Origin of the sequence: Actinocatenispora rupis (assembly GCF_016861975.1) — a bacterium.
In the GTDB taxonomy this organism is placed as follows: Bacteria; Actinomycetota; Actinomycetes; order Mycobacteriales; family Micromonosporaceae; genus Actinocatenispora; species Actinocatenispora rupis.
This window is the reverse complement of sequence record NZ_BOMB01000017.1, coordinates 56158-110996: the sequence shown is the minus strand read 5'-3', so window position 1 is coordinate 110996 and position 54839 is coordinate 56158. Positions and strand designations below refer to the sequence as shown.

Here is a 54839-nt window from a genome sequence, read left to right as displayed (position 1 = left end):
AACAGGTTCGTGCCGTACGGGTTGCCGCTGGAGATCACGACCGGCAGCGTGAACCCGCCCGCGTACCCGGCGGCGGAGAGCAGATGCCTGGCCTGCGCCGGATCGTAGTGGTAGACCGTCGAGTCGTTGTACCCGTCCTGCCCCGGCGCCGCCGGCTGCTCCGTCGCGATCCCGTACTGCCCGAACAGCGCCTTGGCGAGCTTCGCCCGGTCCACCGCGTAGTTGAGCGCCTGGCGTACCCGGACGTCGGCGAGCGGCCGGCTCAGCGTGCCGCCCCGGTCGTTGAGCTGGATGCCCATCACGATGCTCGGGCTCGCCGCGACCGTCAGGCTGGCCGACTTCGCCGCGTCGGCGATCGCGTAGCTGCCGTGCACCGCGTCGACCTGGCCGGTCTTCAACGCCGCCAGCGCGGTGTTCTCGTTCGGCAGGACCTTCACGACCACCTTCTCGTACTGCACCTGGCCGGGCTGCCAGTACTTGCCGTTCTTCACGTACGTGTAGTGGTCGCCGGTGGTCGTCTGCCCGCTGGACAGCACGTACTGACCGGCCCCGTACGTGTTCTTGGCGAGCTTGTCGGGCGTCGCGATGGCCTTGGGGCTGATCATGTTGCCCGCGAAGTACTGCTGGGAGAACAGCAACGGCAGCAGCGGGTGCGACTCCGACAGGTGCAGTTGCACCGTGTGGTCGTCGACCGCGCTGACCGTCGAGATCGTCGTCATGAACGGCGAGACCTGCGTCCCCGCCGACTTCGCGTACTCGATGTTGGCCTTGACCGCGGCGGCGTTCAACGGCGCGCCGTCGCTGAACACGACCCCCTTGCGCAGGGTCATCTCGAACGACCGGTTCGTCGAGTCGAGGTACTTCCACGACGTCGCCAGCCGCGGCTTCAGGCTGCCGTCACCGGCCAGGTAGATGAGCGGATCGTAGGCGGGCTCGAAGAACGTCTTCGACTCGCCACCGCCCTTGGTCGGGTCGATGCTCGTCGGTGCGGACGTCTCCCCGACGTCCAGTGCGCCGGACGGTGTACTCGAACTGCTGCCGCCGCCCCCGCCGCCGAAGTCGCAGCCGCCGACGGCCAGGCCACCGGCGGTCATCAGTACGCCGACGGTGAACGTGCGACGGGACAGTCCCGACGTACTGCGGGGTGCGGGCCCCTGGGCGCCATCATGATCGCTCATCGCTACCGATCCTTCGGTCAGATCCGCGCTGGGATCCTCCGCCTGCTGGAGGCGTTGTCGTTGCGAACCGAAAGTGGTCCTTCCATCCTCCCTGGCCGGCGTGGAGCGACGGTCCGAATCGGACGTGGCAGCCAAGTGGGGGGACGGGAGGCGCCGCCGGAAACGGGCGATCAGCTTCACGACCTCTGGGGTGGTGCGGACACGATCTGAAATCGTGTTCACCCGCGACTGTCCCACATGAACTCTGTGTACGCAACAGGTTTCCGGAGAGTGTCACCCGCGGTAGAGTCAAGTTCTTGAAATCGTGTGCAGACGGGGTGCGCCGTGCAGGTGACGATGAAGGACGTGGCCCGCGAGGCCGGGGTCTCCGCCTCGACGGTCAGCCGCGTCCTGACCGGCGCGACGCGGGTCGTCCCCGCCAAACGCGCCGCCGTCGAACGTGCCTGCAAGAAGCTCGGGTACCACCCGGACGGGCTCGCCGCCGCCCTCCGCAACCGATCCTCCCAGTCCGTCGGGATCCTCGTCCCGGACATCGAGAACCCGATCTTCCCCGCCGTCATCCGGGCCGCCGAGCACGAGCTGGCGCTGGCCGCCGTCGACGTGGTGCTGTGCGACGCCGACAACGACGTGGCGGTCGAGGCGCGGCGGCTCGACACGCTGCTCCGGCGCCGGGTCGACGGGCTGCTCGTCTGCCCCGTCCACCGCGAACACAGCGCGCCGGCGCTGCGGGCCGCCGCCCTGCGCGTCCCGACCGTCCAGCTCGACCGGTACGCGCTGACCGACGTCGACTTCGTCGGTACCGACCAGGATTCGGGGATGCGGCAGGTGGTCGAGCACCTCCGGGACCGCGGCGCCCGTACGGCGGTGTTCGTCGGCGGGTACCGCGGGATGTCGAGCCTGACCGAACGGGCCCAGGCGTTCGAACGGGCCTGCGCGGAGCACGGCATCGCCGCCCGCCCCACCGTGGACGTCCGGTTCCCGGACGCGGACAACGGCCGGCGGCACGCCCGGGACCTGCTCGCCCGGGGCGGCCTGCCCGACGCGATCGCCTGCGCCAGCGACGAACTGGCGTTCGGGCTGCTGGTGGAGCTGCGGGCGGCCGGGGTCCGGTGCCCGGAGGACGTGCTCGTCACCGGGCACGACGACATCCCGGCCGCCGGGTACATGGAGCTGACCTCCGTCAACCAGTCGCTGCCGGACAAGGGCCGGGAGGCCGCCCGGTTGCTGCGACACCAGAGCAGCTCACCCCGTCAGGTACGGCTGACGCCGACGCTGGTGGCTCGGACGAGCACGGCCCGCCCGAGCCCGGCGTACGCGGCGGCCGGTCCCGCGGCAGAAGGGAGCCACGGATGAGCGCCAGCAGCACCGCCCCGGCGGTGGTCCCCGACCGTTTCGCCGGACGGTACGTCCTGGTCACCGGCGCGGGCAGCGGGATCGGGGCCGCCACCGCCCGGCAGTTCGTCGCCGAGGGCGCGTACGTCACGGGCGTCGACGTCAACGCCGACGGCCTCCGTACCGTCGAAAGGAGCCTGGACGGCTCGGCCGGCCGGCTGACCACCGTGGTCGCCGACATCACCGCCGACGGCGCCGCCGACGAGCTGGTCGCGGCCGCCGCGGGCCCGGACGGCGCCCTCGACGTACTCGTCAACAACGCGGCGGTGTTCCTGCTCGCCGGCGTCGACGCGACCGACGAGCAGTGGCAGCGCACCCTGGACGTCAACCTGCTCGCCCCGGCCCGGCTGGTCGCCGCCGCCGTCAAGGCACTCGCGCGATCGACCTCCCCCGCCGTCGTCAACGTCGCCAGCATCTCGGGCCACATCTCGCAGGCCGGCCGCTGGACGTACAACGCGAGCAAGGGTGGGGTGCTGGAGCTGACCCGGTGCCAGGCGCTCGACCTGGCCCCGGACGGCATCCGCGTGAACAGCGTCAGCCCCGGGTACATCTGGACCGAGGTGCTGGACCGCGCGGCCGACGGCGACCGGGAGCGGTGGGAGCCGGTGTGGGGCGGCGCCTGCCCGCTCGACCGCTGCGGCGAGCCGGCCGAGGTGGCGAGCGTCATCGGCTTCCTCGCCTCGCCGGCCGCGTCGTACGTCACCGGCACGGACGTGCTCGTGGACGGCGGGCTGGTGTCGATGAGCCCGGACGGGCGCAGCAGCTACGGTTTCCGGTCATGACGCCGGGCGCCGTGGTGGACGCCCACATGCACCTGTGGGACCTGTCGCGGTTCCGGTACCCGTGGCTGGGTGACGACGGCAGCGCCGCGCTCCGGCACGACTACCTGGTGGCGGACTGGCGGCGCGACACCGACGGCGTGGACCTGGCCGGCGTCGTCCACGTCCAGGCCGAGCTCGACCACACCCTCGATCCGGTACTCGAAACGGCGTGGCTGGATTCGTTGGTACGCAACGGTTCTGGCGTCCCCACCGTCTGCGTCGGGTACGCCGACCTGCGCGCGCCGGACCTCGACGACGTGCTGGACCGGCACCAGGAGTACGGGATGTTCCGGGGGATCCGGCAGCAGGCCTGGTACGACCCGGGCTCGGTGCGCGCCGACGTGCCGCGGGACAACCTGCTGGACGACGACCGGTTCGGCGCCGGGCTGGACCGGCTGGCCGCCCGCGGACTCAGCTTCGACCTGCAGGTGTGGCCGCACCAGCTGGCGCAGGCGACCGCGGTGTGCCGGGCCCGCCCCGAGCTGACCGTCGTCCTCGAACACACTGGGCTGCCGCCCACCGACCCGGCGGATCGCGACGGGTGGCGCGCCGGGCTGCGCCGCTTCGCCCGCGAGGTACCGCGCTCGGTACTGAAGATCTCGGGGCTGCGGTTCGTCTCCCCGGACTGGGACCTGCGCGTACTGCGGCCGGTCGTGGACGACGCGGTCGCGGCGTTCGGACCCGACCGGTGCATGTTCGGCAGCAACTTCCCGGTCGACCGGCTCAGTACCGGATACCGGGCGCTGTGGCGCTCGTACGACGCGATGACGGGCGCCTACCGGCCGCACGAGCGCGACCAGCTGCTGCGCGGCACGGCCAGCCGTACCTACCGGATCGGCGACGCCACCGGCTGAAGGGAACCACCGATGAGTACGACGATCGTCCGCCTGGACACCCACGACCTGCGGTTCCCGACGTCACGGTGGCTCGACGGGTCCGACGCGATGAACCCCGACCCGGACTACTCGGCCGCGCACGTCGTCGTGCACACCGACGCCGACGACGGGTACGAGGGCCACGGGTACGTGTTCACGATCGGGCGCGGCAACGACGTGCAGACCGCGGCGATCGCGGCGCTGGCACCGCTGGTGGTGGGGCTGCCGCTGGCCGACACCCTGGCGGACATGGCCGCGCTCTCCCGGCGCCTCGTGCACGACTCGCAGTTCCGGTGGCTGGGGCCGGAGAAGGGCGTCATGCACATGGCGATCGGCGCGGTCGTCAACGCCCTGTGGGACCTGAAGGCCAAGCGCGCCGGGAAGCCGCTGTGGCGGCTGCTCGCGGAACTCACGCCGGAGCAGATCGTCGACCTGGTCGACTTCCGCTACCTCACCGACGTACTCGACCGGGACCAGGCGCTGGACATCCTGCGGGCCGCCGTACCGGGGCGCGCCGAGCGGACCGCGCGGCTGCTCGCCGACGGCTATCCCGCCTACACCACCAGCCCCGGCTGGCTCGGGTACGACGACGCGAAGCTCGCGCGCCTGTGCCGGGAGGCGATGGACAGCGGGTTCACGCACCTGAAGCTGAAGGTCGGCGCGGACCTGGCCGACGACGTACGCCGGCTCGGGCTGGCGCGCAGCACCTGCGGCCGCGACGTACGGATCGCCGTGGACGCCAACCAGCGCTGGGACACCGGTACCGCGATCCGGTGGATCCAGGCGCTGTCCGAGTTCGATCCGGCGTGGGTGGAGGAGCCCACCAGCCCGGACGACGTACTGGCGCACGCGGCCATCGCGCGGGCCGTCGCCCCGATCCGGATCGCCACCGGCGAACACCTCGCCAACCGCGTCGTGGCCAAGCAACTGCTCCAGGCGAAGGCCGTCGACATCCTGCAGATCGACGCGACCCGGGTCGCCGGCGTCAACGAGAACGTCGCCAACCTGCTGCTCGCCGCGCGCTTCGGAGTACCGGTGTGCCCGCACGGCGGCGGCGTCGGCCTCTGCGAACTGGTACAGCACCTGGCGATGTTCGACTACGTCGCGGTCAGCGGCAGCCTGGACGGGCGGGTGATCGAGCACGTCGAGCACCTGCACGAGCACTTCGTCGACCCGGTGGTGGTGCGCTCCGGCCGGTACCGGGCGCCGACCGCCCCCGGTTTCAGCTCCACCCTGCGTCCCGACTCCGTACGCGCGCACGCCTTCCCGTACGGGCCGGTGTGGGCGGCGGACCGCTGAGCGGTGCCCGCGCGGGCAGCGGCGTACGGCCGAGCAGGCACACCGCGACGAGCGCCACCACCGCGACCCCCGCCATCACCGCGAACACCGTCCCCGTCGCCGATCCGTACGCGCGCGGCGTCGCCGCGGCGGTGCGCGTCGCGTACACGGAGCCGAGGAGGGACAGGCCGGCGGCGCCGCCGAGCAGGTGGAAGAACGTGAGCGTGGCCGTACCGGCGCCGAGGTCGCGGCGGTCCAGCGAGTGCAGCGCGACGACGACGATGTTCTGGCTGCACGCGCCGGTACCGAGGCCGACCAGGACGGTGCCGGCGGCGACCAGCTGCAGCGGCGTCGACGCGCCGATCGTGCCGAGCAGGGCCAGACCGGCGACGAGCAGGCTCGCGCCGACGACCAGCGGCGGCCGGCACCGTCCGGTACGGCGCACGATCCGGCCGCACACCGCTGTCGCCACCACGACCGCCAGCACCATCGGTACGGTGAGCAGCCCGGAGCCGGCGGGACCGTACCCGCGGGCGGTCTGGAGGTAGCGGGCGAGGAACACCGGCGCGGCGATCATCGGTACGCCGACCGCGACCCAGGCCACGAGGGACAGCACCATCGTCGGCCGGCGTACGAGGCGGGGCGGGACGATCGGGTCCGCGCCGCGGCGTTCGACCCGGACGGCGGCGGCGACGAGCGCGGCGCTCACCGCGAGCAGCGCCAGACTCGGCCAGGACAGCCACCCGGACATCGGCCCGGCGACGCCGAACCAGAGCAGCAGCGCGGCAATGCCGCCCGGGATGAGCAGCGCGCCCCACCAGTCGACGGTACCGGTGCCGCGGGCGTGTCCCGGCTCGTGCAGGGTCCGCCGCACCAGCACGTACGCCAGCGCCGCGACCGGTACGCCCACCCAGAAGCACGCCCGCCACCCCACGTACGGCGTGCCGACGAGCAGGCCGCCGAGCGGTGGCGCGCCGATCGACGCGACACCACCGGCCGCGGTGAAGTACGCCATGTAGCGGCCCTGCTCGCGAGGGGCCACGAGCGCCGCGATCAGCGTCTGGGCCAGCGACACCAGGCCGCCCGCGCCGACGCCCTCCACCACCCGCAGCGCGATCAGGACGCCGGTGTCCGGGGCGAACCCGGCCAGCGCCGTACCGAGCCCCAGCAACGCGATCGCCGCCTGTACCAACGGTTTCCGCCGGGTACGGTCGGCGAGCTTGCCCCAGACCGGCCCGCTGGCGGTGGCGGCGAGCAGCGACGAGGTGACGATCCAGGTGTACCCGGCGGCGCTGCCGTGCAGGTCGCGGACGATCGCCGGCAGCGCGTTCGCGACGATGGTGCTCGACAGGCCCGCCACGAACACCGCCAGGATCAGCCCGGACAGTGCCGCGACGAGCCGCCGGTGGTTCACCCCGGCTGCCCCACCGACGTACCGGCGCGCAACGGTTCCCACCACTGCCGGTGCGTAGCGTACCAGTCGAGGGTGCGGACCAGGCCGTCCTCCATCCCGACCGTCGGCCGGTACCCGAGCCGGCGGATCTTCCCGGTGTCCAGCGCGTACCGGCGGTCGTGGGCCTTGCGGTCGGGCACGTACCGGACGCGGTCCCAGCCGGCGCCGGTCGCCATCAGCAGTCGTGCCAACAGATCCCGGTTGGTCAGCGCGGTGCCGCCGCCGATGTTGTAGATCTCGCCGGGGCGGCCGCGCTCGGCGACGAGCTGGATGCCGCGGCAGTGGTCGTCGACGTACAGCCACTCGCGGACGTGCCGGCCGTCGCCGTACAGCGGGACGGTGCCGCCGCCGAGCAGCGTGCAGACCGCCATCGGGACGAACTTCTCCGGGTGCTGGTACGGGCCGTAGTTGTTGGAACAGCGGGTGACCAGCACCGGCAGCCTGTGCGTGACGAAGTACGAGCGGGCGATCAGGTCGGCGGCCGCCTTCGACGCGGCGTACGGGGAGTTCGGTCCGAGCGGGTGCGTCTCGGGCCACGCGCCGTGCTCGACCGAGCCGTACACCTCGTCGGTGGACACGTGCACGAAGCGCCGCACCCCGGCCGCCAGCGCCGCGGCCAGCAGGCAGTGCGTGCCGACCACGTTGGTACGCACGAACTCCGCCGAGCCGGCGATCGATCTGTCCACATGGGACTCCGCGGCGAAGTGCACGACCGTGTCGGTGCCGGCCATGACCTCCTCGACCGCGCCGACGTCCGCGATGTCGCCGGCCACCACACGCAGCCGCGGATCGTCGGCCACCGGCGCCAGGTTCGCCCGGTTCCCCGCGTACGTGAAGCTGTCCAGTATCACCACCTCGTCCGGTACGGCGTCGGTGAGCCGCCCGGTGAGCAGGCTCCGTACGTAGGTCGAGCCGATGAACCCGGCGCCGCCGGTGACCAGGACCCTCATCGCACGACCTCCCGCAGGCCGGCCCGCTGCACCGCGCTCGCCACGTCCATCACGTACCGGCCGTACGCGGTGCGGCCCAGCTGCTCGCCCAGCCGGTAGCAGTCCGCGGCGCTGATGAACCCCATCCGCAGCGCGATCTCCTCCAGGCACGCGATCCGGATGCCCTGCCGTTCCTCCAACGTCCGCACGTACTCGCTCGCCGCCAGCAGCGACTCGTGCGTGCCCGCGTCCAGCCACGCGAACCCGCGCCCCAGGTTCACCACCCGCGCCTCCCCCAGCTCCAGGTACAACCGGTTCAGGTCGGTGATCTCCAGCTCGCCGCGCGCCGACGGGGTCAGCCGCAGCGCCATGTCCACCGCGCGCCCGTCGTACAGGTAGAGGCCGGTGACGGCGAGGTTCGAGGTCGGCTCCGCGGGCTTCTCCACCAGTCCGCGCAGCACGCCGTCGGCGTCCACCTCGGCGATGCCGTACCGCTGCGGGTCGGCGACCGGGTAGCCGAACAGGACGGCGCCGGTCAGTTCGGCGACGGCCCGGCGCAGCAGCCGGGACATGCCGGGGCCGTGGAAGATGTTGTCCCCCAACACGAGTGCCACCGGCTCGCCGTCGACGTGGTCGGCGCCGACGATCAGCGCGTCGGCGATGCCGCGCGGCGCGGACTGGATCGCGTAGCTCAGCCGCAGCCCCCACTGCCCGCCGTCGCCCAGCAGCCGCCGGAACCCGGTGATGTCCTCCAGCGTCGTGACGATCAGGATCTCCCGGATGCCGGCCAGCATGAGCACCGACAGCGGGTAGTAGATCATCGGCTTGTTGTAGACCGGAACGAGTTGCTTCGACATCGACAGGGTCACCGGGTGCAGCCGCGTCCCGGTGCCTCCCGCCAGTACGATTCCCTTCACCGTCACTCCGTTTCTCGTTGTCTGACCGCGACGCGGCTCAGCGCGCCGCGCACCGCGGTGCCCGCCGCCACCTTCTCCAGGACGTCCACCGCGGCCTCCGCACCGCGTTCGGCTCGGATGTCGGTACCGAGTTCCGTTGCCCGCGCGGCGTACCGCGGATCGCCCAGCACCTCGCGTACGGCGTGGACGAGGCCGTCCCCGGTGAGACGGCGGCGGGCCAACGGTTCCGGCGCGACCCCCAGCTCGTGCAGCCGCCGGGCGTTGAACCACTGGTCCGGAAACGACGGGCACACGACCTGCGGCCTGCCGGTCGCCATCGCGGTCGCGAGCGTGCCGAGCCCGCCATGGTGGACGACGGCCGACACCCGCGGGAACAGCCAGTCGAACGGCACGTCGTCGACGAGGATCGTGTCGGGGCCGAGGTCGTCGGGCCGCATCCCGGTCCAGCCACCCACCACGACCGCGCGCGCCCCGGCCTCGCGTACGGCGGCGCCGACGAGGTGGCCGAGCGCGCCCGGCTCCGCGGTCACCGAACTGGCGAAGCCGACGTACAGCGGCGGCGGGCCGGCGGAGAGGAAACGGGCGAGCGCGCGGTCCGGGCGCCAGCCGTCGGCGAGCGGCAGCGTCCAGAACCCGGTCGTGTGCACGTCGTCGGGATAGTGCATGCCGTCCGGCAACAACAGCCGGCTGAACGCGTTGAGCACGGTCGTCGGCGACCCGTCCACCTGCCGCAGCTTCCCGTACGGGCGGTGCCGCAGGCCGAGCTGCCGGCGCCGCCACCCGGCACTGCCACCCGCGTACGTCCACAGGATCGCCGGGCTGGCGACGTACGTGGCGCGGTTGCACACCCGCGGCACCCGGAACGGGAACGACGGGTCGGGGAACGTGCCGTTGGGCACCCAGTACGCCTGCGGGCACATCAGTACGCTGGGCGCGCCGAGGTAGTCCGCGAGGTGGTGGCCGGGCACGCTCGCGTGGTAGAGCACCACGTCCGGGATCTCGTTGCGGCGCCGCAGATCCGCGACCAGATCGGCCAGGTCGGCGCGGAACAGCGCGACCAGCCGCCGCGTCTTGCGCGCCGACTGCAGCAGCTGCGCCTTGCCCCGCACCCCGCGGAACTTCTGCTCCAGCCCGCGTACCACGGTGGTGTCGGTGGCGAGCACGTTCGGCCCGTCGTGGATGCGCACCAGCTCCGCGCAGTACGGCTCGGCGAGGCCGGCGGTGGCGGCCGGCGCGGCGAGTACGACATGGTGGCCGCGGGCGGCGGCGGCGCGCGCGGCGGCGGCGAACGGCTGCACGTCGCCGCGGCTGCCGTGGGTGATCATCAGGATCCTCATGCCGGCAGCCCATCCCGTCCGTACGACCTGTGGCGTTCCATGGGCCGACCGTGACACGGCGGGCAGCCGGCACACAGGGGGCGGTTTCAAGCGCGACACGCACCCCACCGGCGCTCACGGTTGAAAACGCCCCCGGGCGTACGGACCGGTCCCGGTGGTGCAATGGGCGCGCGACGCATCGGGGCCGGGCGCCGCCGGTCCGCGCCGCGGGAAGGGAGTCAGCCCGATGGCCGACCGTCCACGACCGTTCCGCTTCGGCGTCTACCTGACCGACGTGACCACGCGCGCCGAGTTCGTCGAACGCTGCCGCCGCGCCGAACGCTACGGCTACGACACCATCGGCGTCGCCGACCACCTCTCGATGTGGGGCCCGCTGCCGGCCGTCATGGCCGCGGCCGCCGCGACCGACCGGGTGCGGCTCACCACCGCGCTGCTCAACACCGGCTTCCACAACCCGACGCTGCTCGCGCGCGACGTGGCGACCGTCGACCGGCTCACCGACGGGCGGTTCGACCTCGGTCTCGGCACCGGCTACGAACGCCACGAGTTCGACACCGCCGGACTGCCCTGGCCCGGCGCCCGCGCCCGCGTCGACCACCTCGCCCGTACCGTGGCCCGGCTCCGCGAACTGTTCGCCGACGGGACGTACCAGCCGGCGCCGGTGCAGCGACCCGGGCCGCCGCTGTGGATCGGCGGGCGCGGCGACCGGGTGCTCGCGCTGGCCGCCGAGTACGCGGACATCGTGGGGTTCACCGGGTTCGCCGCGACACCGGACGGCCGCAAGGGCGACCTGTCCCCCGTCGACGGCATCGCCGAACGCATCGCGTACGTCCGCGGCCGGGCCGGCGACCGCTTCCCCGCACTGGAACTGAACGTCCTCGTGTGGCGCGTCGTCGTCACCACCGACCGGACCGCCGCCGCGGCACGGCTCGGCCCGGTACGCGGGCTCTCGCCGGACCAGCTGCTCGACGTGCCCACCGTACTGATCGGCAGCGTGCCGCAGATCGCCGCACAACTGCGGGAGTTCCGGGACCGGCTCGGGTTGAGCTACTTCACCGTCCGGGACTGCAATCTCGACGCGTTCGGCCCGGTGATCGCGCTCCTGCGCTGAGCGCCCGCGCGCGGCTCAGTGGACGCGGTGGCCGCCCCGGCCGGTCAGCGACAGTACGACCTGCATCCGGGTCGGGTCGAGGCCGGTGGTGGTGGTGAACCGCGTCAACGACTCCGTCACGTACGACTGGAGCCGGGTGACGTCGCACTCGTCGCTGAGTTCGAGGCGGGCGTGGATGCGCGGATCGGCGCGGTCCCCGCTGATGTCCACGCGCACCCGCCGTACCTTCGGGTGCCGGGCGAGGTCGCGCTCGATGCTGTGCACGACCGCCGCCGACCGTACGCGGGTGCGGCCGGGGTGCGTCTCCTCGTCGTCCGGGCCGCCGAACAGCAGGTCCGAGATCTGCTGCCCGGCGCGCGGCAGCAACTGCGCGCGGATCAGCAGGAACGCCAGTACGGCGAGGACCAGGCCGGCGGCGGCGACCACGAGCCAGGCGGCCGTACCCCAGTCGTGCCAACGGTTCCGTACGATGGGCGGCAGCAGGGTCGTCGCCGCGTCGACGCGCGGCACCCGGCCGAGACTGACGAGCGTGCCGGCGGCGCCGATCACCACCAGCAGTACGCCGAGGACGATGAACAGGCCGCGGTTGAACCCGTCCATCACGCCACCCGCTTCGGCCGGCGCAGCGCGACGCGGACCCGGACGGCGCCGGGCGCGGCGACCCGGTCGAGTACCGCGGCGACGGTGCGGTCCACGTCGGGGCGGGCGTCGTTCCGGCCCCGCGGCCGGACGACCAGGCGCCAGCGCTGGTCCCGGCCGCGCAGCCGGGTGTGCGTCTCGGACAGCCCGGGAACCCCGTCGCAGGCCGCCGACACCTGCCGTTCCACCGATCTGCGGAGTACCCACCAGGTGAGCGGGCGCGGGTCGTCGGCGCGCCGGATGCCCAGCCGGACCGGCGCCCACGGCCGGAGTTCCAGCAGCAGCACCAGAATCCCGAGGACGCCGATGCCGATCGACACCCCGAGTACGACCGACGAACTCAGCGGCGTCCGCGTCAACGGCCCGTACCAGCGGGCGAAGTCCACGGGCCACGGCCGGCGCCCGGCGGCGGCGAGTACGCCCTCGACGAGCGCGAGCAGACCACCCGCCAGCAGGACGAGACCGAGCAGCAGCGCGGCCAACCTGTTGACGACCCGCATCACCGCACCTCCCCGCCATCGGCACCACGGCGCAGGGCCGACTCGACCGCCTCGTCCACCACGTCCTCGACGACGACCTCCACCCGCCGCTCGTCGCCCGCATCCGCCAGTACGGTGGCGACGGCCGCGGCCACCCCGGTGACGACCGGTTCGAGCGGAAGCCGGTCGATCACGACGTGCACGGACACGGCCGACCCGCCGAGCGCCACGCCCACGATCGCGTCACCCGGCACCTGCGTGACCGCCGGCACGCCACCGCCCGGTACCAGCGCAGCGACCCCCTGCGCGGCGCCGGCGGCGGCCGCGACCGCGCGGGCCAGTACGCCTCGGTCCAGGACCGTCACCCCCTCCGCGGCCACCGGCGGCGTGCTGCCGACGCATCCCGGAGCTGCCCGCCGCTACTGGACCCGCGACTCCTTGGACTCGGACTCCTCGCCCTCGACGTAGATGTCGTCGACGCTGATGTTGACCTCCACCACGTGCAGCCCGGTCATGCCCTCGACCCGCTGGATCACGTTGGCGCGCACGGCATCCGACACCTCGACGATGCTCTGCCCGTACCAGGTGACGACGTCCAGGTCGACCGCGGCCTCCCGCTCGCCGACCTCCACGCCGACCCCCTGACTCGCCGACGACGTGTCGGTACCGCCCGGCACCAGGGACCGGATCTGCCCCATCCGGCGCGCCAGGCCGGTACCCATCGAGTACACGCCGGGGATCTCGCGGGCCGCCATGCCGGCGATCTTCGCGACGACACCGTCGGCGATCCGCGTCTGGCCGTGCTCGCTGCTCAGCGACGCGTGCGTACCGGCCGAGCCGACCGGGCGGCTCGGCCCGTTCGGCGCCGACTGGCCGCGCTCCCCCGTACCCGTCGATCCGGCCCTGGCAGCCTCGTTACCGGCATCCGCAGCCATAGTTCGTACTCCTTCGCTGTTTGCGACCGGCGATCCGTCACCGCTTCGTCGACGTGAACCGTTCGGTCACGTCCGCCCACTTGATGTCGCCTTCCAGGACGCGGACGACCCCGTAGCCGACCAGGCCGGCGGCCGCGGCCCCCAACGCGATCAGGAACCCGAGGCTCGCCCACAGCCACACGATCAGGAGACCGACGAGAAAGCCGAACTGACGGTGGGACATGGCGCCTCCTCAAGCCCCGTTTTGCGCTGCCCGCGCGCGCAGCTGCCCGGCCAACGGGTCCGCGTACCGTCCGGCCCGGCCCGGCAACCGGTTCCGGGGCCGCTGCCCCCAGGATGAACCCCGTACGGCTCTGCGCGGACCATATCGAACAATCCCGTGTTCGCCCCGTTCTGGGCGGAAAGGTCCCGCCGCGGCGCCGTCCGTCACGGTCGCCGGGCGCGCGTCGTGCCGATCGCGTTTCACCCGGGCCGGCTCTCGACCCCACACCAAGGTGTACGACGATGCCCCGCCGGCAGCCCGGCACCCGCTGCGCGTCGGAACGCTCCGGGAAGTGGGTTTCCTTGCGGGGCAGGCGGATCCGGCGGTCAGGTCGCGGCGGCAGCGGCGTGCAGCGCTGGCGCGGCGTCGCGCGCGATCGGCTCGCCGTGGCCGAACAGCGCGGTGTCCGCGTCGAGCGCCGCCAACCGGTGCAGCGACCGTACGGCGCGGGCCCGGTCGGTGTTGAAGACGCCCAGCATCGTCCGGCCGACGTTGGCGACGGCGTCGCCGGTGAACAGCACCCGCGGGCCGGGCAGGTGGACGGCGATCGACCCGTCGGTGTGCCCGGGTACGGCGACCACCACCGCACCGCCGCCGAACGCCAGCGTGTCCCCGTCCCCGACCTCCCGGTCGACCCGGCAGGGCGGGGCGGGCGGCAGCGCCGGAACCGCCGCGCGGATCGGCACCTCGAACGGCTCCAGTACGGGCGGCGCGCCGGCCCGGTCGCCGCGGATCACCGGCGCCTCCAGGCGGTGCGCGACGACCTCCGCGCCGTACCGGTCGGCGAGGTCGGCGGCGGATCCGGTGTGGTCCTCGTGCCAGTGCGTCAGGACGATCCGGCGCAGCTCACCGTCCAGCGCGGCGGCGATCTCGGCGGCGGAGCCGACCGGGCCGGTGTCGACGAGCGTCAGCTCGGTGCCGTCGCGCCACAGGTACGCGCTGCCGACGGCGAAGCGCAGCATCCGCAGGGACGGCAGGACGTCGAGGATCTCCATGCGTACCAGGGTGTCAGGTGGGGCGGCGGGTCGTCGTGCCTGTTCGCGCACAGCGGACGGCGGCCGGTGTCGGATCGCGCCAAGAGTCGCCGACCCGACGGCGGGCGCGCGGATCCCCTGTCACCATGGCGGTTTCCGTGAACGGGGAACGGAGGAAGGACCGTGCGAAGACTCGCAACCGTCGTCACCGCCGCCGTACTCGGCGGGCTCGCCGTCGCGGCGCCGGCCGCACCCGCCGCCGCGCGTACGGCGTGCACCGTGCACAGCAACCTGATCGGCGCCGTGGACCAGAACCACGGGCGCGTGCTCATCCTGCGCCAGGACGTGGACTGGCGCCGTACCAACCCGATCTGCTGGCAGCGGACGCTCGGCGGCGGCCGCTGGGGCCACCTCACCGACGTCAAGTTCCGCCGGTACGGGAGCCAGTGGGACGTGCTCGTCTCCGCGGGCAACGGCAACGTCGGCATCTTCGCGTACCCGTCGGGTCGGCGGATCTGGTCGGCCACGGTGCCGAATCCCAGGCAGGGCACCAGAAACCCGCACTCGATCGAACTGCTGCCCAACGGCGGCGTCGCGGTCGCGGACAGTACCGGGGTCGCGTGCGGCGGCTGCGGGGAGGGGCGACTTCTCTACTACCCCAAGGGTTCCCGTTCGCCGAAGGTCTACCGGCAGCCGTCCGCGCACGGCGTCCTGTACAGCGACGGCCGGCTCTGGGCGGTCGGCGGCAGCACGCTCTACCAGTACGACATCGGTCGTGGAAACCTCACCCGGCACGGCGGCAACCTGAACGTGGGCCGGGGACGGGTCACCGGGGCGCACGACCTGTCGCCGATGACCGGCAGCGCCCGGCACCGGATGTGGATCGCCGGCAACGCCGTCTACCACTACGACAAGTACTCCGGCCGGCCGCCGACACGGTGGAGCGTGCCCGCGAGTCGCAGCTGCGTCAAGGCGTTCGGCACCCAGCGGGACGGCAGGATCGTCGAAGCGTGGAAGAACCACTGCACGGGCAGCAACTACCTGTCCGACACCGTCTACCTCTTCCGGTACGACGGCACGCATCCGACGGCACTGCGACTCCCCGGCGCCGGATTCTACAAGGCCCGCCCGGTCACCTGGTCGTACTACTGAAGCGGCGCGGCCGGGCGGGTGTCGTCGCGCCCGCCCGGCCGTACCGGTGTCCACAGTGGATGGTCAGTCCACCGGAACCGGTTGCAGCGCACCGGATTCCATCGCCACCCAGATCCGACCGTCCGGGCCCACCGCGAGCCCGTGCGGTTCCGCACCCGCCAGCGGGTACCCGGTGATCGTGCCGGAGGTGGTGATGCGGCCGAGCCGGCAGCCGGCCCACTCGGTGAACCAGAGGGCGCCGTCCGGCCCGGCGACGACCGCGTGCGGGCGCGCGGCACGGTCCGGCAGCGGATACTCGGTGACCGTGCCGGTCACGTCGATGCGGCCGATCTGGCCGGCCCCGATCTCCACGAACCACAGCGCGCCGTCCGGCCCTGCGCAGATGCCGACCGGCGCGGAACCCTTGGTGGGCAAGGGATGCAGCGTGATCTCGCCGGCGACGGTGAGTCGGCCGATCGCGTCGCCCTGGTTGAGGGTGAACCACAGCGCACCGTCCGGGCCGGCCGTGATCGCCGACGGCATGGCGTTCTCGGTGGGCAGGTCGAACGTTTCGATCGCGCCCGTGGCGTCGATCCGGCCGATCCGGTCGCCCTGCAACTGGGTGAACCACACCGCCCCGTCCGGACCCGCCGCGATCCCGTACGGCGCGGCCACCTCGTACGCGGTGAGGGTGCCGTCGACGGTGATCCGGCCGACCCGACCCCCGGCGTACTCGGTGAACCAGAGCGCGCCGTCCGGGCCGACGGTGATGACGGTCGGTTGGCCGTCGGCCGGATCCAGCGGGAACAGCGTCGGCTCGGCACCCGGTACGACTCGGCCGATGCGACCGTCCAGCAGGGTGAACCACAGCGCGCCGTCCGGACCGGTGACGACACCGTACGGGGAACCGTCGATCAGCACAGGCATCCCTCCGAGAGCGTGATCCGTCGACCGGTGAAGCGCCGTCGCAGCGCCCGGTCGTGGCTGGCGACGACGAGCGCGCCGCGGTAGCCGTCGAGGGCCCGTTCCAGCTCCTCGACCAGGGTCAGTGACAGGTGGTTGGTGGGTTCGTCGAGCAGCAGCACCTCGTACTCCCCCGTCAGCAGCACGGCCAGCGCGAGCCGGCGCCGCTGCCCCACCGACAGCGCCGCCACGTCGGAGTCCAGCGCGTCGTCCCGGAAGAGTCCGGTCGCCAGCAACTCGGCCACCTCACCCGGGTACGACTCGGCCACCGTACGGCCCGGCGCGAACTCCACCTCCTGCGCCAGGTACCCGGCGCGCGGCCCGGCCGCCGTACGGATCGCGCGCAGCAGCGTGGACTTGCCCGCGCCGTTGCCGCCGTCCACGAGCAGCCGGTCCCCCGCCCCGATCCGCAGCTCCGGTACGCGCAGCCGGTCGGCGACCCGCACGTCGCGCAGCTCCACCACGGTGCGCCCGGACGGCGCCGCGGTCGCGAACGTCCCCCGGAACCGCAACGGTTCCGGCGGGCACGGCACCGGGTCGGCGTGCAGCCGGCGCAACCGTTCCTGCGCCTGGCGTACGCGGGAGGCGACGGAACTCTGTACCCGGCCGGCGTTCCGGTCGTACGCCATCTTGTTGTTGTCGGTCATCGCGCGGCCGGTGGCGACCCGGTGCGCGGTGGTCGCGGCGAAGTCGGTGACCCGCCGGACCTCCGCCCGCCAGTCCGCGTACGCCTGCGCCCAGCGCTGCCGGGCCGCCGCCTTCGCCGCCAGGAACCCGCTGTACCCGCCGCCGAAGCGGGTCGCGACGCCGTCCTCGACCTCCACGATCGCGGTCGCCACCCGGTCCAGGAAGATCCGGTCGTGCGAGACGACCACGACGGTGCCGCGGTGCGCGCGCAGCCGGTCCTCCAGCCAGGTCGTCGCGGCCTCGTCGAGGTGGTTGGTCGGCTCGTCCAGCAGCAGTACCTCGGGCGCGGCGGCCAGCAGGCAGGCGAGCGCGAGCCGGGCGCGCTCGCCGCCGGACAGCGCGGACAGCGGCCGACCCCGCCCGACGTACGCCAGCCCGAGGGCGTGCAGCGCCGCGTCCACCCGGGAGTCGGCCTCCCACCCGTCGCGCGCTTCGAACGCGCCGAGCAGCTCGCCGTACGCGGTCATGTCCTGGGTCTCGGCGGCGCGCTGCATGTCGCGTTCCAGCGCGCGCAGGTCGGCCAACGCGGCGTCGACGGCGCCCTGCACCGTGGTGTCGCCGGGCAGGTCGAGCGTCTGGGCGAGGTGGCCGACGCCGCCCGCGGCCTGCACGGTGATCTCACCGTCGTCCGGTACGTCCGCGCCGGCGATCAGCCGCAGCAGCGTGGACTTGCCCGAACCGTTCTCGCCGACGATGCCGACGCGCTCGCCGGGGCGGACGCTGACGGTGAGCCGGTCGAGGACGAGGCGCGCACCGTACGACCGGGTGACGTTCTTGAGGGACAGCTGAGTGGTCAGGATGGAACTCCAATCGCAACTTCGGTAGCGTTAACCTAGCACGAGTCCGATCCTTAACGCAACTGGAGGAGACTTTGGAGAAGCGTCCCGGTGGCCGCAGCGCCCGCGTACGCGACGCCGTACGGCAGGCCACCCTCGCCGAACTCGCCGCGCACGGCTACCGCGGCCTCACCGTCGACAACGTGGCCACCCGGTCCGGCGTCCACAAGACCAGCGTGTACCGGCGGTGGACCAACGCCGACGGGCTGATCGCCGACGCGCTGGAACTCGCCCGGAACGAACCGTGGCCGATCCCCGACACCGGGTCCGTCGACGACGACCTGCGCCGCATCGTCCGCCTCGTCCGGCACGGCTTCGCCGATCCCGACGAGGGACCGGTCGCGCGCGCGTTCGTCGCCGCGGCCGTACAGAGCGACGACGCCGCCCGCGCGCTGCACGAGTTCTTCGCCGCCCGCCACGACCAGTCCGCCGTCGTCGTACGCCGCGGCGTCGAGCGCGGCGAGCTGCCCGCCGGTACGGACGCCACCGAGGTGATCCGGGTGGCCGTCGCCCCCGTGTACTACCGGCTGTTCGTCACGCACGAGCCGGTACGCGACCGCGACGCCGACCGGGCCGCCGACGCCGCACTCGCCGCCGCCCGCGCCGGAATCCTCTGACCGCACCGCTGTCCGCGGCGGGCATCCGCCGATACGCTGGGCCCACCATGATCGCATCGAGCACGGACACCCACCCCCACCTGCCCGTACGGCTGGACGTGTCGTGGCTCGGCGTCGTCCGCCACGGCCAGTCCACCGCGAACGTCGCCTGGGCCGACGCGGTCGCCGCCGGCCGCCACCACGCCGGGATCGACCACCGCGACGCCGACGTCACCCTCACCGCCACCGGACGGGAACACGCCGCGGGAGTGGGCCGCTGGCTCGCCGGACTCGACGCCGCCACCGCACCGCAGATCGTCGTGGTCTCGCCGTACCGGCGCTGCCAGCAGACCCTCGACATCGCCCTGGCCACCCCCGGCGCGCCCGCACCCGAGCTGGTCGTCACCGACGAGCGCCTCCGCGACCAGGAACTCGGCGTACTCGAATGGCTCACCGACGACGGCATCACCGCCCGGTACCCGGAGGAGGCCGAACGCCGCGCCCGTACCGGCCGGCTCTACCACCGGCCGCCGGGCGGCGAGTCCTGGGCCGACGTGGCGCTGCGGCTCCGGTCGCTGTTCGCCGACATCACCGACCGCTGGCCCGGCCGACGCGTCCTGCTCGTCGGGCACGACCTCACCGCGCGGCTCGCCCGGTACCTGGTCGAGGGGCTCAGCGAGGCGGACCTGATGGCGTCGACCGCATCCGACCCCGTCGCGAACGGTTCACTGACCGCCTGGGACCGGCGCGACGGCCACCTCACCCTGGTCGCCCGCCACACCACCGACCACCTGGCCTGACGTACCATGGAAGCGTTGTCGCGCAACGGATCCCGCACAGCGCGATCGCCGCGTGCCCGGCAGCGGACACGCGGCGATCATGGTCTACCAGCGCCGGGGAGTCCCCGGCCCCGGGGCTACTCCCACCAGTCGAACCAGTAGCCGTTGCAGTCGTGGCCGGGGATGCAGGTGTTGTCGGTGCCGGCCCAGTACAGCGGGCCCACCTGGTAGCCGTAGTGGCGGAACGTGTTCTGGGACTGGACGCAGGTGTCGTAGTCGAACCCGCACCACTTCGTGCCCGACGCCATCGGCCGGACCGTACCGGCGTGGGCGGCGGCGACCGCGTGCGTCGCGGGCGCCGCGTGCGTCGTCGACGCGGCGGCGGTCCCGGTCCAGGCGGCGGCCAGCAGCACGCCCGCGCCGAGGGCGACGCCGACCCGGCGCGCCACAGCGGACATCATCATCGATGTTCCCCTTCGATGTCGGTACTCCAGCGGAATGCGCGGCCAGCGTATGGGACCGGACCGGCGCCGACCGTTCCGTTCGCTGTCACCCGGCTGTCACGCCGCTGTCACCCGCTCCGAACCACGGAATCCGTTGTGGCACAGCCATCTCCGCGCGCACCGTGGACATCGCGTACGCCCCGCCGACCGTTACGGCGCGCCGTCCGTTACGGGGCCGCCTGGACGACGGTGCACGGGGTGGGTGTGGTCGGCCCGGACGCCGGCGCCGGTCCGCAACCGGACACCCGCGACGATCGGAGAGCCCCCGTCCGGGCCGCGCCCGACCGCGACGACGAGGACCCCGGTCCCTTGCCCGCCCGGGAGTTCAGGTGTCGCGGGTGGGTCGGCTGCCGGTGATCGTCCGGCCGGCCGGTCACCTCCTCCAGGTGGCGCATCGACCGGGTCGACACCTTCGGTACGAAGCAGTCCTCGCCGGTGACGTGGTGCGCCTCCACGATCTCCGGCGTACTGTCCAGCAACGCGTGGAACGGCCGGTCGTTGCCGTGCGGGTACCGCAGGCGGACGAACGCCAGGACGGTCAACCCGAGCCGTTCCGGGTCGACGACGGCGGTGTAGCCGGAGACGACGCCGGCGCCCATGGTTGCTGACACCGGATCCGTTGGCGGACAACGCTTCCCGCGGCCGTCGACGCCCGGCACCGGATCCGTTGGCGGGCAACGGATCCCGCGCGGGCAACCGACCGGGTGGGCACGAACAGGGTTCCGGGACACGATCCTCCGGTACCGGGCGGTCGGGTGCGAACCGGGTCGCCCGACGGTGGGCGGCCGTTAGGGTGGCGGCATGAGCTGGGAGTTCGCGACGGCCCCCGCGCGCTGCGCGCCGGGGATCGTGTCGATGGTGGGGTACCGGGCGTTCGACGTGCCCGACACGGTGCACCGGGGCCTGCCGTCGTCGCTGCTCACGTTCATCGTCGCGCTCGACGACGGGGTACGGGCCGCGCCGACCGTCGCCGAGCTGCCCGACGCGCGCCCGGCCCCGGTCGTACTGGGCGGGCTGCACGTCGCGGCCAGTCAGGTACGGCAGCAGCCCGGTCAGGCCGGCATCCAGATGGCCGTGCACCCGCTGGCCGCACGCGCCCTGTTCGGGCTCCCCAGCGCCGAGCTGAGCGTCACCGACTTCGACGCCACCGCCGTACTCGGCAGGCGCGTCGTCGAGCTGCGCGACCGGCTCGCCGAGGCGCCCGGCTGGCGCGAGGCGTTCGCGCTGACCGCCCGCCACCTGGTCGGGCTACACGGATCGCGGCGCACCCCGTCCGTCCGCCCCGACCTCGCGTACGCCTGGCACCTGCTGGAAACCAGCCGCGGCCGGATGCCCGTCGCCGCCGTCGCCGACCGCGTCGGGCTCAGTGCGCGACACCTCGCGACCCTGTTCGAACGGGAGGTCGGCCGCACCCCGAAGACCGTCGCCATGCTCATGCGCTTCGAGTACGCCAGCGCCGCGATCGCCCGCGCCGCACGCGGTCCCGGCCGCCTCGACCTCGCCGGCATCGCCGCCACCGCCGGCTACTGCGACCAGGCGCACCTCAGCCGCGACTTCGTCCGGTTCACCGGCGTACCGCCGCGGGTGTGGCTGGCGGAGGAGTTCGGAAACATCCAAGACGGCGGCCACTCCGGACGGTCAGAGTGGAGCCATGACTGGCTCGAATCCGACGGTGTTCATGACGCTCCAGGCCACTGACGCCCCGGCGCTGATCGACTTCTACGTCGACACGTTCGGGTTCGTCGTGGCCGCACGCTACGGCGACGGCGACACCGTCCACCACGCGCAACTCAACTGGCCCGACGGCGCCGGCGGCATCATGCTCGGCACCCACCGACCCGGCGCCGCCTGGTCCCGGCAGCCCGGCACCGCCGGCGCGTACGTCGTCACCACCGACCCCGACACCCTGTACGAACGCGTCCTGCAACACGGCGCCGACGTCGTGCGGCCGCTCGCGAAGACCGACTACGGCGCTCGCGAGTTCGCCGTACGCGACCCGGAGGGCAACCTGTGGTCCTTCGGCGACCACGCCGGCGAACCCACCCCGACCTGACACCCGATCCGTTGCCCCCCAACAGATTCCGGGTACTCGGCGCGGCGGCTCCGTGCGGTGCCGCCGCGTCGCTCAGTCCGCGAACAGCCGGCGGTGCCACCACGGCCGGCCCGGATCGGCGTACGGATCCGGCAGGCTCCGCCGCAGGAGTTCCTCGTCGACCTCGCCGACCCGGCGCCGCAGCGCGCCGGCAGCACGCGGCGGCAGCGTACGGATCGCCTCGGCGAGCAGGTCACGCTCGTACGTGACGTCGCAGCACGGACAGTCCGGCTGCGGCAGGTACACCCAGCGGCCCGGCCGGCGGAGCACCTGCCGGTACCGCAGCAACGCGCGGCGGATCTCGCGGGTGGTGAGCGGAGTGGCGCGGAGCGCGCCCGGCGGCCTACGCGGCATCGCCCTCTCTGGTCGTCATGCGCGCCATCCTGCCACGCCCCGCACCCGCCCCACCACGCGAAAACGGCGCCACCGCCCACATCGCCGGCCCCCGCAGCGGGTGTCCGTCCCTCCGGGCCCCCCGGCCCGCCGGACGCGCCCAGGACGACCGGTCGGTGTCCGGCCGCCCCGCGACGTGGAACGGGCGCGGCCCGGGTCGCGTGAGGTGGCCCGCCACCGCATCCGCCCCGCACCCGACGCGCCGGGATCTGTTGTGGCACAACCGAATCCGCTGACCTGGACGTCGTGACGACGCGGCCGTTCACACACCCCGGGAACGGCGGCGGATCCGCGCCGCGGTACGAGATCCGGCGCGGGCTCGGGTACGGCGTGCCGCGCCGCCGACCGGTACGATCCGCGCCGGGGCGGCGGAACCGCCGCGCTGACACGGCGACAAGGGGGCTGCGGTGCAGGTCTTCACGTTCGACCGGGCGGAACACGAGGTGACCGGCGACGGCAGCGTGAGCCTGCACGCCACGCGGATCGCGCAGTTCGCCGAGCAGGCGCGAGCGACCTGCCTGGCGGTGGCGCCGGGCGGCGTCATCGGCACCCATCCCGCCGTCTCCCACCAGGTACTCCTGATCGTCGCCGGCGCGGGCTGGGTGGCCGGCGAGGACGGGGCACCGGTTCCGGTGACCGCCGGGCAGGCCGCGTACTGGGCGCCCGGCGAGCGGCACACCACCGGCAGCGACACCGGCCTGACCGCGATCGCGCTCGAAGGCGGCCCGGTCACCATCTTCGCGCCCGAGACCGCCTGACCCACCCGCGCGATCCGCACACCTTCCGGCGGCCGCGCCGACCCCGAGGTCAGCGGGTACGGAGGAGGTGGTGGACGGCCTGGACGAGTGCGAGCAGGGCCGGGTCCGGCGCATCCGGGCGGGACGCGAGGCGGAAACGCAGCGGCGGTGGTGGGTCGGCGAGCGGCACGAACCGTACGTCGGGGCGGCGGACGGTGTCGGCGAGCAGCGACGGGAGCGGGAGTACGGCGTTGCCCGCGGCGACGAGGTCGAGCGCGGCGAGGTCGTCGGGGTCGGGCCCGACGGACCACGCGGTACCGGTGGGCAGCGCGGCGACCAGCGCCGGCCACGGTCCGCCGGGCGGCCGCTCGCCGGGGACGAGGACGCGGCGGCCGGTCAGCGCGCCGAGCCGTACGGTGCGGTGACCGCCGAGCGGGTCCGCGGCCGGTACGGCGAGGCGGTCGATCGCCACGGTGAACAGCGGGACGCCGGCGAGCCCGGCGGGGACGGGTGCGGCGAGGATCGCGGCGCCGACCTCCCCCGCGGCGACCGCCTCGGCCGCGGCGCGCTGGCCGGCGGCGCGCAGTACGACCTCGACGCCGGTGTCGCGGCCGGCCATCCGGCGCGCGAGCCGTGCGGCGAACGTACCGAGGAGGGTTGGATAAGCAAGCGTGATGGTCGGCCGGGTCGCCGCCGTCGCCCGCCCGGCTGCCTCGGCGAACGCGGCGGCCTCGGCCAGCAGCGCCTCCGCCCGCGGCAGCAGCGTCCGTCCCACGGCGGACAGTCGTACGTCCCGGCTGGACCGCTCGAACAGGCGGTGCCCGACGGCGCGTTCGAGTCGCCCGATCGCCTGGCTGACCGCCGGTTGGGAGAGCCGGAGCGTCCGCGCGGCGCGGGAGAAGCTGCGGTGTTCGGCGACCACGGCGAAGCAGCGCACGTCGCGCAGCGCCGGCATGCCGTCCATCGCTCCCCCCGGTTCCATCCGACGATAAGCATGCCGAATGCATGGCGGGCGTGCGCCGGCGGGACGGCTAACGTGCCGGGACCGGACAACCGCCGCGACCAGGGAGATGCCATGCCGACCACCCCGTTCCCCGACTCGACGATCCTCGGGTACCCGCGGATCGGCCCGCGCCGCGAGCTGAAGCGCGCGCTGGAGTCGTACTGGGACGGCCGGTCCGGGCTGGCCGAGCTGCGGGCCACGGGGCGCCGGCTGCGCGCCGACACCTGGACCGACCTGCGGCGACGCGGGCTCGCCGGCCCGGTGTCCAACACCTTCTCCAGCTACGACCAGGTACTCGACGCGGCGCTGGCGCTCGGCGCGGTGCCGGCCCGGTACGTGCGGGACACGCCCGAGGACACCGTGTTCGCCGCGGCGCGCGGCGCGGACGGGCTGCCGCCGCTGCGGATGACGAAGTGGTTCGACACGAACTACCACTACCTCGTACCGGAGATCGGGCCGGACACGACGTTCCGGGCGGATCCCGGCAAGCCGGTCGCCGAGGTACGCGAGGCGCGCGAGCTGGGCATCGAGACCCGACCGGTACTCCTCGGCCCGGTCACGTTCCTGCTCCTGGCCGAGGCGGCCCCGGGCGCGCCGGACGGTTTCGCGCCGCTCGACCGGCTGCCGGACGTGCTCACCGCGTACGAGGAGCTGCTGGGGGCGCTCGCCGACGAGGGCGTGGCGTGGGTGCAGCTGGACGAGCCGGCACTGGTCGCCGACCGTACGCCGGCGGAACTGGCCGCGACGGCCGCGGCGTACGAGCGGCTGGGTGGGCTGACACGACGCCCGGCACTGTTCGTCGCCTCGTACTTCGGCGGGTTGGGCGAGGCGCTGCCCGTACTGGCCGACAGCCCGGTCGAGGCGATCGGCGTGGACCTGGTGCGCGGGGACGTACCGGAGGCGCTGCCGGGGCTGCGGGACAAGGTGCTCGTCGCCGGGGTGGTGTCCGGCCGGGACGTGTGGCGCACCGATCCGGTCGCGGCCACCGCCCTGCTCGACCGAGTACGCGGCATCGCGGGCCAGGTCGCGGTCGCCACGTCGTGCTCGCTGTTGCACGTCCCGTACGACCTGGCGGTGGAGCCGGACCTGCCGGCGGAGCTGACCGGCCGGCTGGCGTTCGCGGCGCAGAAGGTGGACGAGGTGGTGGCGCTGGCCGCCGGTACCGCCGGGTCGGTGCCGGCCGCCCCGACACCGACTCGGCCCGTGGAGCCGCCACCGGTCGTGTCCCGCGCGCCGTACGCGGTGCGTGCCGCGGCGCAGGCGGCCCGGCTCGGGCTGCCCGAGCTGCCGGTGACCACGATCGGGTCGTTCCCGCAGACCGCCGAGCTGCGTACGACCCGCGCCGACCTGGCGGCCGGCCGCGTCGGCGCCGCCGAGTACGACGGGCTGATCCGCGCGGAGATCGAGCGGGTGGTGCGGTTGCAGGAGCGGCTCGGCGTCGACGTGCTCGTGCACGGCGAACCCGAACGCAACGACATGGTCCAGTACTTCGCGGAGCACCTCGACGGGTTCGCCGTCACCCGGCACGGCTGGGTCCAGTCGTACGGGTCGCGCTGCACCCGGCCGCCGATCCTGCACGGTGACGTACGCCGGGCGGCGCCGATCACCGTGGGCTGGTCGACGTACGCGCAGTCGCTGACCGACCGTCCGGTGAAGGGCATGCTGACCGGGCCGGTGACGATCGTCGCGTGGTCGTTCGTCCGGACCGACCTGCCGCTGCCGGCGGTCGTCCACCAGGTCGCGGACGCGATCCGCGGCGAGGTGGCCGACCTGGAGGCGGCCGGCATCGGCATCGTCCAGGTCGACGAGCCCGCGCTGCGCGAACTGTTGCCGTTGCGCGGCGCCGAGCGCGCGGCGTACCTGGACTGGGCGGTCGCCGCGTACCGGCAGGCCACGTCCGGCGCCGGCGACGCCACGCAGATCCACACCCACCTGTGCTACTCGGACGCCGACGAGATCCTCACCGCGATCGACGCGCTCGACGCCGACGTGACGAGCATCGAGTCGGCCCGCTCGCACGGCCGCATCCTCGGCGAGCCGGCCGTACGCGACTTCGCCCGCGGGCTCGGCCCCGGCGTGTACGACATCCACTCCCGACGGGTGCCGTCCACCGACGAGATCGTCGCGCAGCTGCGCGCGGCGACCACCGCCCTGCCCACCGGCCGGGTCTGGGTGAACCCGGACTGCGGTCTCAAGACCCGCGCGTACCCGGAGGTCACCGCCGCGCTGACGAACCTGGTCGCCGCGGCCCGCACGCTCCGCGCCGGCTGACGCACCGGCGCGGGCCCGGCCCGTCCCGACGCCGTACCGATGCGGCGCCGGGCGGGCCGGTGACGTCCCGGACCACGAAACGGTATCAGTGGGTGGGAGCCTGTAACACCCGGACCCGTTTGTACGAAAAGCGCACGAGCAATTCGCGTCGCGTTTCAGCGAGCCATTCTCCCGTTTACCCGCAGTGACTCCGACGGTTCACAAAGTACCGCGGCGATATGACGGGAAGGCAGGGTTTCGCCCGTCCGCCGGCACAACTACACTGCCGCGCATGTCCTACGACCAGTACCACCGGAACGGACCCCAGCAGGGATATCCCGGCCCCCAGCCGTATGACCAGCCGCCCGCCCGCGCGCCGCGCCAGCGTGGCGAGGGAGCGGCCCTGGTCGCCCGCATCGTCGTGGGCGTGACCTGCGCCGTCGCCGTGATCTTCGCCCTGCACGTGTTCCTGACGTTGGCCGGCGCCAATCAGGGAAACGGCTTCGTGCAGTTCGTGTACACCCTTGCGAAGGTGTTGGTCCTCGGCTTCGGCGACGTATTCACACCGAACGACGCGAAGATCGGCCTGGTGCTCAATTACGGCCTCGCCGCGCTCATATACATCGTCATCGGTCAATTTGTTGCGCGGCTTCTCCGGCGCTGACCGGGGAATCATTCACCGATCACGCCACGCCGGCCAGCTTCGCGTCGAGCGTGGCGAGATCGGGGACGAACCACACGTGGTCGGCGCGATTCGACTCGTGTACCAGCGCGCGCAGCGCCGCGCTGTCAGCGAGCTGCCGGGAGATGTCGCCGACCACGGCCAGCCGCAGCCGGTAGTTGACGAACTTCTGCATGACCTCGCCGGCGAACCGGGTACCGAGCGCGAAGAAGTCGTCGGACAGCCGGTCGGCCGGTACGGCGACCACCTCGGCCCCGAGGAACGCCGCGCCGATCAGGTCGAGCGCGTCGTTCGTGGTGGCGATCCGGGGCCCGTCGTACATGAGCACCGGCACGCCGGCGCGCCGCACCAGTTCGTCAGCCACGGCGTACCTCCGGCACGGGGCCGTCGCCGCCGAGTACGCCGTCGAGCAGGCGCAGCAGGTCGGCGGTGGCGGCGGCGTCGCCGAGCACCACGATCTTCATCCGGTTCCTCTCCTCGTCGTGGATCGTCTGGACCCGCAGCGGGTGCGCGGGGTCGTGCCCGGTGTTCACCCCGGCCAGCACGAACGTGCCCAGCCGGTCGGCCGTCGCCCGGTCCACACCGTCGATCTGCACGATGCTCGACACCTCCACCGTCGCCGGCCCGGCCGGCTCCGCGGGCTCGGTACGGCCGGCCAGCGCCGCCGCGTCCGCACGGGCGATCCGGTACTGCTTGCCGATCCGTACGGCGGGCAGCCGGCCGGAACGGATGTAGCCGCGCACGGTCTTCACGTGCAGCCCGAGCCAGTCCGCGACCTGCTCCACCGAGTACATGTCGTCCTTCATCGCGTCCTAACGTACCTTGAGAAGGGAAGGACAGGGAAGGTTGTGTGCCGGTGGCCACCGCAAAATCGGCTGCCGCGGCCGACCCGGGACGTGAGAATCGCGGCATGAGCCAACCCACCCTCCGCACCGCCCGCCTGGTGCTCGAACCGCTGTCCGACGAACACCTCGACGACGAGGTCGAACTCGACGCCGACCCCGAGGTGATGCGCTACCTCGGCCCCCCGCGTACCCGCGAGCAGGTGGTGACGCAGCACCGGCACCGGCTGTCCGTCGCCGACCGCGTCGCGGGGCTCGGGTTCTGGGCGGGACGCGTCGACGGGCGGTTCGTCGGCTGGTGGATCCTCGAACCGCCGGACCGCCCCGACCAGGGCCCGGTCGAGGGCCAGGCCGAGCTGGGCTACCGGCTGCTGCGCCGGTACTGGCGGCAGGGCCTCGCCAGCGAGGGCTCCCGCGAACTCCTCCGGTACGGGTTCGCCGACCTCGGCCTGGACCGCATCTTCGCCGAGACCATGGCCGTCAACGCCGGCTCCCGCGCCACCATGCGCTCCGTCGGCATGCGCCACGTCCGCACGTTCGAGCTGCCGTTCGACGAACCACTTCCCGGTACCGAGCACGGCGAGGTCGAGTACGCGGTGACCCGGGAGGAGTGGCTGGCCCGTACCCACTGAGCCGCACCGGTAGCGCCGGAAATCGTTGCGCCCACTGGTTTTCGTGCCACCGGCGCGTCCCGCGTCGCTCGGCGGCCCAGCGTTCCCGGCGCCGTGTCCCGGCATCGACTCGTTCGGTCGCGCTGTTCGACGGCGGGGTGATGCGAGAGCTCTGCCTACCCATACCCCGGCACGCCTCCCGACCAGGCGTTCCCGAGGCGGCGGAGCGGAAACAGCGCCTCGGCTGCCGACGGTCGGGCCACCCCGCGACAGAGCGGCCCGACCGGACGGGGCGCGCCCCGAGGACGCCCCGCGAAGCTCAGCCGTGCGTCACTTGCCCAGCGCGAACGAGAGGACGATCAGGATCGCCGCGGTGCCGTTGACCGCGGCACCGAGGATGATGCCGGTGATCGCGAGAGCGCGCCCGCGACCGCCGTCCTGCTTGATCTGCTTCAGCGCCGGCACACCCGCGACGATGCCGAACAGCGACAGGCAGCCGGTCAGGCCGAACACGAGGCTGACCACGGCCATCGGATTGATCTTGTCGTTCACCGGCTCGGCCGGCGCCCCGTACGTCTGCTCGCCCTGACTCGGGTCACTCGTACCGGACGACGCGGGCTGTGGGGGGTAGGTCATGAAAGAGAACACCTTAGGTTGTTGTGACAGGAATCCCGGGCAGCGTAGACGAGGCGCGCCAGCACGAAGCGCGGCGAAACGACGGCGGTGCGTCGCCGCCGCAGGGGACCTCCGCGACACGGATCCCCGGCGTACGACGGGATCGCGGGCGCTGTGGGTAATTCTGCCGCCGGAGCCGCTGGCTACGATGCCGCGGTGAACCTGCTCGCGGTGGATCTCGGTACCAGTCACACGGTCGCGGTGGTCGCCCGGGACGGGCAGGCGCCGCGACCGGTGCTGTTCGACTCGTCCCCGCTGCTGCCCTCCGGCGTGTACCGGCAGGACGACGGCACGCTCGCCGTCGGCCGGGACGCGCAACGGCTCGCGGTCGCCGCGCCCGACCGGTACGAGCCGCATCCGAAGCGGCGCATCGACGAGGGTTCCGTACTGCTGGGCGACACCGCCGTACCGGTGGTGTCGCTGCTCGCCGCGCCGTTGCGCCGGATCGTCGCGGAGACCGGCGTCCCCGACGCCACGGTGCTGTGCTGCCCGGCCGACTGGGGCGGCCCGCGCCGGGAGCTGCTGCGGGCCGCGGCACGCGAGGCGGGTCTCGGCGACGTACGGCTCGTCGAGGAGCCGGTCGCCGCCGCCACCTACTACACCCGCGTACTGGGCCAGGCCGTACCGCCGGGCGGTGCGTTGCTGGTGTTCGACTTCGGCGGCGGCACCGTGGACGTCGCCGCGGTGGACGGCAGTTCGGTGGTCGCCGTCGGCGGCCTCGACGACCTGGGCGGTGTCGACGTGGACGCGGCGCTCGTCGGCCACCTCGGCGCGCTCGTGTCGTACCGCGATCCCGAGCTGTGGCAACGACTCTCGGACGGTGCCGCGGGTGGACGCGACCGGCAGGCGTTCTGGGCCGAGGTACGCCAGGCCAAGGAGATGCTGTCGCGTACGCCGACCGCGCCGGTGTCCGTACCGGGTGGCAGTGAGCTGCACCTGACCCGTACCGAGCTGGAACGGGTCGCCGGCCCGCTGGTGGACCGCGCCGTGGACGAGGCGCGCCGGGTCGCGGACCGTTCCGGCCGACCGGTCGCGGGCATCCTGCTGGTCGGCGGATCGTCCCGGATCCCTTTGGTGGCAACGAGACTGCACGCCCGGCTCGGCGTCGCACCGGCCACCCCGGAGCAGCCCGAGCTGCCCGTCGCCCTCGGCGCCGTCCTGTCGGTCCAGCCGTCACGACCGTCCACACCGAACAGTCCACAGTGGAGCGGACCGGCCGCCGCGGCGTACCAGGGGCCGACGAGCCCGGCGGGTCCGACCACGACGGGACCGCGGCCGTTCCCGGTCCCGGTGCCCGCGGGTGGCCCGAACCAGCCGGGCCCCGGCGCGACCTCGTCGTGGGCGCCGCCGCCGGCGTGGGCTCCCCCGCCGCGGCGCGGCGGCCCCGGACACAAGGCGTGGATCCTGCCGGTGGTCGCCGCGACGCTCGTCGTCGCGCTGGTCGGCGGCGGGCTGTGGTGGGCGTCCGGCAAGGTCGGCGGCCTGCTCGACGCCGGCACGGGCAACGGCACCGACGCCGCCGGGTCGGGCGACGCCGGCACCCTCGCGCTGGTCGGCGACAAACCGGTCACCCTCGGCGGTACCGGCAAGACGGCGGTCGCGGCCGGCGGCGGCGCGTTCTACTACGCCGTCGGCGGTACCGAGAACACGGTGGTGCGCGCGGTCGGCCAGGCGGACGGCAGGCAGCGCTGGACCACCACGGTCAAGGTCGCGCCGGCCGACCTCGCGGTCACCGCCGTCGACACCGTCGTCGTACTCGACGCCAAGCGGTCGGCGACCAACTCCGGCAAGGACATGCGCGTCGTACTCGATGCGCGCAGCGGCACGCGGCTCTGGTCCGGCGACTGGAGCGACCACACCGACGTGACGTACATCGGGCACGAGGTGGTCGCGACCGTACGGGCGGACTTCCACGACCACCCGGCCCGCTTCGACCTGCGTACCGGGAAACGGAAGTGGTCGGGGTCGGCCACCGACACGGTCGTCGGCCTGGGCCACGGCGCCGTCCCGGTACTGCGCTGGCCGACCGCGAGCGGAAGGCACGGCGTACCGGTGTGGCCGTCCGCGCTGGCCGAGTCGCTGACCACCGACGCCTCGCGGTTCGTCACCGCACACGACGGCGAGGGTGCGGTGATCGACGCCGCGACCGGCAAGGCGACGGTCACCGGCGCGCTGCCCGTCGACGCCGAACACTGGATCGCGTACGACGGGCTGGTGGTCGGCGAGCTCACCGACTCGGCGTCACCCGGCCAACCCGCGGTCGCCGCGTACCGGTTGACGGATCTGCACAAGGCGTGGGTGTACCGGCTGGCGCCCGGCGAGTCGGTCAAGGACGTGCACCCGTGCGGCGAGCACGTCGTGTGCGTGTCCGCGGACGGCAGCGACGACAACACGATGATGGGCGTACGGACCGCGGACGGGAAGGCGGCATGGGCCCGGCCGATCACCGTGAAGTTCTCCGTCGACCCGGGCTGCCGCGTGTTCGGCACGGTGCCGGTGTGCGGCAACAGCACGTTCGACGACCTGCTCGGCGGCCCCGGCGACACCAACTACGTCCTCGACCCGCGTACCGGGCGGAAGGCGCGCGACCTCGGCTCCCCGTACCTGATGGCCGCGAACGGGTCGCACGCCCTCCAGATCATCCCGGACAACGGAAAGTGGCAGGCCCGCGTGGTCGACCTGACGTCCGGCGCCACCACCTCCTCGGTACGCATGGACACCGCTGACCTGCCCGTGTCGTGCACGGTCGACGGCACGCACCTCGCCGTCCTCACCAAGAACCGCCTGCTGTACCTGGCCACCAAGCGCTGACCCGGCATCGAACTCGCCGCGCTGAGCGTGTCGTGGTCGACCGGGTCGGCCGCCTGGCACTCCCCGGCGCGGCCATGCCGCCGCTCGCCGACGGCGGCCAGGAAGTCCCGCGCCACCTGCTTGTTCGTCCTGTCCGCGGCTCCGCCGCCCGGCGTACGCGTAGGTCGGCCACCGGCGTGTCCCATTCACTGACATCGCGAGGTAAGGGGTGTGCCGCGCCCGGTGCGCCGGCCGGTACGTCTTGACACATTCGACCGGTAGGGCCTAGCTTCGGCCGACGGAAATCGATTTCTCAGTACCGCAGCGCAAGGGCCCGCGGACGGTCGCCCCGCCGTTCGCTCCTCCCCCGAGGAGGCACACGATGTCCTTCACCCGCCGTACCGTCGGATCCGCCGTGGCCGTGCTGTTGGCGGTCACCGCGCTCGTTCCCGCCGCCGCGCACGCGGCGCCCGCGCCCACCGTGTCCCCGCACGCCGCCGGGCCCGGTCCCGTCGGCTGGGACACCTACCGCCATCCGGAACGCCTGGCCGAACTCGCCGACGGCAGCCGTACCCGGCAGTACTCCAGCTTCGACCGTACGGGCGGCAACGACGACGGCTTCGGCGGCGCGTACTCCTGCCTGCGGACGACCGGCGGACGGTGCGTCATCGCCGAACGCACCGGCGCGGGCGAGATCGACTCCATCTGGTTCACGCGCGACGGCGGCGACGTCAGCGCGACCGGCACCATCACCGTCACGCTCGACGGGCACGACGTGGTGCACGCGCCGCTGCAGGACCTCGTCGACGGCAAGCTCGGCGCGCCGTTCGTGTACCCGCTGGTCGCCAACGCCGACCAGAGTTCCGGCGGGGTGTACGTCAAGGTGCCGATGCCGTTCGCGCACTCGATGGTCGTCACGACCGACGCCAACCCGGTCTTCTACCACGTGACGTACCGGCAGTTCGCGGACGCGACGGGGGTGCGCACGTTCGACCCGACCGACCCGGCGACCGACGTGCTCGACGTCCTCAAGCGCGCCGGTACGGCCGATCCGAAGCCGGCGCAGCCCGGCGCGACCACCGGTACCACCGCCGTGGACGTACCGGCGGGCGGCAGAGCGACGCTGGCCTCGCGTACCGGGCCGGGTGCGGTGAGCGCGCTGTCGTTGACGCTGCCGGACCTGACCGCGCCGGGCGGCGACCCGGCCGCGGTCGCCGCCACCGACCGGATCTTCGCCGGCGCGCGCATCCAGGTCACCGCCGACGGGCAGCGCACCGTGGACGCCCCGCTCGGCGAGTTCTTCGGTACCGGACTGGGCCTGTACCCGGTGAGGTCCCTGTACTTCGCGGTCGACCCGGCGAGCCACACGCTCACCGCGTGGTGGCTGATGCCGTACCGGAGGTCGGTGGAGGTCGCGCTGGTGAACGGCTCGGACACGGCGATCCACGCCGGGCACGCCGCTGTCACCGCGGCACCGGCCGCGCACTGGGCCGCCGACCTCGCCCCCGGCGGACCCGACGGGTACTTCCGGGCCACGGCGGACCGCGCGGCCACCGTCGACGGCGCCGACCACACGTTCCTCGCGGCGGACGGGCGCGGCCGGCTGCTCGGCGTCAGCCACACCATGACCGGCCGCATCCCGTCCGGGGAACCAGCGCGACTACCTGGAGGGCGACGAGCGGCTGTACGTCGACGGCAGCGCCAGCCCCGACATGCACGGCACCGGCACCGAGGACTTCTACGAGAGTGGCTGGTACTTCAACCGCGGCACGTACACGAACCCGTTCAACGGCAACACGGCGCACGAGACGGGCACGGCGGACTGCGCCGACGACTGCACGAGCGCGTACCGGCTGATGCTCGGTGAGGGGATCGACTTCGGCTCGTCGATCCGGTTCGGCATCGAGCACGGGCCCGGCGACCACGACCCGGCGGTGTACGGCTCGACCGCCTTCTGGTACGGGCAGCCGACGGACGCGCTGCGCTGGACCGACAGCCTGACCGTCGGCGACACCGGCAGCGAGTCCGCGCACGGGTACGCCTCGGACGACCCGGGTACGGCGCGCACGCTGACCGCGACGTACGAGGGGAACGACGGGACGCCGACGCCGGTCACCGCGACCGTGCGGGACACCACGGCGGCGGTCACGTTCCGGCTCGCGGTGGACCCGGACAACCGCGGCGTGCAGCTGCGGCGTACCGGGGACCAGACGGGGGCGTACCAGGCGGCGGCGGTGAGCGTGGACGGCCAGGACGCCGGCACCTGGACCGAACCGCTCGGCAACGCGACGCACCGCTGGCTGGACGACACGTACGCGCTGCCCACGGCGCTGACCGCCGGCCGCAGCCGGATCACGGTCACGCTGCGGCCGACCGGACCGGCGTGGAGCGCCGCGGCGTACCAGGCGCTGTCGGTGGTGGCACCGTTCACCGACCGCGGTACGCCGGGCGCGGTGACAGGGCTGTCCGCCACCGGTGGGTCGGGCGCGGTCGCGCTGTCCTGGGCGCCGGCCCGCGACGACGTCTACCAACCGCACTACCAGGTGTACGCGTCGACCACGGACGGCTTCACCCCCGGCCCCGACACCCTCGTCGGTACGACGGACCTGCCGTCGTTCGCGCACACCGGCCTCGGCGTCCACCAGCACTGGTACTACCGGGTCCGTGCGGTGGACGCGACCGGCCACAGTGGACGGTTCGCCGGCCAGGTGGACGCGACGACCACGAACACGCTGCGGATCGAGGCGGAGTCGCTGCTGCCGCCGGTGTCGTCGACGGCCGACGCGGTCGCCCAGTCCGACTGCTGCGGCGTGCACTGGTCCGGTACGGCGCAGCTGTGGTTCACGCCGACCGCGGCGGGCAAGACGGTACGGGTCCGCTTCACCGTCCCGACCGCCGGCACGTACGCGCTGAGTACGGTGCAGACGCTCGCGCCGGACTACGGCGTCACCAGCCTCGCCGTGGACGGCACGACCGCCGGCGACCCGTTCGACGGGTACCACGCGGGCGAGGTGGCGGTCAGCGGTCCGATCGACGCCGGCACCCGGCAGCTGACCGCCGGCGCGCACACCCTCGACCTGACCGTCACCGGCAAGAACCCGGACGCGTCGAACTACTACGCCGGCGTCGACTACCTGACGCTGACCCTGGTCGGGTGACGCGGATGCCCGACGGGACACCACTTCTCGCGATGCGCGGCATCGGCAAGAGCTTCCCCGGCGTACGTGCGCTGGCCGGCGTACGGCTGGACGTGCACGCCGGGGAGGTGCACGCGCTGCTCGGCGAGAACGGTGCCGGCAAGTCGACCCTGTGCAACGTGCTGTCCGGCGCGTTCGGCTCGTACGAGGGGAGCGTCGAACTGGCCGGCGAGCCCGTCGCGCTGCACTCCCCCGGCCACGCGCGCCGCCTCGGCATCGGCATGATCCACCAGGAACTCACCCTCGTACCGGACATGTCGGTGGCCGACAACATCCTGCTCGGCGCCGAACCGCGGACCCGGCTCGGCCGCGTCGACGCCCGCCGGATGCGCGACCGGGCCGCGACCCTGCTCGCCGACGTCGGCCTGCGCCTCGACCCGCGCCAACCGGTACGGCAGTGCCGGATCGCCGAACAGCAGCTCATCGAACTCGCCAAGGCACTGTCCGGCGACCTGCGCGTGCTCATCATGGACGAACCGACGTCCGCGCTCGCCGACGCCGAGGTACGCCGGTTGTTCGCGGTGATCCGGACGCTCACCGCGCGCGGCGTCGCCGTCGTGTACATCTCGCACCGGTTGGAGGAACTGGAGGAGATCGCCGACACCGTCACCGTGCTGCGCGACGGCGGCTACGTCGGTACCCGGGCGATGGCCGGCGCCGACCGCGCCGAACTGATCGGCATGATGGTCGGCCGCCCCCTCGGCGAGCTGTACCCGCGGCCCGCGTCCGTCGCCGCCGACGCACCGGTACGGCTGCGCGCCGAGCGGCTGACGCTCACCGGCGACACGCGCACCGGGCGTACCGCGCTGCACGACGTGGACGTGCACGTACGCGCCGGGGAGATCGTGGGGCTCGCCGGGCTGATGGGCGCCGGCCGCACCGAGGTGCTGGAGTCGGTGTACGGCGCGCACGGCCCGCGCGCGGTCACCGGCCGCGTCACGCTCGACGGCGTACCGTACCGGCCGCGGTCGCCGCGGTGGGCGATCCGGCACGGCCTCGCGATGGTCGCCGAGGACCGCAAGGCGCAGAGCCTGGTACTCGGCAACACGGTGCGGTTCAACGCGAGTCTCGCCGCGCTGGCCCGGTTCCGCCGGTACGGCCGGGTCGACCGGCGCGCCGAGGGCCGGGCCGTGGACGAACAGGTCGCGGCGCTGCGCGTGCGTACGCCGGGGACGCAGGCGGTGGTCGGCACCCTGTCCGGCGGCAACCAGCAGAAGGTCGTGCTCGCCAAGTGCCTGCTCACCCGGCCGAGCGTGCTGCTGCTCGACGAACCGACCCGCGGCGTCGACGTCGGCGCGAAGGCGGAGATCTACGCGATCTGCCACCGGCTCGCCGAGCAGGGCACCGCGATCCTGATGGTCTCCTCCGAGCTGCCCGAACTGCTCGCCCTGTGCGACCGGATCGTCGTGCTGTGCGAGGGCCGCGTCACCGCGGAACTGGACCGCGCCGAGGCGACCCAGGAACGCATCCTCACCGCCGCGATGGCCCGCGGCACCGTCCTGACCCGCACCGCGGCGGGTCGTACCGAGGAGGAAGTCCATGACCGGTGACGCGACGACGGCGACCGCCGAGGGGCCGACCCGCCTGGTCGGCTGGCGCCGCGCGGTGTCGCTGCTGGGGTCGTTGCAGGGCTACATCGGCCTGGTACTGGTGCTGGCGTTCGGGATCGTCACCCGCGGCGGCACGTTCCTCAGCCAGTCGAACCTGACCAACGCGGTCGGCGCGTTCGCCTCCCGCGGCATCCTCGCCGTCGGCGAGACGCTGGTCATCCTCACCGCCGGCATCGACCTGTCGGTCGGCTCGATGCTGGGGCTCGCGTCGATGGTGTCGGCGATGCTGCTGGTGAACCAGAACCTGCCGCCGTGGGTGATCCTGCCCGCCTGCATGCTGTGCGGCGCGGTGATGGGCCTCGCCAACGGCATCGGTACGACGTGGCTGCGGATCCAGCCGTTCGTGATGACGCTCGCGACGCTGTCGGTGTTCCGCGGCATCGACCGGCAGCTGTCCGACAACGTCAGCGTCGGTACGCAGGTGGCCGGCGCGGACGGGAAGCTCACCGGCAACGCCGACTCCTTCCAGCTCTTCGGTACGCCGGGGCACAACCTGTTCACCGGCGTCGTCGGCGCCGGCGTGTACTACCCGGTGCTGGCGTTCGTCGTGGTCTGCGTGGTCGGGCAGCTCGCGCTGTCGCAGACCCGTTTCGGCCGGCACGTGTACGCGGTCGGCGGCAACGAGGCCGCCGCCCGGCTGTCCGGCGTGAACACCGACCGGGTGAAGATCGCCGTGTTCACCCTGTGCGGCCTGCTCGCCGGGTTCGCCGGGCCGATCGACGCGGCGTACAGCGCCTCGGCCGATCCGCTCGCCGGCACCTCGTACGAGCTGGACGCCATCGCGGCGGCGGTCATCGGCGGGGCCAGCCTCGCCGGCGGGCGCGGCTCCATCGTCGGCACGTTCGTCGGCGCGCTCATCCTCACGCTGCTGGACAACGTCCTCGGTCTCAACGCCGTCTCGGACAACCTCCAGCTCATCATCAAGGGCTGCATCGTGGTGGTCGCGGTCGTACTCCAGCGGCCGGACCTGCTGCGCGGCGCGGCCGACTTCGTCCGGCGGGTGGCCCGGCGCGGTGCCCCCGCCAGTACCGGGAGGTCGTCATGAGACTCCGTACGCTCGCGTCGCTCGCGGCGCTCGTCCTGGCCGGCGCGGTACCGGCCGGGTGCGCCTCGACCGCCTCGCCGACCACCGGCGGCGGTGGCTCCGGCGGGCACTTCGTCGTCGCGTACTCGCAGTCCAACAACGCCGAGCCGTACCGGGCGCAGCTCAACATCCAGCTCCAGTACTTCATGAAGAAGTACAAGGACGTGACGCTGCTGCCGATCGCGGACGCCAAGCAGAGCTCGGCGACGCAGGTGTCGCAGGTGCAGCAGTTCGTCCAGCGCAAGGTGAACGCGCTGATCGTCTCGCCGAACGAGCCGGCGCCGCTGACGGCCGCGGTGAAGCAGGCATGCCAGGCGAAGATCCCGGTCGTGATCCTCGACCGCTCGGTCAACACCGACTGCTACTCGGCGTTCATCGGCGGGGACAACTACGTGGCCGGCAAGAAGGCCGGCGAACTCGCGGTCAAGCTCCTGCCGAACGGCGGTACGGTCGGCGAACTCCAGGGCATCCTGTCCGACCAGCCGCAGATCGACCGGGACCGCGGCTTCCGCGACGCGGTGAAGGCCAACCCGAAGATCAGGATCTCGGTACACCGGGAAGCCAAGTGGCTCAAGGACGACGCCACCCGCATCACCGGCCAGTGGCTCGCCCAGGGCCAGCACCTCGACCTCGTGTACGCGCAGAACGACCCGATGGCGCTCGGCGCGTACCTGGCGGCGTCGTCGGCGGGCAAGGAGAAGTCGATGAAGTTCATCGGCACCGACGGGCTCGCCATCCCCGACGGCGGGATCCGCGCCGTACAGCAGGGTCAGCTCGCCGGCACGTTCATCTACCCGACCTGCGCCAAGCAGGCCGCCGAAACCGTGAACGCGTTGCTGCACCACAGGAAGGTCGCCAAGAAGACCACCCTCGACATCGTCGCGGTCACCCCGGACAACGCCGCCCAGATGTACCGCGACAACGACTTCAGCAAGTTCCGGTGAGGAGGCCGACGATGCGACGCAGGACGATCATGACCGCGGCCGCGGCGGTGACCATCGGTGCCGCCGCGCTGCCGGTACGGGCCGCGGCGGCCCCCGGCGGCGGCGAGGTGCACGCCGGTACGTTCGAGAAGATCTACGACCCGAGCGTCGGCCAGCCCGAACAGTGGTACGTCAACGACCACACCATCGTGCGCGGCGACGACGGGACCTGGCACCTGTTCGGCATCACGCACCCGGAGCCCGCCGACCCCGAGAACGAGCGCCACTTCGCGCACGCCACCGCCCCGGCCCTGCACGGCCCCTGGACCCGCCGGCCGTACGCGCTGGACTACGACCCGGCCGTCGGCGAGACGCACCTGTGGGCACCGTACGTGCTGAAGCACGCCGGGCTCTGGTACATGTTCTACTCGTCCGGCGGGCCCAGCGAGTCCTCGCACCTGTCGGTCGCCACCTCGCCCGACCTGTGGACCTGGACCCGCGTCGGCACCGGCATCCTGTTCACCGACGGGTACGACACGCGCGACCCGTTCGTGCTGCGCCTCGACGGCCGCTGGATCCTGTACTACACCGCCAACAGCACACCGGCCGGCGGCAACCACATCGTCGCGTACCGGGAGAGCACCGACCTGGTGCACTGGGGCGACAAGCACGTCGCGTACACCGATCCGGAGAGCGGCACGTTCGGCGGCCCCACCGAGTCGCCGTACGTGGTGCACCACGCCGGCCGCTGGTACCTGTTCACCGGGCCGCGGCCCGACTACGTCGGTACCGACGTGTTCGTCAGCGACGACCCGCTGCACTTCGACGTTGCGGACAAGGTCGGCCACATCGCCTCGCACGCCGCGGAGGTGGTCCGCGACGTCGACGGTTCCTGGTGGGTCACGCACGCCGGCTGGGGCCAGGGCGGCGTCTACCTCGCCCCGCTCCACTGGCGCTGACACCACGACGCGGGGCCCGGTCCGGCGCACCGGACCGGGCCCCGCCTCCGGTACGGCCGCCGGGGCGCGTCGTAGGGTCGCGGGATGTCCGTTCGCGAGCTGGTCGTCCTGGGTACCGCGAGCCAGGTGCCGACCCGTACCCGGAACCACAACGGCTACCTGCTGCGGTGGGACGGCGAGGGGTTCCTGTTCGACCCGGGCGACGGCAGCCAGCGCCAGCTCGCGTTCGCGGGGCTCGCCGCGTCGGACGTCACCCGGCTGTGCCTCACGCACTTCCACGGCGACCACTGCCTCGGCGTACCGGGGGTGGTGCAGCGGTTGTCGCTGGACCGCGTCCGCCACCCGGTGTACGCGCACTACCCGGACTCGGGGCGGGAGTACTTCGCCCGCCTGCGGTACGCGTCGGTGTACCACGAGGCGGCCGACCTGCGGGAGGAGCCGGTCACGGCCGACGGCGCGGTGGCCACCGGCGCGTTCGGCACGCTGTCGGCGCGCCGGCTCGACCACGGCGTCGAGTCGTACGGGTACCGCATCGTGGAGCCGGACGGGCGCCGCATGCTGCCCGACCGGCTCGCCGAGTACGGCGTGACCGGGCCGCGGATCCGGCAGTTGCAGGCGGACGGGCGCATCGTCCTCGACGGGCGGACCGTCACCGTCGAGGAGGTGAGCGAGCACCGGCCCGGCCAGCGGTTCGCGTTCGTGATGGACACCCGGCTCTGCGACGCCGTTCCCGCGCTGCTCGACGGCGCCGACCTGGCCGTCGTCGAGTCGACGTTCCTCGACGCGGACGCCGACCTGGCCGCCGCGTACGGTCACCTCACCGCGGCGCAGGCCGCCCGGGCCGCCGCCGACGCGGGCGTCCGCACGCTCGTCCTGACGCACTTCTCCCAGCGGTACGACGACCCCACGGCCTTCGCCACCGAGGCCGCCCGGTACTTCGACGGCACCCTCGTCGTCGCCGCCGACCTCGACCGGGTACCGGTGCCGCCGCGCCGCTGAGGGGGCTCAGCCCCCGCCGTGGCCGACGATCTCGGCGATCTCCTGCACCCGGGCGAGCGTGACGCCGGTGCGCTGCTCCACCGCGAGCGGATGGTCGGTCGGCTCCAGCTCCACCAGCGGACGCGCGCCCACCGGTTCGGTGTGCACGTGCGTGGCGAGGTTGAGCGTGCCCGGCTCGTACCCGGGCAGCGCGGTGGATAGCCAGCCGAAGTACGGCGGCTCGTCGACGCGGCCGGGCTCCTCCCACATCCGTACGGCGCGCTGGAAGTTCTCCGTACTCAGCGACACCCACACACCCCAGTCGAACTCGGTACCCGGCTCGGCGTCCAGTACCGGGAGGACGAGGCGCGCGCGGATGAAGAAGTGCTCGCCGCCGACGATGCACAGCTCCTCGGTCAGCGCGCTGTCCTCGTCGTCGGCGAGCGCCGGATCCCAGTGCGCCGGCGCGGCCGCCCCGTACGACAGGGCGGGGCCGGGATGTTCGAGGCCGCAGCAGCGGCACAGGTAGGTCGTCGACACCGCGCGAGGCTACAACGCCGCAGATCGGGCGCGCTCGGCGCGGTGGCCGCGCACCGGCCGTTTCTGGCCGGTGGACAACGAGCGCGGAGCAGCGGTGGCAGGGCCGCGGAATGGTTGAATGAGGACAATCGGTCATTGCAGGAAACGAGGTGCAGCATGGCCGCATACGGCCCAGCTGGTCCGCCACCGTACAGACCAGCCCCGGTCCCGGCTCCGGTACGGCGGGGCCGCCGGTTCTGGGCCGGGATCGCCGCGGGCGTCGCGCTCGGCGTGTTCGCCGCCGCGGGCGTCATCGGTGTCGCCGTGCGGTTCACCGCCAGCCCGGAGCACAGGTCGCCGGGCGCCGCGCTCGCCGCCGCCCCCTCGGTACGGCTGCACGTCGCGCTCGCGGACGCCGGTGGCGGGATGGTCGACGCGAACCTCACCGTCGCCGAGTCCGGGTACGCCACGGGAACGCTGCGCGACTACGGCGGCGGTACGGCGGAGCTGCGGGCCACCGCGAAGGCCACGGCGCTCCGCGGCGACCGGCTCTGGTGGCTCAACCACGCCCCCGGCCAGGTCAGCGTACTGACCGGCCGGTGGATCCGCCCCGGCCAGGACGCGGGCGTACCGGTGGACGTGGTCGCCGCGTTCCGGCCGACCGCGCTGGCCCGGCTGGTCGACTCGGTCGTCGCACACAGCACCGTCGACCCGTACTCGGACCTGCCGCGGATCACGGCGGCTGCCGGCGGCTGGCGGGTGCAGTTCGACTGGCGTACCGGCGACGTCGTCACGCTGTCCGGGCCGATCACCGACCGGGGTCTGCGGCCCGCGGCGTACACCGGGGGCGGTCGGGTGGTGACCGCGGAGAACGTCGGGCCCGGCACGGTCACGCCGGTCGACGACACCGGCGGCGGATCGGTCGCCGCCGCGCCCGAGCCGGGTGACGACGGCGACGCGGCGAAGGCGAAGAAGGACGCCGACTCGGTCCTGCCCGACCCGGGCAAGTCCGGCTCGGGTTCCGCGGCGGCCCAGCCACCGGAGCCACCCGCGCAGGAGAGCCAGCAGCCGAAGGAAGCCGCCTTCGAGACGACGATCAACGCCGCCGCGGTGTGCTCGACCCCGACGTGCAGCTTCACCGCCACGGTGCACAACACCGGTGACGCGCCCGGCAGCGCCGTGGTCGTCGGCGGCGTCACGCCCGTCGCACCCGCCCTCGGCGAGCAGGTCGTCGGCCCGGTCTCACCGGGCGGCAGCGCCACCACCCCACCCTTCAGTACGGCGAACGTGGCGCCGCCGGGCGGCGAGATCCAGGTCCAGTACAACGCCGCGACGTTCGCCGTACCGGTCGCGTCGGCCGCCGGAACCCCCGGCACGGGCTCGCCCGGCAAGGGCTCGCCGAACAAGGGCAAGGGCTCCGCCGGCCGCGGATCCTCCGGTACTCCGGGCTCCGGCTCCCCCGGCGACGCGTCCGGCTCCCCGGGCTCCGGCTCGGGTTCGTCCGGCTCGGGCTCGTCCGGGTCAGGTTCGTCCGGCTCGGGCAAGGCTGACCCGGGATCCGGTTCGGGCTCCGGGGCGCCCGGCTCGTCGGCGTCGGGCGGGCCGGCCGCGGGGTCGGCGGTGCCGAGTACTCCGGCGGACCTCAAAGCCTTGTACACCAACCTGGTCAAGCGCGGGCTCGACCTCAGCAAGGAGCCCGCGTTCACGAAGGTCGAGGTGCCGCTGCAGCCGGCCGTCGCGAGCGCGATGAAGTCGCTGCTGGACGCGAAGGTCACGCCGGAGGTCGCGAAGGAGACCCTGCAGTACGCGGTGGACAAGAAGCTGCTGGGGCCGCTCGTGACCTTCGCGGAGACCGGTGGTCTGCAGAACTGGGACGAGATCCCGAAGCAGTACAAGAACGCGGCGGGCGAGCAGATCGACAAGGACTGGCCGAAGCGCATCGGCATCACCCGGCAGCTGGAGTTCGCGCAGGACATCCTGAAGCGTGATCCCGACGCGAAGGTGATCGTGGACGGGCAGTACAAGGGCTGCATGGCGGACGTGTTCGACCTGACGCGGCACGAGGCGTACCAGTTGAAGTCGATGCCCGGCCGCGCGCGGAACCTGCGGGAGACGACGAAGGAGAGCATCAAGCAGCTCAACGGCCAGAACGGCCGGAACAGCGATGGCACCATCGACTGCACGCCACCGGGATTCTCGCGGATCTCGGTGGTACGGATCGAGCAGACCAGCCCGCTCTACTCGGTGGATCGCGACGAGGTCCTGAAGAACCTGCCACGGATGAAGGAGTACCTGTGCGACGGGTCGACGCCGAAGCTGGAGCTGCTCCGCGTCATCAACCAGCTCGGCACGTACGAGTGGAACCCGGGTGGGTTCGGTGACTTCGGCGCCGACTGCTGACACGTGGAGCGCCGTCGCCGGCGACGTGTACGAGGCGGCCGCGCTGCTGGACCTCGCGCTCGGGCCGGCGGCGATCCGCGGCTTCCACGACGCGGTCGTACGCGCGGGTGAGCGGCACGACGTGTTCGTCGTCGACCGGGTGCCGCGCCTCGCGTACCGGCGGGACCGGGACGGGCCGGTGCTCGACCACCTGCGCCGCGATCCCGGTGCGGTGGCGGCGATCCGGGACCTGTCGCGGATCGACCGGGACCGCCGGCTGCCGGACGGGTTCCTGCTCGGCGTCGACGAACCCGAGTACGTCGAGCCGGTGACGCGCCTCGCGTACGTGGACCGCACGGGTCGGTGGCGCGACGAGTACGTGCGGGACATCGCCGACGCGGCGGAGGCGGCCGGCGTCGCATGGGCGCACCGCGGGCCGCCGGTCCGGGTCTCCGCGATCTGCCCGCCGGCCGCCGACCACGTCGAGGTGGCCTGCTGGCTGGCGTCCGACATCTGGTTCCCCTGGACCTTCCCGTACGAGGGCGACGGCGCCGCGTACCGCGACAACCGGGCGCTGGCGCGGCTCAACGGCGGGCGGTTCAACGACTTCCTCACCGACGTCCGTGCCGCGTGCGCGGCGGCCGGCGGGCGCTTCGAGGCGTACGTCAGCGCCGGCACCGACGCGGACGGGTTCATCGACCTCGACGCCGAACGCCCCGCGCCCTGACCACCGGCTGCCGGGGTGCCGACACGGCTCGACCGGGCAACGCGCCAGGGGAGGCACGTCGCCCGGCGGAGGCCGGGTGGCGTCCGCCGGGCGGGTCGCAGCCGTCAGCGGGCGGCTTCGGGCACCGCACCCTGCGGTACGGCCGAGCCACCGGGGCGGGCGGCGGCGCGGCACCGTGGCAGGAACGCGGCGACGAGGACGGCGGCCAGCGCCGAGCCGACGCGATCGCGAGTACCAGACGGAACGCGCCCTGCGACGGGACGACCGCCGGCCCGAACCGGACCGTCAGGTGCGCCAGTACGACGCCGGACACGGCGCTGGACACCGACGTACCGATGGCGCGCATGAGGGTGTTGAGGCTGTTCGCGACGGCGGTCTCGGCGACCGGTACGGCACCCATGATCAGCGCCGGCATCGCCCCGTACGCCAGGCCGATGCCGGCGCCGATCAGGCTGGACACGAGGACTGGCTGCCAGATCTCGGCCAGCAGCACGACACCCAGCCCGTACCCGGCGGCGACCACGAGCGCGCCGGCCGTCAGCGTCACCTTCGGCCCTCGGTACCGGTGATGCGGGCGGAGACCGGCGCCATCGCCAGCCCGGACGGCGCGAGTTCTCCAGATCGTCCGGGCCGGTTTCAGTCACTTGACTTAGAGTGCGTGTTGCGTGTTGACTGATTCGCGAAGGCCAGCCCGGTTTGTCAGGAGGACGCGATGGTGCAGGACGGCGCGACGCCGGTGGCGAGCTACCCGTTCGTGAGCAGGGAACCGCTGGAACCACCCGCGGAGTGGGCCCAACTGCGCCGCACCTGCCCCGTCTCCCGCGTCACCCTGCCGAGCGGCGACGAGATGGCACTCGTCACCCGGTACGACGACGTCCGCCGGGTCCTGTCCGACCCGCGCTTCCCCCGCCCCACCGGCGAGGACAGCGCACGGGTCGCCGCCACCGAGTCCGGCGGCCTGTTCCGCAGCGCCATGGCCCAGGCCATCCCGCAGGTCGGCGAGGCGCACCTGCGCTGGCGGCGAATGATCACGAAGTGGTTCACCGCCAAGCGGATGGCGGCGCTGCGGCCCGGCATCGAGGCGATGGCCGACCAGCTCGTCGACGGCATGGTCGCCGCGGGCGCGCCGGCCGACCTCAAGGCGCACCTCGGCTTCCCGCTGCCCGTCTGGGTCATCTGCGACATGCTCGGCGTCCCCGAGTCCGACCGCGACCGCTTCTCGTACTGGTCGGACTCGATGCTCAACCTCACCCGGTCCACGCAGGCGGAGATGGACGCGGCGCAGGACGAGTTCGTCGAGTACCTGCGGGGGCACGTCGCGGCGAAGCGTGCCGCGCCCGGCGACGACCTGCTCAGCGACCTGATCACCGGTACCGATTCCGACGGCGGCACGCTGTCCGAGCCGACGCTGGTGGCCACCGGTCAGGGGCTGCTGGTCGCCGGGCACGAGACCACCGCGAACATGATCGCCAAGATGGTCGCGATGCTGCTGTCCGACCGGAGCCGGTGGGAGCGGCTGCTCGCCGACCCGTCGCTGGTGCGTACGACGGTGGAGGAGGCGCTGCGCTTCGACGCCGACCCGGGCATCGGGATGCCGCGGCACCTGACCGAGGACCTCGACGTCGGCGGTACGACGGTGCCCGGTGGTACCACGGTGATGTGCAGCATGGGCGCGGCGAACCGGGACGACGAGGCGTTCGCCGACGCCGGTGAGATGGACCTGGGCCGCTCCCCCAACCCGCACCTGGCGTTCGGCGCCGGCCCGCACTCGTGCCTCGGTCAGGCCCTGGCCCGCACCGAGCTGCAGGTCGTCCTCGCGGTACTGCTGCGCCGGCTCCCCGCGCTGCGGCTCGCGGTGGATCCCGCGCGGCTGCAACGGGTCGAGGGGTTGGCCGTGGGCGGGCTGCGCGAGCTGCCGGTGCGGTGGTGACGATGGCGCGCGACTCCGCACCCACCGCCCGCGCCGCCGCGACGCGCGAGCAGATCCTCGTCGCGGCGGAGCGGCTGTTCGCCGAGCACGGCGTGTCCGCGGTCTCCAACCGGCAGGTCAGCGAGGCCGCGGGGCAGGGCAACAACTTCGCCGTCGGGTACCACTTCGGAACGAAGACCGATCTGGTACGCGCTATCGTGCGGCGGCACCAGGGGCCGATCGACGGGACCCGTACCCGGATGGTGGACGCGATCGAGGGGGACGGTGACGTCCGCGACTGGGTGGCGTGCCTGGTCCGGCCGGTCACCGAACACCTCGACGCGCTCGGCCGGCCCACCTGGTACGGGCGGTTCGGCGCGCAGGTGATGACCGATCCGTTGCTGCGGGTCATCATGATCGACGATGCGCTGACGCAACCGCTCATGCAGCGCGTACTCGCCGGGCTCGGGCGCTGCCTGCCGGACCTGCCGGACGAGGTGGCCCGCGAACGGGCCGACATGACACGGCTGCTCATGGTGCACGTGGTCGGCGAACGGGAGCGCGCGCTCGCGGACGGCACCCGTACCCGGCGGTCGTCGTGGGAGGAGGCGGCCACCGGCCTGATCGACGCGATCGTCGGCCTGTGGCTCGCCCCGGTCGGCGGTGACCGGTGAGCGCCGGCAGCGTCCTGGTGGTGGGCGCGTCGGCCGCCGGGCTGGCCACCGCGGAAGCGTTGCGGCGCAAGGGATTCACCGGGCGGCTGACGCTGCTGGACGCCGAGCCGCACCGGCCGTACGACCGGCCGCCGCTGTCGAAGCAGTACCTGGCGGGCGACTGGGACGCCGACCGGATCCGGCTGCGTACGTCCACTGTGGACGATGCGCTGGTGGTCGGGGAGGCGGCGGTCGGCCTGGACGCCGCCACCCGCACCGTCCGCACGGCCACCCGTCGTACCCTCACCGCGGACGCGGTCGTGGTGGCGACCGGCCTGCGCCCGCGGACCCTGCCCGGCCGGCCCGACCTCGCCGGCGTACGGGTGCTGCGCAGCCTGGACGACGCGACCGCGTTGCGCGCCGAGCTGGCCGCCGCGCGCCGCGTCGTGGTCGTCGGCGACGGCGTACTCGCGGCCGAGATCGCCGCCACCGCAAGGAGATCCGGCGCCGAGGTGACGATGGCGGGGCCGCAGCCGGCGCCGCTCGCCGACCAGCTCGGCCCGCTCGCCGCCGGCCTGCTCGCCGACCTGCACACCGCCCGGGGCGTACGGCTGCGGCTCGGTACGGCCGTGGCCGAGGTGGTCGCCGACCGCGGCCGGGCCACCGGCGTACGGCTGGCGGACGGGGAGACGCTGCCGGCGGACCTGGTCGTCGTGGCGATCGGCGCGCTGCCGGCGACGGACTGGCTCGCCGGCAGCGGCCTGCGGATCGACGACGGCGTCGTCTGCGACGAGCGATGCGTTGCGGCACCGGGGATCTACGCCGCCGGCGACGTCGCCCGCTGGTACCACCCGGGGCTGGGTCGCCTGGTACGGCTGGAGAACCGGACCAACGCCACCGAGCAGGGGATCGCCGTGGCCGGCGCGATCCTCGGCGCCGACCGGCCGTACGCGCCGGTGCCGTACATGTGGACCGACCAGTACGACGCGCGGATCCAGGTGCACGGCCGGCCCGCCGCGGACGCCGAGGTGACGGTGACCGACGGCGCGGTCGCGGACGGCCGCTTCGTCGCCGTGTACCGCCACGCCGGCCGACCGTCCGCGGTACTCGGCTGGAACATGCCCAGGCAGGCCCGGCTGCGCCGCGCGGACGTCGCCGCCGCGTACGCCGGGGAATCCCGTCCGGAGGGAGCACGATGACCACGACGCACGAGGCGCCGTTGCCGGAGTACCCGATGACGCGGGCGCGCGGGTGCCCGTTCGATCCGCCGCCGGATCTCGCCGCGCTGCAACGGGAAGCGCCGCTGACCCGGGTACGGCTGTGGGACGGCAGTACCCCGTGGCTGGTCACCCGGTACGCCGAGCAGCGGGCGCTGCTGGCCGATCCGCGGATCAGCGCCGACGTGACGCGGCCCGGTTACCCGATGCCGGCGCCGGCGCGGGAGAGGCAGGTCGACGACGACGGCACCGAACGCCGGCCGTCGCTCAGCTTCATCCTGATGGACGACCCGGAACACGCGCGGCAGCGGCGGATGGTCACCGCGGCGTTCACGGTCAAGCGGGTCGCGGCGATGCGGCCGGCGGTCCAGACGATCGTGGACGAGCTGATCGACCGGCTGCTCGCCGGACCGAAGCCGGTGGACCTGGTGGAGGCGTTCGCGCTGCCGGTCCCGTCGCTGGTGATCTGCCAGCTGCTCGGCGTCCCGTACGACGACCACGACTTCTTCCAGGTCAACAGCCGCACCATCATCCGCCGTACGGCGACGGTCGAGGAACGGACCGCGGCGGTCGGCGCGCTCGTCGGGTACCTGGACGAACTGATGGCGCGCAAGCTCGTCGAACCCGGCGACGGCCTGCTGTCCCGGCTCGCCGACCGGATCCGGGACGGCGAGCTGACCCGGCGCGACGCCGCCGAGATGGGCGTACTGCTGCTCATCGCCGGCCACGAGACCACCGCGAACATGATCGCGCTGGGCACGCTGGCGCTGCTGGAACACCCCGACCAGCTCGACGCCCTGCGTACGGCGGAGGACCCGGCCGTCGTCGCCGCCGCCGTCGAGGAACTGTTGCGGTACCTGCACATCACGCACAACGGGCGGCGCAGGGTCGCACTGGCCGACATCCAGGTCGGCGACCGTAGGGTCCGCGCCGGTGACGGCCTGATCATGGCCAACGACATCGGCAACCGGGATCCCGACGCGTTCCCCGAGCCGGACCGGCTGGACCTCGGCCGCGACGCCCGGCACCACGTGGCGTTCGGGTTCGGGGTGCACCAGTGCCTCGGCCAGCCGCTCGCCCGGATGGAACTCCAGGTCGTCTACGGCACGCTCTACCGCCGCATCCCGACCCTGCGACTGGCGGCCCCGCTCGACGAGATCCCGTTCAAACACGACGGATCCGTGTACGGCGTCTACGAACTCCCCGTCACCTGGTGACACCACCGCGAGAGAGTGAGGAACGGATGAAGGTACTCCTCGACCAGGACAGCTGCGTCGCGTCGGGCCAGTGCGTGATGGCCGCGCCCGACGTGTTCGACCAGCGCGACGAGGACGGCATCGCGGTCCTGCTGGACGACACGCCCGGCGCCGACGCCGCCGACGGCGTACGCCAGGCCGCGGCGATCTGCCCGGCGCTGGCCATCGCGGTCCAGGACTGACCCCGGCATCCGTTGCGCGGCAAGCGATCCGGTGTCAGCGGCGGAACTGCCAGATGTCGCCGAGCGGGCGCAGTCCGAGACTCCGGGCCACCCCCGCCGACGCCCGGTTGTCCGCGGACGTCGAGTAGAACAGCACCGGGTACTCGCGGCGCGCGGTGACCGCCCACGCGGCCGTCACCGCCCCGGCGTACCCGCGGCGACGGTGGTCGGGGTGGGTCCAGACGCCCGCCTCGGCGTACCGGCCGGACGCCCGCGGGGTGTGGCAGAGCGCGCGCACGTGCCCGTCCGCGACGAGCATCGCCCACGGGCCGAGCGCGCCGGCGAGCAGGTCGGCCCACTCCCCCGGCTGCCACCAGCGCACCGGCCGCGCCGGGACGAGCGCCGGCGGTACCGGGGCGTCGGAGCGCAGCAGGCCCGGCGTGTCCGGCAGGGTCGCGTGCTCCACCAGGAAGCTGGGGCCGCTGGTCACCGTGGCACCGGCACCGAGTACCCGGCGCGCGCGGTCGAGTACGTCGGTGGCCGTGCCGTCGGCGGTGATCCGGGCGCGCACCCCGGCCGGCAGGCGTACGTCGGCCCGCACGGTCACCCCGTCGCGCGCCACGGCGACGGCCACGTCCGGCGCGGGCTCGTGCCGCCCGTACGCGTCGACGCCCCACAGCGTGGCCATCTCGTGCCGCAGCAGTACCAGGTCGTCCATGGCTGGCACCGTAGTCGGCTCCGTTCGGTGACCCTGTGACCTCCGGCGCCGGTCAGCGCGAGTAGTACTCGACGACGAGGTGTTCGTCGCAGCGCACCGGGATCTCGCGGCGCTCGGGCTGGCGTTCGACCCGGACGGTCAGCCCGCTGAGGTCGGCCACCAGGTACGGCACCGGCTCGCCCGCGGGCGCGTTGGCGCCGGCCGCCGCCACCACGAACGGGTCCAGCCCGCGGCTCCGCCCGGCGACCGCGACGACGTCACCGGGCCGCGTCCGGTACGAGGGGCGGTCGACGCGCCGGCCGTTGACCGTGATGTGGCGGTGCGTCACGAACTGGCGAGCCTGGTAGATGGTGCGGGCGACCCCCGGCGCGCAGGACGACGGCGTCCAGCCGGAGTTCGAGCAGCGCGACGAGGATCTCGCCGGTCTTGCCGCGCCGCCGGTCCGCCTCCGCGAACGCCCGGGCGAGCTGCGTCTCGCGCAGGTCGTACTGGAGGCGCAGGCGCTGCTTCTCCAGGAGCCGGACCTGGTAGTCGCTGGCGTTGACGCGCCGGCGACCGTGCACGCCGGGCGGGTACGGCCGCCGCTCGAACGGGGCGACGCAGCTGCGGGTCAGCGGGAAGCCGATCGCCCGGGACAGCCTGGCCTTGGGCCGGGACCGGTTCACACACACCTCCGAAATGAGTTAGGTTGACCTTAGTAAGGCTAACCTAACTGATGGAGATGCCATGCGCCCGTCCCCCGCCGAGGTGGTCCGCACCCTGGTCGCCGCCCGCGGCACCGGCCAGCTCCACCTGCCCGAGACCACCTGGCCGGTACCGGTCGCACACGCCGCCGACCCCGACGGGGCGCCGCTGCTGGTGGTCGACGACGCCGACCCCGGCGCCGCCGCACTGCCCGCCGACGCCGCCGCCGACGACGCCGCGGCGCTGCTCTCGGTACCGGACGAGGCCCCGTACCCGGCGGCGCCGTCCGCGGGCGAGGCGGCGCTGCTCGGCTGGGTCGCCCCGGTGACCGGCGACGAGCTGCGGACCGCGGTGGACACGTTCGCCGCGGCGTACCCGCTGCCGGCGCTGCTCGACGTCGGCCGCGGCCACACCCTCTACCGCCTCGAACTCGCCGAGGTACGGCTGGACGGCGAGGACCGCAGCGTCGCCGTCGACCTCGACACGTACCGGCGGGCGCGGCCCGACGCGCTGCGCGCACGGGAGGGCGAGCTGCTCGCCGACCTCAACGACCACCACCCGGAGATCACGGCCGCGCTGCTGCGGCACGTGCGCGCCGTCGTACCGGACGCGGAGGCGACGCTGGCGGTCCGCGTCGACCGGCACGGCCTCGTCCTGCGGGTACTCGCCGGCGGCGACCTGCGGCACCTGCGCCTGACGTTCCGGCGGCCGGTGGCCGACCTCGGCGGGCTGGCGGCCGCGCTGCGCACCCTGTGCTGCCGCGACTGCGCGGGCGCGCACACCGCGGACGCGCAGCAGCACGGCCGCACCTGATCCGTCGTCCCCCTGCCCCGGTACGCGCCGCGCGGCGCATTCGACGACCGCGCACGACCGCGGCGCCGAGGGCGTACTTCGCGGCGGCGGGCGGACGACCGCACGGCGACACCGGCCGGCGCCGCGGCGTACGAACGCGGGTCGTCGTGCCTGACGAAACCGCCATTCGCTTGTCCACCAACGGAATCCGGGAGCACCATGGCGCTCGCCGCCACCCGTACGCACGCGCCGGTTCGACGTGGTGGTGACCCGAGTCCGGACGCCCAGCTCCGCGACGACGGGCCCGACCAGCGGTGCACGCCGTTGCTGCCGCACCCCGGGCAGGACCGGCCGCCACGGGCGGAGGCCGACGCGGGTGATCGGTACGCCGTTCGCTATCGTCAGAGCCGCCCGGACGCTGCCCCCGCGACAGTGGAGGACCGATGATCGTCGCCGAAGGATTCCCGCCCGGAGTCCAGGACTTCGACTTCCAGAGTCTGGTGCCGCCGCTCGGCCAGGCGATCACGAAGATCACGCTGCTGGCCTGGCTCGCCGCCGCGATCATCATCGTCTTCTTCCTCGTGGCGTACCGGAAGCCGAAGCTGGTGCCGACGAAGTCGCAGTGGCTGGCCGAGTCGATCTATGGCTTCATCCGGGACGGCGTGTCCCGCGAGGTGATCGGCGCGAAGGACGGGCTGCGGTTCGCGCCCTACCTGGCGACGCTGTTCCTGTTCATCATCGTGATGAACGTCTTCGGCATCGTGCCGTTCATCCAGATCTCGCCGAACTCGCACATCGCGTTCCCCGCGTTCCTCGCGATCGTCACGTACGTGATGTTCCTGTACCTGGGGATCCGCAAGCACGGCTTCTTCGGGTACATCAAGCACACGCTGATCCTGCCGGGCGTGCCGTGGCCGATGCACCTGCTGCTGGTGCCGATCGAGTTCGTGCAGAACTTCCTGACCCGGCCGGTCACGCTGGCGGTCCGGCTGTTCGCCAACATGTTCGCCGGGCACCTGCTGCTGCTGGTGTTCACGCTCGGCGGCGTCGCCCTGATGAACGCGCAGACCCTCTGGTTCCGGCCGCTGTCGGTGGTGTCCTGGGCGATGGCGATCATCATGACGTTCTTCGAGCTGATCGTCGCCGCCCTCCAGGCGTACGTGTTCGTCGTGCTGACCGCGAGCTACGTGCAGAGTTCGCTGGCCGAGGACCACTGAGTCAGCCGGCCAGCAGCTCGGTGACCGGGCCGTCGACCACCAGTACGTCGCCGTCGCGCAGCGCCCAGTGCGGCCGGCCGGCGGCGGCGTACGCGGCGGCCAGGGCGTCGCAGTCGGCGCTCTCCGGATGCTCCGGCGTCCGCACGTGCGGCACGAACGCCCGGTCGAGCAGCCCCAGCCCGGTCCGTACCGGCGGGTCGCCCGGGTCGTCCACCCGCTCCAGCCCGCTCAGGTCGTCGGCCAGCACGCAGCAGCCGGCGCTGTACCCGCCGTACGCCACGGTGTCACGGCGCAGCAGGTCCACCAGGACGGTGTCGGCGCCGGTGTCGGCCAGCGCACGGCGGAGCGTGAAGACGTTGCCGCCGCGTACCCAGAGCAGGTCGTAGCCGGCGAGCGCGCCGACCGCTCCCGGCTCGCGCAGATCCACCGGGTACGGGTCGAGCCCGAGCGCGGCCAGCTCACCGACCTCCCGCCGTACCGCGGCGTCGCGTACCTCCGGGGGCGCGTCGTCCAGCGCGTGCGTCAGCACCGCCGTCCGCGGGCCGCCGGCGAGTGCGAGCAGCCGCGCCGGGTGCGCACCGGTACGGAACGAGGACAGGTAGAGGCGCATCCGCCCAGTATCGCGGGGCTGTGGGTACTTGTAGCGATGCCGGGTGGCGCGCCCGCCGCTAGCGTGCGGTGGGTGGGGGCGGACATCACGGGGGGACGGATGGGGCTGGCGGAACGCCGTGCGGTGCAACGGTTCCGGGACGACGACTACCCCGGCTGGCTGGCGCGGATCGAGGAGGCGGCCGGCTTCCCGGTGCCGGTCGACGTCTCGTGGGACGAGCTCGCCGTCGCCGGCCACGCCGACGACTACGCCGAGTTCTTCCCCCTCGTGTACTTCGCACCCCTGGTGAACGCGCTGCGCGCGGTCGCGGTCGACGACCTCGGCCGCCAGGCGCTGCGCGACGGGCTGCGTACCATCGTCGTCCGCAACACCGGCGAGTACTTCAGCGCCGCGGGGATGACGTTCGCCGACGGGGTTCTGACGTTCGACCACCGCTCGCAGACCAACCTCGACTTCGGCGCCGAACGCGCCGACGCCCTCCGCCGCCTGCTCGAATCGGCTCTGTAGCAAGCGTTCCGGCGCTGGAGACGGCGCGACCGGCCGGCGTGCCGGGCACCGCCGGCCGACCCCCGTCGCGCGGCCGCTCAGGCCCGCAGCAGCCGCGCGGTGTACGGATTCAGCTCGTCCGGACCGTCCGGGCCGATGAGTACGGTGCCGCCGAGGTTCACCGCGCGACCGTCGACGACGGCGTTCGGCTCGAACGAGAGCGTCATGCCCGGCGCCAGCGGCATCTCGCCGCCCATCGTCGGCAGTTCGAACAGCCGGCCGTACCGCTTGGCCTCGGGCAGCCGGCGCAGCCCGTGGCCGAACCCACACACCGGCCCGTACGGGTTCATCAGGTGGCACATCGGGTGGATGTTCCAGGAGTCGTGGGCGTGCAGCGGCGCGAGCATCGCCTCGGCCAGTTCGCCGAACGTGGTGCCGGGGCGGGCGACCGCGAGGCCGGCCTCGTAGCACTCGCGGGCGACCGCGGCGGCGGCCGTGACGTCGGGATGCGGCTCGCCGACCGCGATCGCCACCTGGTGCTGCGTCTCCTTGCCGCCGAAGCGGTTGAACACCTCGGCCAGCACCACGTCCCCGTCGGCGAGCGTCCGCG

At 73.4% G+C, this 54839-nt stretch carries 56 protein-coding genes and 2 pseudogenes (2 of these 58 only partly in view); 32 read left to right on the top strand and 26 right to left on the bottom strand.

The window, feature by feature from the left end:
- Positions 1-1178 carry the 5' portion of an ABC transporter substrate-binding protein gene (locus tag Aru02nite_RS15335; RefSeq protein ID WP_203658194.1) on the bottom strand. 412 nt of this gene lie to the left of the window's left edge, so the window shows 1178 of its 1590 coding nt (coding positions 1-1178); the start codon lies at positions 1176-1178; its stop codon lies off the left edge, out of view.
- Between the two features lie 324 nt (positions 1179-1502).
- On the opposite strand from Aru02nite_RS15335, the gene Aru02nite_RS15330 reads away from it, so the two are divergent.
- From Aru02nite_RS15330 to Aru02nite_RS15315, 4 genes are read left to right on the top strand one after another with little or no spacing between them, the layout of a single operon-like run.
- Positions 1503-2531, top strand: a complete 1029-nt coding sequence (locus tag Aru02nite_RS15330) for a LacI family DNA-binding transcriptional regulator (RefSeq protein ID WP_203658193.1) — start codon at positions 1503-1505, stop codon at positions 2529-2531.
- The gene (locus Aru02nite_RS15325; protein ID WP_203658192.1) at positions 2528-3352 is read left to right on the top strand and encodes an SDR family NAD(P)-dependent oxidoreductase; all 825 of its coding nucleotides are present in this window, start codon (positions 2528-2530) and stop codon (positions 3350-3352) included. The genes Aru02nite_RS15330 and Aru02nite_RS15325 overlap by 4 nt, the downstream gene beginning before the upstream one ends.
- Complete coding sequence (locus Aru02nite_RS15320) at positions 3349-4245, top strand: amidohydrolase family protein (protein WP_203658191.1); 897 nt, start codon at positions 3349-3351, stop codon at positions 4243-4245. The genes Aru02nite_RS15325 and Aru02nite_RS15320 overlap by 4 nt, the downstream gene beginning before the upstream one ends.
- 12 nt (positions 4246-4257) lie before the next feature.
- A complete protein-coding gene (locus Aru02nite_RS15315) occupies positions 4258-5565 on the top strand; it encodes an enolase C-terminal domain-like protein (RefSeq protein ID WP_203658190.1) in 1308 nt (435 codons plus the stop codon).
- On the opposite strand, the gene Aru02nite_RS15310 is transcribed toward Aru02nite_RS15315, so the two are convergent.
- Genes Aru02nite_RS15310 through Aru02nite_RS37220 form a run of 4 tightly spaced genes read right to left on the bottom strand, consistent with a single transcriptional unit; the run spans position 5489 to position 10180 of the window.
- On the bottom strand, positions 5489-6958 hold the full coding sequence (locus Aru02nite_RS15310) for an MFS transporter (protein WP_203658189.1): 1470 nt from the start codon (positions 6956-6958) through the stop codon (positions 5489-5491). The genes Aru02nite_RS15315 and Aru02nite_RS15310 overlap by 77 nt on opposite strands.
- On the bottom strand, positions 6955-7947 hold the full coding sequence (gene rfbB, locus Aru02nite_RS15305) for a dTDP-glucose 4,6-dehydratase (protein WP_203658188.1): 993 nt from the start codon (positions 7945-7947) through the stop codon (positions 6955-6957). The genes Aru02nite_RS15310 and rfbB overlap by 4 nt, the downstream gene beginning before the upstream one ends.
- Complete coding sequence (gene rfbA, locus Aru02nite_RS15300; protein WP_203658187.1) at positions 7944-8843, bottom strand: glucose-1-phosphate thymidylyltransferase RfbA; 900 nt, start codon at positions 8841-8843, stop codon at positions 7944-7946. The genes rfbB and rfbA overlap by 4 nt, the downstream gene beginning before the upstream one ends.
- A 2-nt stretch (positions 8844-8845) precedes the next feature.
- Positions 8846-10180 (bottom strand): glycosyltransferase, encoded by a 1335-nt coding sequence (locus Aru02nite_RS37220; protein ID WP_275408642.1) that lies wholly within the window; start codon positions 10178-10180, stop codon positions 8846-8848.
- 226 nt (positions 10181-10406) lie between these two features.
- Here Aru02nite_RS37220 and Aru02nite_RS15290 point away from each other — a divergent pair, with 226 nt between their 5' ends.
- Complete coding sequence (locus tag Aru02nite_RS15290) at positions 10407-11291, top strand: TIGR03621 family F420-dependent LLM class oxidoreductase (protein ID WP_203658186.1); 885 nt, start codon at positions 10407-10409, stop codon at positions 11289-11291.
- A 15-nt stretch (positions 11292-11306) separates the two neighbouring features.
- On the opposite strand, the gene Aru02nite_RS15285 is transcribed toward Aru02nite_RS15290, so the two are convergent.
- From Aru02nite_RS15285 to Aru02nite_RS15260, 6 genes are all read right to left on the bottom strand, one after another.
- The gene (locus Aru02nite_RS15285) at positions 11307-11891 is read right to left on the bottom strand and encodes an Asp23/Gls24 family envelope stress response protein (RefSeq protein WP_203658185.1); all 585 of its coding nucleotides are present in this window, start codon (positions 11889-11891) and stop codon (positions 11307-11309) included.
- Positions 11891-12430 carry a hypothetical protein gene (locus Aru02nite_RS15280; RefSeq protein ID WP_203658184.1) on the bottom strand — a complete coding sequence of 180 codons (540 nt, stop codon included), beginning with the start codon at positions 12428-12430 and terminating at the stop codon, positions 11891-11893. The genes Aru02nite_RS15285 and Aru02nite_RS15280 overlap by 1 nt, the downstream gene beginning before the upstream one ends.
- Entirely contained in the window at positions 12430-12789 is a 360-nt protein-coding gene (locus Aru02nite_RS15275) for a hypothetical protein (protein ID WP_203658183.1), read from the bottom strand. Before Aru02nite_RS15275 ends, Aru02nite_RS15280 begins: the two co-directional genes overlap by 1 nt.
- Positions 12790-12828: 39 nt before the next feature.
- Positions 12829-13344 (bottom strand): Asp23/Gls24 family envelope stress response protein, encoded by a 516-nt coding sequence (locus Aru02nite_RS15270; protein ID WP_203658182.1) that lies wholly within the window; start codon positions 13342-13344, stop codon positions 12829-12831.
- Positions 13345-13381: 37 nt separating this feature from the next.
- Positions 13382-13567 carry a hypothetical protein gene (locus Aru02nite_RS15265; protein WP_203658181.1) on the bottom strand — a complete coding sequence of 62 codons (186 nt, stop codon included), beginning with the start codon at positions 13565-13567 and terminating at the stop codon, positions 13382-13384.
- A 365-nt stretch (positions 13568-13932) separates the two neighbouring features.
- Positions 13933-14601 carry an MBL fold metallo-hydrolase gene (locus tag Aru02nite_RS15260; RefSeq protein WP_203658180.1) on the bottom strand — a complete coding sequence of 223 codons (669 nt, stop codon included), beginning with the start codon at positions 14599-14601 and terminating at the stop codon, positions 13933-13935.
- A gap of 162 nt (positions 14602-14763) precedes the next feature.
- Here Aru02nite_RS15260 and Aru02nite_RS15255 point away from each other — a divergent pair, with 162 nt between their 5' ends.
- On the top strand, positions 14764-15732 hold the full coding sequence (locus Aru02nite_RS15255; RefSeq protein WP_203658179.1) for a hypothetical protein: 969 nt from the start codon (positions 14764-14766) through the stop codon (positions 15730-15732).
- Positions 15733-15795: 63 nt separating this feature from the next.
- Here Aru02nite_RS15255 and Aru02nite_RS15250 read toward each other — a convergent pair whose 3' ends face one another.
- Complete coding sequence (locus tag Aru02nite_RS15250) at positions 15796-16638, bottom strand: Vgb family protein (RefSeq protein WP_203658178.1); 843 nt, start codon at positions 16636-16638, stop codon at positions 15796-15798.
- On the bottom strand, positions 16626-18161 hold the full coding sequence (locus Aru02nite_RS15245) for an ABC-F family ATP-binding cassette domain-containing protein (protein ID WP_425551570.1): 1536 nt from the start codon (positions 18159-18161) through the stop codon (positions 16626-16628). Before Aru02nite_RS15245 ends, Aru02nite_RS15250 begins: the two co-directional genes overlap by 13 nt.
- 71 nt (positions 18162-18232) lie before the next feature.
- Between Aru02nite_RS15245 and Aru02nite_RS15240 the strand changes: the two genes are divergently transcribed.
- Both Aru02nite_RS15240 and Aru02nite_RS15235 read left to right on the top strand, forming a co-directional pair.
- Entirely contained in the window at positions 18233-18814 is a 582-nt protein-coding gene (locus Aru02nite_RS15240; protein WP_203658177.1) for a TetR/AcrR family transcriptional regulator, read from the top strand.
- A 47-nt stretch (positions 18815-18861) separates the two neighbouring features.
- Positions 18862-19593, top strand: a complete 732-nt coding sequence (locus Aru02nite_RS15235) for a histidine phosphatase family protein (RefSeq protein ID WP_203658176.1) — start codon at positions 18862-18864, stop codon at positions 19591-19593.
- A 116-nt stretch (positions 19594-19709) separates the two neighbouring features.
- Here Aru02nite_RS15235 and Aru02nite_RS15230 read toward each other — a convergent pair whose 3' ends face one another.
- Entirely contained in the window at positions 19710-20036 is a 327-nt protein-coding gene (locus Aru02nite_RS15230; RefSeq protein ID WP_203658175.1) for a hypothetical protein, read from the bottom strand.
- A 206-nt stretch (positions 20037-20242) separates the two neighbouring features.
- The gene (locus tag Aru02nite_RS15225; RefSeq protein ID WP_239076704.1) at positions 20243-20686 is read right to left on the bottom strand and encodes an Lrp/AsnC family transcriptional regulator; all 444 of its coding nucleotides are present in this window, start codon (positions 20684-20686) and stop codon (positions 20243-20245) included.
- 190 nt (positions 20687-20876) lie between these two features.
- Between Aru02nite_RS15225 and Aru02nite_RS15220 the strand changes: the two genes are divergently transcribed.
- Both Aru02nite_RS15220 and Aru02nite_RS15215 read left to right on the top strand, forming a co-directional pair.
- Positions 20877-21773 (top strand): helix-turn-helix domain-containing protein, encoded by an 897-nt coding sequence (locus Aru02nite_RS15220; RefSeq protein WP_203658174.1) that lies wholly within the window; start codon positions 20877-20879, stop codon positions 21771-21773.
- On the top strand, positions 21727-22128 hold the full coding sequence (locus Aru02nite_RS15215) for a VOC family protein (RefSeq protein WP_203658173.1): 402 nt from the start codon (positions 21727-21729) through the stop codon (positions 22126-22128). Before Aru02nite_RS15220 ends, Aru02nite_RS15215 begins: the two co-directional genes overlap by 47 nt.
- A 72-nt stretch (positions 22129-22200) precedes the next feature.
- On the opposite strand, the gene Aru02nite_RS15210 is transcribed toward Aru02nite_RS15215, so the two are convergent.
- The gene (locus Aru02nite_RS15210; protein ID WP_203658172.1) at positions 22201-22521 is read right to left on the bottom strand and encodes a hypothetical protein; all 321 of its coding nucleotides are present in this window, start codon (positions 22519-22521) and stop codon (positions 22201-22203) included.
- Between the two features lie 446 nt (positions 22522-22967).
- On the opposite strand from Aru02nite_RS15210, the gene Aru02nite_RS15205 reads away from it, so the two are divergent.
- On the top strand, positions 22968-23318 hold the full coding sequence (locus Aru02nite_RS15205) for a cupin domain-containing protein (protein WP_203658171.1): 351 nt from the start codon (positions 22968-22970) through the stop codon (positions 23316-23318).
- A 49-nt stretch (positions 23319-23367) separates the two neighbouring features.
- Here the strand turns inward: Aru02nite_RS15205 and Aru02nite_RS15200 are convergent, their stop codons facing one another.
- Complete coding sequence (locus tag Aru02nite_RS15200; protein WP_203658170.1) at positions 23368-24279, bottom strand: LysR family transcriptional regulator; 912 nt, start codon at positions 24277-24279, stop codon at positions 23368-23370.
- A 93-nt stretch (positions 24280-24372) separates the two neighbouring features.
- Between Aru02nite_RS15200 and metE the strand changes: the two genes are divergently transcribed.
- Together metE and Aru02nite_RS15190 are read left to right on the top strand one after the other, a co-directional pair.
- Positions 24373-26571, top strand: a complete 2199-nt coding sequence (gene metE, locus Aru02nite_RS15195) for a 5-methyltetrahydropteroyltriglutamate--homocysteine S-methyltransferase (protein ID WP_203658169.1) — start codon at positions 24373-24375, stop codon at positions 26569-26571.
- A gap of 271 nt (positions 26572-26842) precedes the next feature.
- Complete coding sequence (locus tag Aru02nite_RS15190; protein WP_203658168.1) at positions 26843-27214, top strand: hypothetical protein; 372 nt, start codon at positions 26843-26845, stop codon at positions 27212-27214.
- Positions 27215-27233: 19 nt separating this feature from the next.
- Here Aru02nite_RS15190 and Aru02nite_RS15185 read toward each other — a convergent pair whose 3' ends face one another.
- Together Aru02nite_RS15185 and Aru02nite_RS15180 are read right to left on the bottom strand one after the other, a co-directional pair.
- Complete coding sequence (locus tag Aru02nite_RS15185; RefSeq protein WP_373324875.1) at positions 27234-27554, bottom strand: DUF4180 domain-containing protein; 321 nt, start codon at positions 27552-27554, stop codon at positions 27234-27236.
- Positions 27555-27588: 34 nt separating this feature from the next.
- A complete protein-coding gene (locus Aru02nite_RS15180; RefSeq protein WP_239076703.1) occupies positions 27589-28038 on the bottom strand; it encodes a helix-turn-helix domain-containing protein in 450 nt (149 codons plus the stop codon).
- A gap of 104 nt (positions 28039-28142) precedes the next feature.
- On the opposite strand from Aru02nite_RS15180, the gene Aru02nite_RS15175 reads away from it, so the two are divergent.
- On the top strand, positions 28143-28706 hold the full coding sequence (locus tag Aru02nite_RS15175; protein ID WP_203658166.1) for a GNAT family N-acetyltransferase: 564 nt from the start codon (positions 28143-28145) through the stop codon (positions 28704-28706).
- A 309-nt stretch (positions 28707-29015) separates the two neighbouring features.
- Here the strand turns inward: Aru02nite_RS15175 and Aru02nite_RS15170 are convergent, their stop codons facing one another.
- Positions 29016-29321, bottom strand: coding sequence for a DUF4190 domain-containing protein (locus Aru02nite_RS15170; RefSeq protein ID WP_203658165.1), 306 nt, complete (start codon positions 29319-29321; stop codon positions 29016-29018).
- Positions 29322-29516: 195 nt separating this feature from the next.
- Between Aru02nite_RS15170 and Aru02nite_RS15165 the strand changes: the two genes are divergently transcribed.
- The 8 genes and pseudogenes from Aru02nite_RS15165 (at position 29517) to Aru02nite_RS15135 (ending at position 40922) form a co-directional block, all read left to right on the top strand.
- Positions 29517-32171: an Hsp70 family protein gene (locus Aru02nite_RS15165; RefSeq protein WP_203658164.1), complete on the top strand. Its 2655-nt coding sequence runs from the start codon at positions 29517-29519 to the stop codon at positions 32169-32171.
- Between the two features lie 361 nt (positions 32172-32532).
- Positions 32533-33585 (top strand): annotated as a pseudogene (locus Aru02nite_RS37460) (hypothetical protein); the annotation flags it as partial.
- A 229-nt stretch (positions 33586-33814) separates the two neighbouring features.
- Complete coding sequence (locus Aru02nite_RS15160; RefSeq protein WP_203658322.1) at positions 33815-35308, top strand: DUF2961 domain-containing protein; 1494 nt, start codon at positions 33815-33817, stop codon at positions 35306-35308.
- 5 nt (positions 35309-35313) lie between these two features.
- A complete protein-coding gene (locus tag Aru02nite_RS15155) occupies positions 35314-36897 on the top strand; it encodes a sugar ABC transporter ATP-binding protein (protein WP_203658321.1) in 1584 nt (527 codons plus the stop codon).
- On the top strand, positions 36887-38002 hold the full coding sequence (locus tag Aru02nite_RS15150; protein WP_203658163.1) for an ABC transporter permease: 1116 nt from the start codon (positions 36887-36889) through the stop codon (positions 38000-38002). Before Aru02nite_RS15155 ends, Aru02nite_RS15150 begins: the two co-directional genes overlap by 11 nt.
- Positions 37999-38985 carry a substrate-binding domain-containing protein gene (locus tag Aru02nite_RS15145; RefSeq protein WP_203658162.1) on the top strand — a complete coding sequence of 329 codons (987 nt, stop codon included), beginning with the start codon at positions 37999-38001 and terminating at the stop codon, positions 38983-38985. The genes Aru02nite_RS15150 and Aru02nite_RS15145 overlap by 4 nt, the downstream gene beginning before the upstream one ends.
- 11 nt (positions 38986-38996) lie before the next feature.
- Positions 38997-39923, top strand: a complete 927-nt coding sequence (locus Aru02nite_RS15140; RefSeq protein WP_203658161.1) for a glycoside hydrolase family protein — start codon at positions 38997-38999, stop codon at positions 39921-39923.
- Positions 39924-40007: 84 nt separating this feature from the next.
- A complete protein-coding gene (locus Aru02nite_RS15135; RefSeq protein WP_203658160.1) occupies positions 40008-40922 on the top strand; it encodes a ribonuclease Z in 915 nt (304 codons plus the stop codon).
- A gap of 6 nt (positions 40923-40928) precedes the next feature.
- Here the strand turns inward: Aru02nite_RS15135 and Aru02nite_RS15130 are convergent, their stop codons facing one another.
- Positions 40929-41441: a DUF2199 domain-containing protein gene (locus Aru02nite_RS15130; RefSeq protein WP_203658159.1), complete on the bottom strand. Its 513-nt coding sequence runs from the start codon at positions 41439-41441 to the stop codon at positions 40929-40931.
- A gap of 156 nt (positions 41442-41597) precedes the next feature.
- On the opposite strand from Aru02nite_RS15130, the gene Aru02nite_RS15125 reads away from it, so the two are divergent.
- A complete protein-coding gene (locus Aru02nite_RS15125; protein ID WP_203658158.1) occupies positions 41598-43820 on the top strand; it encodes a hypothetical protein in 2223 nt (740 codons plus the stop codon).
- A complete protein-coding gene (locus Aru02nite_RS15120) occupies positions 43798-44526 on the top strand; it encodes a hypothetical protein (protein ID WP_203658157.1) in 729 nt (242 codons plus the stop codon). The genes Aru02nite_RS15125 and Aru02nite_RS15120 overlap by 23 nt, the downstream gene beginning before the upstream one ends.
- Here the strand turns inward: Aru02nite_RS15120 and Aru02nite_RS15115 are convergent.
- Positions 44492-45073 (bottom strand): MFS transporter, encoded by a 582-nt coding sequence (locus Aru02nite_RS15115; RefSeq protein WP_203658156.1) that lies wholly within the window; start codon positions 45071-45073, stop codon positions 44492-44494. The genes Aru02nite_RS15120 and Aru02nite_RS15115 overlap by 35 nt on opposite strands.
- Before the next feature lie 165 nt (positions 45074-45238).
- Here Aru02nite_RS15115 and Aru02nite_RS15110 point away from each other — a divergent pair, with 165 nt between their 5' ends.
- The 5 genes from Aru02nite_RS15110 to Aru02nite_RS15090 are packed head-to-tail and all read left to right on the top strand — an operon-like array spanning position 45239 to position 49743.
- Entirely contained in the window at positions 45239-46456 is a 1218-nt protein-coding gene (locus Aru02nite_RS15110; protein ID WP_203658155.1) for a cytochrome P450, read from the top strand.
- 2 nt (positions 46457-46458) lie between these two features.
- On the top strand, positions 46459-47109 hold the full coding sequence (locus Aru02nite_RS15105; protein WP_203658154.1) for a TetR/AcrR family transcriptional regulator: 651 nt from the start codon (positions 46459-46461) through the stop codon (positions 47107-47109).
- Positions 47106-48287 (top strand): NAD(P)/FAD-dependent oxidoreductase, encoded by a 1182-nt coding sequence (locus Aru02nite_RS15100; RefSeq protein ID WP_203658153.1) that lies wholly within the window; start codon positions 47106-47108, stop codon positions 48285-48287. Before Aru02nite_RS15105 ends, Aru02nite_RS15100 begins: the two co-directional genes overlap by 4 nt.
- Complete coding sequence (locus Aru02nite_RS15095; RefSeq protein ID WP_203658152.1) at positions 48284-49522, top strand: cytochrome P450; 1239 nt, start codon at positions 48284-48286, stop codon at positions 49520-49522. The genes Aru02nite_RS15100 and Aru02nite_RS15095 overlap by 4 nt, the downstream gene beginning before the upstream one ends.
- A gap of 26 nt (positions 49523-49548) precedes the next feature.
- Positions 49549-49743: a ferredoxin gene (locus Aru02nite_RS15090; RefSeq protein WP_203658151.1), complete on the top strand. Its 195-nt coding sequence runs from the start codon at positions 49549-49551 to the stop codon at positions 49741-49743.
- A gap of 34 nt (positions 49744-49777) precedes the next feature.
- Here the strand turns inward: Aru02nite_RS15090 and Aru02nite_RS15085 are convergent, their stop codons facing one another.
- Together Aru02nite_RS15085 and rpsD are read right to left on the bottom strand one after the other, a co-directional pair.
- Entirely contained in the window at positions 49778-50440 is a 663-nt protein-coding gene (locus tag Aru02nite_RS15085; RefSeq protein WP_203658150.1) for a GNAT family N-acetyltransferase, read from the bottom strand.
- 52 nt (positions 50441-50492) lie between these two features.
- A pseudogene (gene rpsD, locus Aru02nite_RS15080) lies at positions 50493-51105 on the bottom strand (30S ribosomal protein S4).
- A 61-nt stretch (positions 51106-51166) separates the two neighbouring features.
- On the opposite strand from rpsD, the gene Aru02nite_RS15075 reads away from it, so the two are divergent.
- Both Aru02nite_RS15075 and atpB read left to right on the top strand, forming a co-directional pair.
- The gene (locus tag Aru02nite_RS15075) at positions 51167-51937 is read left to right on the top strand and encodes a DUF2470 domain-containing protein (protein WP_203658149.1); all 771 of its coding nucleotides are present in this window, start codon (positions 51167-51169) and stop codon (positions 51935-51937) included.
- 422 nt (positions 51938-52359) lie between these two features.
- The gene (atpB, locus tag Aru02nite_RS15070) at positions 52360-53133 is read left to right on the top strand and encodes a F0F1 ATP synthase subunit A (RefSeq protein WP_203658148.1); all 774 of its coding nucleotides are present in this window, start codon (positions 52360-52362) and stop codon (positions 53131-53133) included.
- 1 nt (position 53134) lies between these two features.
- On the opposite strand, the gene Aru02nite_RS15065 is transcribed toward atpB, so the two are convergent.
- Complete coding sequence (locus tag Aru02nite_RS15065; RefSeq protein WP_203658147.1) at positions 53135-53743, bottom strand: Type 1 glutamine amidotransferase-like domain-containing protein; 609 nt, start codon at positions 53741-53743, stop codon at positions 53135-53137.
- A gap of 72 nt (positions 53744-53815) precedes the next feature.
- On the opposite strand from Aru02nite_RS15065, the gene Aru02nite_RS15060 reads away from it, so the two are divergent.
- Positions 53816-54250: a hypothetical protein gene (locus Aru02nite_RS15060; RefSeq protein WP_203658146.1), complete on the top strand. Its 435-nt coding sequence runs from the start codon at positions 53816-53818 to the stop codon at positions 54248-54250.
- A gap of 77 nt (positions 54251-54327) precedes the next feature.
- On the opposite strand, the gene Aru02nite_RS15055 is transcribed toward Aru02nite_RS15060, so the two are convergent.
- Positions 54328-54839: the 3' portion of a M24 family metallopeptidase gene (locus Aru02nite_RS15055; protein ID WP_203658145.1), read on the bottom strand. 754 nt of this gene lie beyond the right edge of the window; the window shows 512 of its 1266 coding nt (coding positions 755-1266); its start codon lies off the right edge, out of view; it ends in the stop codon at positions 54328-54330.

Excerpts from the sequence above, each read along its gene's own strand:
- Aru02nite_RS15135 (WP_203658160.1), top strand. The coding sequence starts at position 40,008 with ATGTCCGTTCGCGAGCTGGTCGTCCTGGGTACCGCGAGCCAGGTGCCG.
- Aru02nite_RS15190 (WP_203658168.1), top strand. The coding sequence starts at position 26,843 with ATGTCCTACGACCAGTACCACCGGAACGGACCCCAGCAGGGATATCCC.
- Aru02nite_RS15065 (WP_203658147.1), bottom strand. The coding sequence starts at position 53,743 with ATGCGCCTCTACCTGTCCTCGTTCCGTACCGGTGCGCACCCGGCGCGG.
- Aru02nite_RS15270 (WP_203658182.1), bottom strand. The coding sequence starts at position 13,344 with ATGGCTGCGGATGCCGGTAACGAGGCTGCCAGGGCCGGATCGACGGGT.
- atpB (WP_203658148.1), top strand. The coding sequence starts at position 52,360 with ATGATCGTCGCCGAAGGATTCCCGCCCGGAGTCCAGGACTTCGACTTC.
- Aru02nite_RS15210 (WP_203658172.1), bottom strand. The coding sequence starts at position 22,521 with ATGCCGCGTAGGCCGCCGGGCGCGCTCCGCGCCACTCCGCTCACCACC.
- Aru02nite_RS15260 (WP_203658180.1), bottom strand. The coding sequence starts at position 14,601 with ATGGAGATCCTCGACGTCCTGCCGTCCCTGCGGATGCTGCGCTTCGCC.
- Aru02nite_RS15265 (WP_203658181.1), bottom strand. The coding sequence starts at position 13,567 with ATGTCCCACCGTCAGTTCGGCTTTCTCGTCGGTCTCCTGATCGTGTGG.
- Aru02nite_RS37220 (WP_275408642.1), bottom strand. The coding sequence starts at position 10,180 with ATGAGGATCCTGATGATCACCCACGGCAGCCGCGGCGACGTGCAGCCG.
- Aru02nite_RS15215 (WP_203658173.1), top strand. The coding sequence starts at position 21,727 with ATGACTGGCTCGAATCCGACGGTGTTCATGACGCTCCAGGCCACTGAC.
- Aru02nite_RS15290 (WP_203658186.1), top strand. The coding sequence starts at position 10,407 with ATGGCCGACCGTCCACGACCGTTCCGCTTCGGCGTCTACCTGACCGAC.
- Aru02nite_RS15235 (WP_203658176.1), top strand. The coding sequence starts at position 18,862 with ATGATCGCATCGAGCACGGACACCCACCCCCACCTGCCCGTACGGCTG.
- Aru02nite_RS15220 (WP_203658174.1), top strand. The coding sequence starts at position 20,877 with ATGAGCTGGGAGTTCGCGACGGCCCCCGCGCGCTGCGCGCCGGGGATC.
- Aru02nite_RS15110 (WP_203658155.1), top strand. The coding sequence starts at position 45,239 with ATGGTGCAGGACGGCGCGACGCCGGTGGCGAGCTACCCGTTCGTGAGC.
- Aru02nite_RS15250 (WP_203658178.1), bottom strand. The coding sequence starts at position 16,638 with ATGCCTGTGCTGATCGACGGTTCCCCGTACGGTGTCGTCACCGGTCCG.
- Aru02nite_RS15085 (WP_203658150.1), bottom strand. The coding sequence starts at position 50,440 with ATGGACGACCTGGTACTGCTGCGGCACGAGATGGCCACGCTGTGGGGC.
- Aru02nite_RS15075 (WP_203658149.1), top strand. The coding sequence starts at position 51,167 with ATGCGCCCGTCCCCCGCCGAGGTGGTCCGCACCCTGGTCGCCGCCCGC.
- Aru02nite_RS15140 (WP_203658161.1), top strand. The coding sequence starts at position 38,997 with ATGCGACGCAGGACGATCATGACCGCGGCCGCGGCGGTGACCATCGGT.
- Aru02nite_RS15185 (WP_373324875.1), bottom strand. The coding sequence starts at position 27,554 with ATGTACGACGGGCCCCGGATCGCCACCACGAACGACGCGCTCGACCTG.
- Aru02nite_RS15095 (WP_203658152.1), top strand. The coding sequence starts at position 48,284 with ATGACCACGACGCACGAGGCGCCGTTGCCGGAGTACCCGATGACGCGG.
- Aru02nite_RS15280 (WP_203658184.1), bottom strand. The coding sequence starts at position 12,430 with ATGCGGGTCGTCAACAGGTTGGCCGCGCTGCTGCTCGGTCTCGTCCTG.
- Aru02nite_RS15325 (WP_203658192.1), top strand. The coding sequence starts at position 2,528 with ATGAGCGCCAGCAGCACCGCCCCGGCGGTGGTCCCCGACCGTTTCGCC.
- Aru02nite_RS15090 (WP_203658151.1), top strand. The coding sequence starts at position 49,549 with ATGAAGGTACTCCTCGACCAGGACAGCTGCGTCGCGTCGGGCCAGTGC.
- Aru02nite_RS15155 (WP_203658321.1), top strand. The coding sequence starts at position 35,314 with ATGCCCGACGGGACACCACTTCTCGCGATGCGCGGCATCGGCAAGAGC.
- Aru02nite_RS15200 (WP_203658170.1), bottom strand. The coding sequence starts at position 24,279 with ATGGAACCGGGGGGAGCGATGGACGGCATGCCGGCGCTGCGCGACGTG.
- Aru02nite_RS15180 (WP_239076703.1), bottom strand. The coding sequence starts at position 28,038 with ATGAAGGACGACATGTACTCGGTGGAGCAGGTCGCGGACTGGCTCGGG.
- rfbB (WP_203658188.1), bottom strand. The coding sequence starts at position 7,947 with ATGAGGGTCCTGGTCACCGGCGGCGCCGGGTTCATCGGCTCGACCTAC.
- metE (WP_203658169.1), top strand. The coding sequence starts at position 24,373 with ATGCCGACCACCCCGTTCCCCGACTCGACGATCCTCGGGTACCCGCGG.
- Aru02nite_RS15145 (WP_203658162.1), top strand. The coding sequence starts at position 37,999 with ATGAGACTCCGTACGCTCGCGTCGCTCGCGGCGCTCGTCCTGGCCGGC.
- Aru02nite_RS15320 (WP_203658191.1), top strand. The coding sequence starts at position 3,349 with ATGACGCCGGGCGCCGTGGTGGACGCCCACATGCACCTGTGGGACCTG.
- Aru02nite_RS15150 (WP_203658163.1), top strand. The coding sequence starts at position 36,887 with ATGACCGGTGACGCGACGACGGCGACCGCCGAGGGGCCGACCCGCCTG.
- Aru02nite_RS15105 (WP_203658154.1), top strand. The coding sequence starts at position 46,459 with ATGGCGCGCGACTCCGCACCCACCGCCCGCGCCGCCGCGACGCGCGAG.
- Aru02nite_RS15175 (WP_203658166.1), top strand. The coding sequence starts at position 28,143 with ATGAGCCAACCCACCCTCCGCACCGCCCGCCTGGTGCTCGAACCGCTG.
- Aru02nite_RS15315 (WP_203658190.1), top strand. The coding sequence starts at position 4,258 with ATGAGTACGACGATCGTCCGCCTGGACACCCACGACCTGCGGTTCCCG.
- Aru02nite_RS15230 (WP_203658175.1), bottom strand. The coding sequence starts at position 20,036 with ATGATGATGTCCGCTGTGGCGCGCCGGGTCGGCGTCGCCCTCGGCGCG.
- Aru02nite_RS15285 (WP_203658185.1), bottom strand. The coding sequence starts at position 11,891 with ATGGACGGGTTCAACCGCGGCCTGTTCATCGTCCTCGGCGTACTGCTG.
- Aru02nite_RS15125 (WP_203658158.1), top strand. The coding sequence starts at position 41,598 with ATGGCCGCATACGGCCCAGCTGGTCCGCCACCGTACAGACCAGCCCCG.
- Aru02nite_RS15170 (WP_203658165.1), bottom strand. The coding sequence starts at position 29,321 with ATGACCTACCCCCCACAGCCCGCGTCGTCCGGTACGAGTGACCCGAGT.